This is a genomic window from Scopulibacillus darangshiensis, assembly GCF_004341035.1.
In the GTDB taxonomy this organism is placed as follows: Bacteria; Bacillota; Bacilli; order Bacillales; family Sporolactobacillaceae; genus Scopulibacillus; species Scopulibacillus darangshiensis.
The window spans coordinates 1-57,671 of record NZ_SLXK01000020.1 but is presented as its reverse complement, the minus strand read 5'-3'; the positions used below and the strand labels follow the sequence as shown (position 1 = coordinate 57,671).

Annotated in this window: 51 protein-coding genes and 1 pseudogene (1 of these 52 running past the window's edge); 21 read left to right on the top strand and 31 right to left on the bottom strand. The window is 42.8% G+C overall.

The features are described 5' to 3' along the window. A protein-coding gene (locus EV207_RS13645; protein ID WP_132746706.1) for a glycosyltransferase family 4 protein crosses the window boundary here: on the bottom strand, nucleotides 1-931 show its 5' portion. It extends 128 nt beyond the left edge of the window; 931 of the gene's 1,059 nt are visible here — the first part of the coding sequence; it begins with the start codon at nucleotides 929-931; its stop codon lies off the left edge, out of view. Nucleotides 932-1,366: 435 nt separating this feature from the next. Between EV207_RS13645 and dcuS the strand changes: the two genes are divergently transcribed. The 3 genes from dcuS to EV207_RS13630 all read left to right on the top strand — a co-directional run bounded on the left by dcuS (nucleotide 1,367) and on the right by EV207_RS13630 (nucleotide 5,129). After that, nucleotides 1,367-2,968, top strand: a complete 1,602-nt coding sequence (gene dcuS, locus EV207_RS13640) for a DcuS/MalK family sensor histidine kinase (protein ID WP_132746705.1) — start codon at nucleotides 1,367-1,369, stop codon at nucleotides 2,966-2,968. Further along, complete coding sequence (locus tag EV207_RS13635; protein ID WP_341539804.1) at nucleotides 2,965-3,699, top strand: response regulator; 735 nt, start codon at nucleotides 2,965-2,967, stop codon at nucleotides 3,697-3,699. Before dcuS ends, EV207_RS13635 begins: the two co-directional genes overlap by 4 nt. Nucleotides 3,700-3,857: 158 nt before the next feature. Next, nucleotides 3,858-5,129 carry a dicarboxylate/amino acid:cation symporter gene (locus tag EV207_RS13630; RefSeq protein ID WP_132746704.1) on the top strand — a complete coding sequence of 424 codons (1,272 nt, stop codon included), beginning with the start codon at nucleotides 3,858-3,860 and terminating at the stop codon, nucleotides 5,127-5,129. A gap of 10 nt (nucleotides 5,130-5,139) precedes the next feature. On the opposite strand, the gene EV207_RS13625 is transcribed toward EV207_RS13630, so the two are convergent. Together EV207_RS13625 and EV207_RS13620 are read right to left on the bottom strand one after the other, a co-directional pair. Then, the gene (locus EV207_RS13625) at nucleotides 5,140-6,249 is read right to left on the bottom strand and encodes a glycosyltransferase (protein ID WP_132746703.1); all 1,110 of its coding nucleotides are present in this window, start codon (nucleotides 6,247-6,249) and stop codon (nucleotides 5,140-5,142) included. Between the two features lie 57 nt (nucleotides 6,250-6,306). Continuing rightward, nucleotides 6,307-7,773: an O-antigen ligase family protein gene (locus EV207_RS13620; RefSeq protein ID WP_165886944.1), complete on the bottom strand. Its 1,467-nt coding sequence runs from the start codon at nucleotides 7,771-7,773 to the stop codon at nucleotides 6,307-6,309. 126 nt (nucleotides 7,774-7,899) lie between these two features. On the opposite strand from EV207_RS13620, the gene csaB reads away from it, so the two are divergent. Genes csaB through murJ form a run of 3 tightly spaced genes read left to right on the top strand, consistent with a single transcriptional unit; the run spans nucleotide 7,900 to nucleotide 11,774 of the window. Next, on the top strand, nucleotides 7,900-9,021 hold the full coding sequence (gene csaB, locus EV207_RS13615) for a polysaccharide pyruvyl transferase CsaB (protein WP_132746701.1): 1,122 nt from the start codon (nucleotides 7,900-7,902) through the stop codon (nucleotides 9,019-9,021). 41 nt (nucleotides 9,022-9,062) lie between these two features. Then, nucleotides 9,063-10,220, top strand: coding sequence for a glycosyltransferase family 4 protein (locus EV207_RS13610; RefSeq protein WP_132746700.1), 1,158 nt, complete (start codon nucleotides 9,063-9,065; stop codon nucleotides 10,218-10,220). Between the two features lie 21 nt (nucleotides 10,221-10,241). Then, a complete protein-coding gene (gene murJ, locus EV207_RS13605; RefSeq protein WP_132746699.1) occupies nucleotides 10,242-11,774 on the top strand; it encodes a murein biosynthesis integral membrane protein MurJ in 1,533 nt (510 codons plus the stop codon). A gap of 12 nt (nucleotides 11,775-11,786) precedes the next feature. Here the strand turns inward: murJ and EV207_RS13600 are convergent, their stop codons facing one another. After that, a complete protein-coding gene (locus tag EV207_RS13600; protein ID WP_243647069.1) occupies nucleotides 11,787-12,515 on the bottom strand; it encodes a WecB/TagA/CpsF family glycosyltransferase in 729 nt (242 codons plus the stop codon). A gap of 398 nt (nucleotides 12,516-12,913) precedes the next feature. Here EV207_RS13600 and EV207_RS13595 point away from each other — a divergent pair, with 398 nt between their 5' ends. Then, nucleotides 12,914-14,176 (top strand): aminopeptidase P family protein, encoded by a 1,263-nt coding sequence (locus EV207_RS13595; protein WP_132746698.1) that lies wholly within the window; start codon nucleotides 12,914-12,916, stop codon nucleotides 14,174-14,176. A gap of 325 nt (nucleotides 14,177-14,501) precedes the next feature. Here the strand turns inward: EV207_RS13595 and EV207_RS13590 are convergent, their stop codons facing one another. The 4 genes from EV207_RS13590 to bioB all read right to left on the bottom strand — a co-directional run bounded on the left by EV207_RS13590 (nucleotide 14,502) and on the right by bioB (nucleotide 18,058). Further along, nucleotides 14,502-15,254 carry a flagellar motor protein MotB gene (locus EV207_RS13590; protein ID WP_132746697.1) on the bottom strand — a complete coding sequence of 251 codons (753 nt, stop codon included), beginning with the start codon at nucleotides 15,252-15,254 and terminating at the stop codon, nucleotides 14,502-14,504. After that, nucleotides 15,247-16,056: a flagellar motor protein gene (locus tag EV207_RS13585; protein WP_132746696.1), complete on the bottom strand. Its 810-nt coding sequence runs from the start codon at nucleotides 16,054-16,056 to the stop codon at nucleotides 15,247-15,249. The genes EV207_RS13590 and EV207_RS13585 overlap by 8 nt, the downstream gene beginning before the upstream one ends. A 78-nt stretch (nucleotides 16,057-16,134) precedes the next feature. Further along, the gene (galU, locus tag EV207_RS13580; RefSeq protein ID WP_132746695.1) at nucleotides 16,135-17,007 is read right to left on the bottom strand and encodes a UTP--glucose-1-phosphate uridylyltransferase GalU; all 873 of its coding nucleotides are present in this window, start codon (nucleotides 17,005-17,007) and stop codon (nucleotides 16,135-16,137) included. 52 nt (nucleotides 17,008-17,059) lie between these two features. Continuing rightward, nucleotides 17,060-18,058 carry a biotin synthase BioB gene (gene bioB / locus EV207_RS13575; protein WP_132746694.1) on the bottom strand — a complete coding sequence of 333 codons (999 nt, stop codon included), beginning with the start codon at nucleotides 18,056-18,058 and terminating at the stop codon, nucleotides 17,060-17,062. Between the two features lie 124 nt (nucleotides 18,059-18,182). Between bioB and EV207_RS13570 the strand changes: the two genes are divergently transcribed. From EV207_RS13570 to bioA, 3 genes are read left to right on the top strand one after another with little or no spacing between them, the layout of a single operon-like run. Then, nucleotides 18,183-18,761: a biotin transporter BioY gene (locus EV207_RS13570; protein WP_424511372.1), complete on the top strand. Its 579-nt coding sequence runs from the start codon at nucleotides 18,183-18,185 to the stop codon at nucleotides 18,759-18,761. Continuing rightward, on the top strand, nucleotides 18,754-19,503 hold the full coding sequence (gene bioD / locus EV207_RS13565; protein WP_132746692.1) for a dethiobiotin synthase: 750 nt from the start codon (nucleotides 18,754-18,756) through the stop codon (nucleotides 19,501-19,503). The genes EV207_RS13570 and bioD overlap by 8 nt, the downstream gene beginning before the upstream one ends. Continuing rightward, nucleotides 19,478-20,836: an adenosylmethionine--8-amino-7-oxononanoate transaminase gene (bioA, locus tag EV207_RS13560; protein WP_132746691.1), complete on the top strand. Its 1,359-nt coding sequence runs from the start codon at nucleotides 19,478-19,480 to the stop codon at nucleotides 20,834-20,836. Before bioD ends, bioA begins: the two co-directional genes overlap by 26 nt. Nucleotides 20,837-20,875: 39 nt before the next feature. Here the strand turns inward: bioA and EV207_RS13555 are convergent. Then, nucleotides 20,876-20,998 (bottom strand): annotated as a pseudogene (locus tag EV207_RS13555) (alpha-amylase family glycosyl hydrolase); the annotation flags it as partial. Between EV207_RS13555 and EV207_RS13550 the strand changes: the two are divergent. Continuing rightward, nucleotides 20,957-21,640 carry a substrate-binding domain-containing protein gene (locus tag EV207_RS13550; RefSeq protein WP_132746690.1) on the top strand — a complete coding sequence of 228 codons (684 nt, stop codon included), beginning with the start codon at nucleotides 20,957-20,959 and terminating at the stop codon, nucleotides 21,638-21,640. The pseudogene EV207_RS13555 and the gene EV207_RS13550 sit on opposite strands and share 42 nt — an antisense overlap. A 41-nt stretch (nucleotides 21,641-21,681) precedes the next feature. Here the strand turns inward: EV207_RS13550 and manA are convergent, their stop codons facing one another. Then, nucleotides 21,682-22,632, bottom strand: coding sequence for a mannose-6-phosphate isomerase, class I (gene manA / locus EV207_RS13545; protein WP_132746689.1), 951 nt, complete (start codon nucleotides 22,630-22,632; stop codon nucleotides 21,682-21,684). Between the two features lie 514 nt (nucleotides 22,633-23,146). Here manA and EV207_RS13540 point away from each other — a divergent pair. Continuing rightward, nucleotides 23,147-24,241 carry a response regulator aspartate phosphatase gene (locus tag EV207_RS13540; protein ID WP_132746688.1) on the top strand — a complete coding sequence of 365 codons (1,095 nt, stop codon included), beginning with the start codon at nucleotides 23,147-23,149 and terminating at the stop codon, nucleotides 24,239-24,241. Continuing rightward, complete coding sequence (locus tag EV207_RS13535) at nucleotides 24,238-24,465, top strand: hypothetical protein (RefSeq protein WP_132746687.1); 228 nt, start codon at nucleotides 24,238-24,240, stop codon at nucleotides 24,463-24,465. Before EV207_RS13540 ends, EV207_RS13535 begins: the two co-directional genes overlap by 4 nt. 45 nt (nucleotides 24,466-24,510) lie before the next feature. On the opposite strand, the gene EV207_RS13530 is transcribed toward EV207_RS13535, so the two are convergent. The 5 genes from EV207_RS13530 to EV207_RS13510 form a co-directional block, all read right to left on the bottom strand. Continuing rightward, the gene (locus EV207_RS13530; RefSeq protein WP_132746686.1) at nucleotides 24,511-25,428 is read right to left on the bottom strand and encodes an LCP family glycopolymer transferase; all 918 of its coding nucleotides are present in this window, start codon (nucleotides 25,426-25,428) and stop codon (nucleotides 24,511-24,513) included. A 240-nt stretch (nucleotides 25,429-25,668) separates the two neighbouring features. Continuing rightward, a complete protein-coding gene (locus tag EV207_RS13525; protein WP_132746685.1) occupies nucleotides 25,669-26,169 on the bottom strand; it encodes a four-helix bundle copper-binding protein in 501 nt (166 codons plus the stop codon). A 115-nt stretch (nucleotides 26,170-26,284) separates the two neighbouring features. After that, nucleotides 26,285-27,586 (bottom strand): N-acetylmuramoyl-L-alanine amidase family protein, encoded by a 1,302-nt coding sequence (locus tag EV207_RS13520; RefSeq protein WP_132746684.1) that lies wholly within the window; start codon nucleotides 27,584-27,586, stop codon nucleotides 26,285-26,287. A gap of 204 nt (nucleotides 27,587-27,790) precedes the next feature. Beyond that, nucleotides 27,791-28,567: an undecaprenyl-diphosphate phosphatase gene (locus EV207_RS13515; RefSeq protein WP_132746683.1), complete on the bottom strand. Its 777-nt coding sequence runs from the start codon at nucleotides 28,565-28,567 to the stop codon at nucleotides 27,791-27,793. A 47-nt stretch (nucleotides 28,568-28,614) separates the two neighbouring features. Beyond that, a complete protein-coding gene (locus EV207_RS13510) occupies nucleotides 28,615-29,676 on the bottom strand; it encodes a YkvI family membrane protein (RefSeq protein ID WP_132746682.1) in 1,062 nt (353 codons plus the stop codon). 258 nt (nucleotides 29,677-29,934) lie between these two features. On the opposite strand from EV207_RS13510, the gene EV207_RS13505 reads away from it, so the two are divergent. Both EV207_RS13505 and EV207_RS13500 read left to right on the top strand, forming a co-directional pair. Further along, nucleotides 29,935-31,401 (top strand): ATP-binding protein, encoded by a 1,467-nt coding sequence (locus EV207_RS13505; RefSeq protein WP_243647074.1) that lies wholly within the window; start codon nucleotides 29,935-29,937, stop codon nucleotides 31,399-31,401. Next, nucleotides 31,385-31,702, top strand: coding sequence for a hypothetical protein (locus tag EV207_RS13500; protein WP_132746680.1), 318 nt, complete (start codon nucleotides 31,385-31,387; stop codon nucleotides 31,700-31,702). Before EV207_RS13505 ends, EV207_RS13500 begins: the two co-directional genes overlap by 17 nt. Before the next feature lie 110 nt (nucleotides 31,703-31,812). On the opposite strand, the gene EV207_RS13495 is transcribed toward EV207_RS13500, so the two are convergent. The 9 genes from EV207_RS13495 to EV207_RS13455 all read right to left on the bottom strand — a co-directional run bounded on the left by EV207_RS13495 (nucleotide 31,813) and on the right by EV207_RS13455 (nucleotide 44,920). Further along, entirely contained in the window at nucleotides 31,813-32,298 is a 486-nt protein-coding gene (locus EV207_RS13495) for a VanZ family protein (protein WP_132746679.1), read from the bottom strand. Between the two features lie 82 nt (nucleotides 32,299-32,380). After that, nucleotides 32,381-33,937 carry a glycoside hydrolase family 3 protein gene (locus EV207_RS13490; RefSeq protein ID WP_132746678.1) on the bottom strand — a complete coding sequence of 519 codons (1,557 nt, stop codon included), beginning with the start codon at nucleotides 33,935-33,937 and terminating at the stop codon, nucleotides 32,381-32,383. Continuing rightward, a complete protein-coding gene (locus tag EV207_RS13485; protein ID WP_132746730.1) occupies nucleotides 33,934-35,226 on the bottom strand; it encodes a glycoside hydrolase family 125 protein in 1,293 nt (430 codons plus the stop codon). Before EV207_RS13485 ends, EV207_RS13490 begins: the two co-directional genes overlap by 4 nt. Before the next feature lie 45 nt (nucleotides 35,227-35,271). Beyond that, the gene (locus tag EV207_RS13480; protein WP_243647068.1) at nucleotides 35,272-37,989 is read right to left on the bottom strand and encodes an alpha-mannosidase; all 2,718 of its coding nucleotides are present in this window, start codon (nucleotides 37,987-37,989) and stop codon (nucleotides 35,272-35,274) included. Nucleotides 37,990-38,103: 114 nt separating this feature from the next. Next, the gene (locus EV207_RS13475; protein WP_132746677.1) at nucleotides 38,104-39,693 is read right to left on the bottom strand and encodes a type 2 periplasmic-binding domain-containing protein; all 1,590 of its coding nucleotides are present in this window, start codon (nucleotides 39,691-39,693) and stop codon (nucleotides 38,104-38,106) included. Nucleotides 39,694-39,727: 34 nt separating this feature from the next. Then, nucleotides 39,728-40,636 carry a carbohydrate ABC transporter permease gene (locus EV207_RS13470; protein WP_132746676.1) on the bottom strand — a complete coding sequence of 303 codons (909 nt, stop codon included), beginning with the start codon at nucleotides 40,634-40,636 and terminating at the stop codon, nucleotides 39,728-39,730. Between the two features lie 255 nt (nucleotides 40,637-40,891). Beyond that, on the bottom strand, nucleotides 40,892-41,842 hold the full coding sequence (locus EV207_RS13465; protein ID WP_243647073.1) for an ABC transporter permease: 951 nt from the start codon (nucleotides 41,840-41,842) through the stop codon (nucleotides 40,892-40,894). A 175-nt stretch (nucleotides 41,843-42,017) separates the two neighbouring features. Further along, on the bottom strand, nucleotides 42,018-44,255 hold the full coding sequence (locus EV207_RS13460; protein WP_132746675.1) for an AraC family transcriptional regulator: 2,238 nt from the start codon (nucleotides 44,253-44,255) through the stop codon (nucleotides 42,018-42,020). 41 nt (nucleotides 44,256-44,296) lie between these two features. Continuing rightward, nucleotides 44,297-44,920, bottom strand: a complete 624-nt coding sequence (locus EV207_RS13455; protein WP_132746674.1) for a YesL family protein — start codon at nucleotides 44,918-44,920, stop codon at nucleotides 44,297-44,299. Nucleotides 44,921-45,147: 227 nt separating this feature from the next. On the opposite strand from EV207_RS13455, the gene EV207_RS13450 reads away from it, so the two are divergent. After that, nucleotides 45,148-48,195 (top strand): glycoside hydrolase 5 family protein, encoded by a 3,048-nt coding sequence (locus tag EV207_RS13450; protein WP_132746728.1) that lies wholly within the window; start codon nucleotides 45,148-45,150, stop codon nucleotides 48,193-48,195. Nucleotides 48,196-48,286: 91 nt separating this feature from the next. After that, the gene (locus EV207_RS13445; RefSeq protein WP_132746673.1) at nucleotides 48,287-48,868 is read left to right on the top strand and encodes a transposase; all 582 of its coding nucleotides are present in this window, start codon (nucleotides 48,287-48,289) and stop codon (nucleotides 48,866-48,868) included. Here the strand turns inward: EV207_RS13445 and EV207_RS13440 are convergent. From EV207_RS13440 to glnH, 4 genes are all read right to left on the bottom strand, one after another. Continuing rightward, nucleotides 48,850-49,710, bottom strand: a complete 861-nt coding sequence (locus tag EV207_RS13440; RefSeq protein WP_132746672.1) for a CvfB family protein — start codon at nucleotides 49,708-49,710, stop codon at nucleotides 48,850-48,852. The two genes, EV207_RS13445 and EV207_RS13440, sit on opposite strands and share 19 nt — an antisense overlap. A 109-nt stretch (nucleotides 49,711-49,819) precedes the next feature. Further along, nucleotides 49,820-50,542: an amino acid ABC transporter ATP-binding protein gene (locus EV207_RS13435; protein ID WP_132746671.1), complete on the bottom strand. Its 723-nt coding sequence runs from the start codon at nucleotides 50,540-50,542 to the stop codon at nucleotides 49,820-49,822. Next, complete coding sequence (locus tag EV207_RS13430; protein ID WP_207902956.1) at nucleotides 50,539-51,201, bottom strand: amino acid ABC transporter permease; 663 nt, start codon at nucleotides 51,199-51,201, stop codon at nucleotides 50,539-50,541. The genes EV207_RS13435 and EV207_RS13430 overlap by 4 nt, the downstream gene beginning before the upstream one ends. A 93-nt stretch (nucleotides 51,202-51,294) precedes the next feature. Beyond that, a complete protein-coding gene (glnH, locus tag EV207_RS13425) occupies nucleotides 51,295-52,071 on the bottom strand; it encodes a glutamine ABC transporter substrate-binding protein GlnH (protein WP_207902957.1) in 777 nt (258 codons plus the stop codon). A gap of 238 nt (nucleotides 52,072-52,309) precedes the next feature. Between glnH and EV207_RS13420 the strand changes: the two genes are divergently transcribed. Further along, complete coding sequence (locus EV207_RS13420; protein ID WP_132746669.1) at nucleotides 52,310-52,669, top strand: Lin0512 family protein; 360 nt, start codon at nucleotides 52,310-52,312, stop codon at nucleotides 52,667-52,669. A 64-nt stretch (nucleotides 52,670-52,733) separates the two neighbouring features. On the opposite strand, the gene EV207_RS23095 is transcribed toward EV207_RS13420, so the two are convergent. Next, nucleotides 52,734-52,871, bottom strand: coding sequence for a hypothetical protein (locus tag EV207_RS23095; RefSeq protein ID WP_165886943.1), 138 nt, complete (start codon nucleotides 52,869-52,871; stop codon nucleotides 52,734-52,736). A gap of 210 nt (nucleotides 52,872-53,081) precedes the next feature. Here EV207_RS23095 and EV207_RS13415 point away from each other — a divergent pair, with 210 nt between their 5' ends. Continuing rightward, nucleotides 53,082-53,873 (top strand): ABC transporter ATP-binding protein, encoded by a 792-nt coding sequence (locus EV207_RS13415; protein WP_243647066.1) that lies wholly within the window; start codon nucleotides 53,082-53,084, stop codon nucleotides 53,871-53,873. 179 nt (nucleotides 53,874-54,052) lie between these two features. On the opposite strand, the gene EV207_RS13410 is transcribed toward EV207_RS13415, so the two are convergent. Together EV207_RS13410 and EV207_RS13405 are read right to left on the bottom strand one after the other, a co-directional pair. Beyond that, nucleotides 54,053-54,583, bottom strand: coding sequence for a LysM peptidoglycan-binding domain-containing protein (locus tag EV207_RS13410; RefSeq protein WP_243647065.1), 531 nt, complete (start codon nucleotides 54,581-54,583; stop codon nucleotides 54,053-54,055). 302 nt (nucleotides 54,584-54,885) lie between these two features. Continuing rightward, nucleotides 54,886-55,767, bottom strand: a complete 882-nt coding sequence (locus tag EV207_RS13405; RefSeq protein ID WP_165886942.1) for a LysR family transcriptional regulator — start codon at nucleotides 55,765-55,767, stop codon at nucleotides 54,886-54,888. 137 nt (nucleotides 55,768-55,904) lie between these two features. Here EV207_RS13405 and EV207_RS13400 point away from each other — a divergent pair, with 137 nt between their 5' ends. Together EV207_RS13400 and EV207_RS13395 are read left to right on the top strand one after the other, a co-directional pair. Beyond that, complete coding sequence (locus EV207_RS13400; protein WP_132746666.1) at nucleotides 55,905-57,128, top strand: MFS transporter; 1,224 nt, start codon at nucleotides 55,905-55,907, stop codon at nucleotides 57,126-57,128. Between the two features lie 27 nt (nucleotides 57,129-57,155). Further along, a complete protein-coding gene (locus EV207_RS13395) occupies nucleotides 57,156-57,584 on the top strand; it encodes a universal stress protein (RefSeq protein ID WP_132746665.1) in 429 nt (142 codons plus the stop codon). Nucleotides 57,585-57,671 lie beyond the last annotated feature (87 nt).

Sequence of the window (57,671 nt, the reverse complement as noted above, 5' to 3'; positions counted from 1 at the left end):
ATGAGCCCCATAATGTCGATTTTGAAAAGACGATTGCTGATAGCGCGAAGAATGCGCTCATTCCGTATATTAGAAGCACAGTTTCCTGATGTGAAAAGCCGAATCTTAGCAATCTGTGGTGCAGATGTGATTTGTCCGGGGCGGATAAAGGCTTTTTCTTTATCATTCGGCGGATAATCGCGAAAAGTGTATCTGAAATCGGAACGGCCAAAATAATAACCGGTACGACAAGAGAGAACATTGTAACGTTCTTGAACCCTAACAGCGAAAGAATCGAAATAATGTAACCGAGAAAATACGCTCCTGAGTCACCCATAAAAATTTTAGCTGGGAAAAAGTTGTAAGGCAGAAAACCAAGGCTGCTTCCAAGCATTATGACACTAACCGCGAAAACGAAATAATTCCCTTCTGCAATGGCAAGCCCTGCTATCGTCAGTAAAACGATAGATGACACACCTGCAGCCAGGCCATCCAGCCCGTCAATCAGATTGATGGCGTTCGTAATGCTGATAATCCAAAGAATCGTTATGGGAATGCTGAACCAACCGAGGTACAGCCTGCCGTCAAAAGGCAAATTGATGAAATCGACTTGAATGCCGCCGATGACAATGACAATAGCCGCCATTAACTGACCAACTAATTTTATTTTTGGTGACAGTGTCATTACATCATCCAAGAACCCCATTAAAATAATGATGAAACTGCCTCCAAGAATGGCAAGAGTATAATCACTCTCCGGTCTTATAATTAAAAAGCCTATAATGAACGATAAGTATATGGCTAGTCCGCCTAATCTCGGCATACTAACGCTGTGAACCTTCCGATGATTTGGTAAATCTGTCGCCCCGATTTTAATTGCGAATTTCTTTACAAAAGGGGTCAAACATAAAGACGCTGCAAGGCATATAAAAAACGCCACAAAATAAATCATTCTGCCACCCCTATACTTGGGTTTTCTATTACAATGTTGTTTGCCATATCACATAGCTTAGATGATGTATTATGCTTACTTTTAGCTGGTAGGCCTCTATTCATGCATATAAGTATCCTAAATCCTAATTTTAGAACTGCCTGAAATTTATAACAAGTACATTGAACTAAAGAAAAAACTGATAAACTCATAACTAAAAGTATAACATATGCCAAATGAATTAACAGTAATTTTTTATACGAACCCTGCAGAAAACCTGTCGAAATCAAAGAAATTGTGACATCCCCTTTGTCAAAATGCCATGAAAGCTGTTAAAAAATCGACTGATTATAGTGTTGCTCCCCTTCCCGCCTTAGTTCTAAACGATTCAGATTGATGTAACCCCGATTCCCATCTATACTTACAATAAAAAGGCACCTAAAAATGAGGGCTAACATGAAGATCGGAAAAAAGAATTTCAGCCTGCAGGCAATGATCACATTCTTTGTTTGCACAGTCGTTATTTTATCATTGCTTGCCACAGGCATTTTGGTTGGCAAGGAAGTGGCTGATAAAACCAAAGAACAATTATCGGATAAAGCGATGACGATTGCACGGATGGTGTCAAACTCGCCTTTGGTTGTTGATGGACTGAAGGATGAGAAGAAAGCGAGGGCTATTCAACCATTTGTCAGCGGCATACGTCAAAAAACCAATGTCCGCTATATTGTCGTTATGGATATGAATGGCATTCGGAAATCCCATCCTGATAAGGATAAAATCGGCAAGCACTTTGTCGGAGGTGATGAAACGAAAGCCCTTAACGGAAAAGAGTATACATCCGTTGCCATCGGGACACTTGGCACGTCATTGCGCGCTTTTGAACCAATCCTTGATGCTGAAGGAAAACAGGTTGGTGTCGTCGCAGTCGGAATTATGTCCACTCATGTTCATGAAGCTGTTTTGAAAAGCATCCGCATTATTTATATTGGCACGAGTCTTGGTCTTTTATTTGGTGTATTCGGGGCCTTACTGTTGGCGCGGAAAATTAAAAAAGTGTTATTTGGATTAGAACCATCTCAAATCGCCAGTTTGTGGCAAGAAAGAAATGCTATGCTTGAATCCGTTCGTGAGGGCATCATCGCTGTTAATAGGGACAATAAAATTATTTTGGCGAACACAGAAGCTGTTCATATCTTTCAGCATGCTGGTATTGATGAGCCATTGATTGGTAGGGATGTGGAGGATTACTTGCCGGACTCCCGGATGCGAAAGGTCGTGGAAAATAAAAAGGCGGAGTATGATCAGGAAATGTCACTAAACGGCATCACTCTTTTTGCGAACCGAGTTCCCATTATCGTTGAAAATCAGGTTGTTGGCGCGATTGCCACCTTCCGTGATAAAACCGAATTAAAGCAACTTGCCGAGCAAGTAACAGGTGTCAAATTATATGCTGAAGCTCTTCGGGTCAAAACACATGAATTTATGAACAAATTGCATGTCATTTTGGGGATGGTTCATATCGGCGAATATGAAAGGCTGTCGACTTATATTCATCACATATCAGACCGCTATCAAACGGAAATTGGTTCTGTCTCACAGCTCGCAGATGACCCCGTCCTCGCAGGTTTTTTGCTTAGTAAACTGAGCTATGCCCGAGAACAAGATGTCCATCTTACAATTTCAGGTGATCATATGCTTCCACATTTGGAAGACACCGAAGCCATCAGTGAATTAATCACTATTTTGGGCAATCTAATTGATAATGCCATAGAAGCTGTCAGTGACCGCGCCGAAAAGAAAATTGGCGTAACATTGAGAGTTGAGCCTTCTGAGTTTACCTTCACTGTCAAGGACAGCGGCGGTGGAATTTCCGAAGAGATGCTTGAAACTATTTTTGAAAAAGGCTTTTCAACAAAGGGTGAGGACCGTGGCTACGGACTTTTTCTAGTAAGGAAAGCCATTGATAGGTTAAAAGGCGGTTTAACTTTCAAAACAAATAGCGAAGGGACCGTTTTTGCGGTGACGATACCATATGAAAGCAAGGATGAAAAATGATGATACGGGCTTTAATTGTGGAAGATGATCCAATGGTTGCAGAGATCAATAAAGGTTATTTAGAATCGATACAAGGGTTTTCCTGCACGGGTGTTGTATCAAATGTTTCTGATGGTATGGCCTTCTTAAAAGATAACCCGGTGGATCTCGTCCTCCTGGATATTTTTATGCCGAAAAAAAATGGATTGGAATTGCTGGCTGAGATCAGAAAAAAGAAAAAAGGCATTGATGTCATCGTCATTTCTGCAGCAAGTGATATTGAGCACATTAAAGCCTCCCTGCGGCTCGGTGCGGTCGATTATCTCATAAAACCTTTCGAGTTCAAGCGATTTAATGCAGCTTTACAAAAATATCAGAAGGAGCAGGAATTTTTAAGAGCTCAAGAAAAAGTTAATCAGGATGAGCTTGACCGCCTCTTGCTTAAAAAAGATGCTTATGAAAGCAAACTTCCTCCCGACCTGCCGAAGGGATTGACACTTCCCACATTGCAAAAGACGATTGACCAGATTAACAAGATGGAAACAGACGGTTTTTCCACAGAAGCGCTGGCGGTGAAAGTTGGTGTATCCAGGATTTCAATGAGAAAATATTTGCAGTTTTTAACCGACATAGGGTTTGTTTTTATAAAAATGGACTACGGGGGCGTTGGACGGCCTGTCTATAAATATCACTTAGATAAAGGGAAATCAAATAGGGTAAAACCCTACATGCAGGCGGCTGATGATTCATAAATCGGCCGCCTTACTTACTTTAGTTACAAAATAGATTCTTTATTTACACATGCTTCACAAAATTTTCAAAAAACATTAGCATGAAAACATAGTTTGTTGGCATCGCTTACATTTTTGAGGGGTCTGACCCCTCTCTCAAAAAAAAGGAGTGAAAAAAATTGAAAAGGATTTTTAAAAACTTAACGTTCCAAGTTTTGACTGCTGTCGTCATTGGTATTCTTCTTGGTATTATTTTTCCTGATGCAGCCAAAGCAATGAAACCTCTTGGGGATATTTTCATAAATATGGTTAAAATGATTATTGCCCCTTTGATCTTCTTCACTATTGTATTAGGCATAGCAGGTATGGGTGATATGAAAAAAGTCGGACGCGTAGGCGGGAAAGCACTATTATATTTTGAAATCGTTACCACGATTGCTTTGGCTCTTGGCCTAATTATAGCCAACGTCGTAAAACCCGGCAGCGGTGTGACCTTGGACCCGACCCAAGGGCAAGAACAGGTTGCAGAATATACAAAACAAGGTGCGGAAATGGGATTTTTTGATTTTATTATCCATATTGTACCTTCGAACGTTGTCGATGCCTTTGCAAAAGGTGAAATTCTCCAAGTCGTCTTCTTTGCTGTTCTATTCGGCTTTGCCTTAGCCTCTCTTGGCAAAACAGGCAAACCGGTTCTCGATCTATTTGATCGGATTGCAAAGGTCTTTTATAAAATAGTGAACATGATCATGCGGGTTGCCCCAATCGGTGCCTTCGGGGCAATCGCCTTTACAATCGGCAACTATGGCCTGGCTTCCCTGCTCCCGCTCGGAAAATTAATGCTTTGTGTTTATGCAACGATGTTTATATTTGTCTTTGTTATCCTTAATATCATTTGTAAAATCTTTGGATTTAGCTTATGGAAATATCTTAAGCATATAAAAGATGAGTTGCTTATTGTACTTGGGACATCGTCATCTGAATCTGTTTTGCCAAGAATGATGACCAAGATGGAAGCCTTTGGATGCTCCAAATCAGTGACATCACTCGTGATCCCCACTGGTTATTCTTTCAACCTGGATGGTACATCCGTCTATCTATCAATGGCTGTCGTCTTTCTTGCTCAGGTCAGCGGTGTTGATTTGAGCTTAACACAAGAGATCACTATTCTAGCCGTGCTGATGCTGACATCCAAAGGGGCCGCAACAGTGACCGGAGGCGGATTTATAGTTCTTGCTTCAACGTTAAGCGCCATGCACGTGATCCCAATGGCCGGCTTAGCATTACTGCTCGGGGTTGACCGCTTCATGTCTGAGGCCCGAGCCATCATTAACATGATTGGGAACGGTATTGCCACGATCGTTGTCGCAAAAAGTGAAAAAGAATTTGGCGTGGAAAATAATGAATCTGTTGAACAGGATGAAAAGTCACCTGCAGCTTTAAGGGTCTGACCCCTCGGGGTCAGACCCCCTTTTTTAAATATTCATACGTATGGCGAATATCCTCGACTAACTGGTTGAGTGAGTAATTTTTCGAGGCTATACGATATAATTTTTGTCCGTAATTTTTCAGCGTGCCATCGGCCTTACGCGCCATTGCTTCCTTTATAGCGTCCATCAAGGCATCCTCATCTCTTGGAGGAACAACCCAGCCATAATCAGGCTTCGACATCATATCGCTCACCCCGCCTACATCCGTTGCAATGACAGGAAGCCTCGCCCGCGCAGCCTCCAGAATAACAAGCGGGAAGCTTTCGCTTAGCGATGGGAGAACCTTAATATCAGACAACCCATAAAAGGAATCCACATCTTGCTGATGGCCTAAAAATATGATATGGGATTCAAGCCCCCAGCTCTTAACCTCATTTTCAAGTTCCTTTTTTAGCGGCCCATCGCCGATAATCAACAATTTGGCCTTGCACCCGTCCATTGTTAACCGGCCCATCGCTGAAATCAAATACTTATGCCCTTTAATTGGGTGCAGACGGCCCACTGTTGTCATGACAAAATCATCCTGATCCAAACCGAGATCTTCCCTGGCCAGTGCTGGCGGCAGCTGTTCATCAAAAGTAATCCCGTTATAAACGGTTGTGATTTTATGCTTTTCAGCTCCTAATTGGACCAAAGTTTCCCTAAAGCGATTGGAAATCGCGAAATAATGATCCACCCTCTTTAGGACATGGATATTGACCTTTGTGAACCCCCATCCCATTACACCTCGTCCGATAAAATCATAACGCGGGTCGCTATGAACGGTTGTTGCCCAAATAAAAGGTATTATTTTATTGACAACATACCCATACAGATTCGCCCTGGGACCGTGAGTATGAACAATATCTATGGCTTCACTTTTAATCAAACGTTTGATTTTATTTATGACGGATAGGTCATACCGCGTTTTCTGGTTAAATTCCCGGACATTAATCCCCAATTTCACTGCTTCATCATATATTTCGCCTTTTTCAAAGACACCGAGAAATATCTCGCTGCGGCTGCACCGATCGAGCAGAGAAATCAAATGATTTTTTGAACCGGCAATCTCCTTTCCGCCGATGAGATGTAAGATCTTCATATGATTGCTCCCTTTTAAAAGCATTCTTACCATCATATTGGGACACAATCATTAAAATTATACTTTAGGGTCTGATCCCCGACTGTAAATCAACCCAAACATCATAAAAAAGAAAAGTGTAAACGCCTTATCCTCCCATATATTGTAATATAGACCTGAGACATAGGCACCAATCAGCAAGGCAACCAGCGGAATGACAAAAGGCCCCCGATTTTTCCACAATACCCGCAGCATGCCCAGAAGAAAAACAGCGAAGAGAATCACGCCAATAATGCCTGTTTGGACAATGATTTCAATATATTGATTGTCTGTGTAGATTGTTCGCGGGATCTGATATTTTTTATAAATTGGGGAGCCAAAAGCGTGCGCCGCAGAATCGCCAAAAGTGCCGAACCCGGTCCCGGCCACTGGATGGTCCTGAAAGATGGTAAAGCCCTTTTTTACTATATAAAGCCGGCCCCCGCCTACGCTCTGATCAATACTTTGACCGCTAAAAGTCCCCGTCAGCCTGTCAGTGTAATGCACAGCTTGCCCGTAATGATTGCCAAATTGTTTTTGAATGAGTTCCGCTGCCTTATTCGCAGGATAAAAGACGAGAAAGATTGCCAAAAATAAATAAATCACCACAGGCTTGATTATTTTGAGACGCCCTGACACAACAACGTAGACGATGAATACGACAGCAAAAGCAATCATCGAACCTCGTGAATAGGTTAAAAGAAAAACCCCTGTGATTAAAATTAGCCCAATATCGATAATCACCCTTTTAAAAGTGTTATAGCCCCCTTCCTCCGATTTAAGCACAACCGATTTATTTTTTCCTTCGCCGTAAAACATCCTTAAAAACATCGTGGTCATGAAGGCAATGCCGAGGAATAAAGCAAGGACATTTGGATTGTGGGCCATCCCATAAATGCGGATGGCATTTGTCGGGGACAAATCCTGTTCTGCCCAGGCCTCTGGGAGCAAAAAGGTTCTTAAGGACAGCTTTTCGACAAGACCGTGGATACAGATCGTAACTGCAATAAAAAAGACAAACCAAAGCCAGCCAAGCCATTCCCTGCGCCTAAAGGAGTCCATCCTTTTAACCGCATAAAATAAAAGGTAAGTAATCATGAATGCACGGAATTGAAAAACAACCGATGCCGCCGACACGCCATGCAGCAATCCTACAAGCGAACCAAAGACGGCATATATGATGAACGCCCACTCAAACCATTCCAAAGCAAATATCGCCTTAAAGCCGTTGTTTCGTACACAAATGATCACGGCCCGAATAAAAAGGATAACAATAATAAGGTCGCCTAAGACTTTTAAACCAGGATTCAATTCAGTTATAAGAGGCCTGATCGGAAAATACAGCGACAGGATGAACAGTGCCCGCTTCGGGTTAAGTAAGGTATACAATCCCAAAAATACTGCAACACTATATCCTATCAAGGACTGCGAAAAAAATAGTGACATAAAAAAAGTAATAGTGCCAATAACAAGAATAACGCTCTCAAGGTTTTTTTTCCGATTCATGTCCTGGTCAATTCCTTTCCCCATTTGATCATATGGCGGTTCACACATTCACCCATTGTGTTCATTTTGGAGAGGATTTAAACCGGACAAGGTTATATCAAGATATGTCTCAAAGGATGTGCAACTATGAAAGTTGTTATTTCAGGTTTTTATGGATTTAACAATGCAGGTGATGAAGCGATTTTAAAGGCGATGATCGATAACCTTAAGATGAAATGGCCCGAGCTCGAGATTACGGTTTTATCATTCGATCCGAGAGCCACATCGTCCGTGCACGATGTGAAAAGCCTCTACCGTGGCTGGCGCCGTGATACGCTTAAAAAAATGCAGGCGATTAAAAATGCCGATGTGTTGATCAGCGGCGGAGGCGGCCTTCTTCAAGATACCTATCCGACCAAAGTGATATCCGGGCCGCTGCCTTATTACCTGATCATCGTAATGCTAGCGAAGCTAATGCGGACGAAGGTGATGTTTTTCTCACAAGGCATCGGGCCAATCAATACACGCTATGCTAAAAGTCTGATGAAGCTCGTTGCCAACCGTGTCGATCTTATTACCGTACGTGACCAGCATTCCAAAGGGCTTCTTAAGAAGTTAGGCATTAAGAAACCGCAAACGATTGTCACTGCCGATATCGTCTTTTCTTACCTTATTAGTAATGAATCGTCTCACCTAAATAATTTGCTGAGGCTTCCAGACCAAAGCGCTTTTGTTGCGGTTTCAGTCAGGCCGTGGTTTGACCAGACAAATTATTATGGAGAATTTGCGAAAGCACTGGATATTCTTATTGAAAAAAGGGGCATCACCCCCATTTTCATACCCATGGAAAATCACCATGACTATCAAGCTGCGGAAAGGGTTATCAGTGAGATGTCCTATGGCAGCCAGTGCCGTGTTTTAGATCCGAATCTTCCCCCAAACGATTACATCAGTTTTATTAAAAATTGCCATCTGATGATCGGCATGAGGCTGCACGCACTCATTTTTTCTGCACTGGCCGCTGTTCCATTCATAGGTGTAAGCTACGATAATAAAGTTGAAAATTTCCTGAAGATGACCAACATGTGGGATGTCTCCTGTGATCTTAATAACATCAATGCGGAGGCCATCGCGGAAAACGCTATGTATCTTCTGGATCAGCCGGAGATGTACATTGACCAAATCCAATGCAAAGCCAAGCATCTAAGGCAAAAGTCGGACAGAAACCTTGAATTGCTTGATAGGCATTTTCTCTCTAAAACAACTTAATCCGGGCTGACACCCCCGTGAACTTAAGAGGAGTAATGAACATGAAGATTTTATTGACAACGATCTTTGCTTACCCGCATACCGGCGGACTTTCTACACACATGAGCACATTAAAAAGCGGATTGGAAGCCGAGGGGCATCAGGTAGGCATTCTTTCATTCAACGATGTGCCACGGCTTAAAGGTATCCTTCGTGCACAGGGGCCCGCGTTTTTCCTTAATAAATTTAAAAAAGGGAAAGGTTTTGTGTGGAGTCAATTGCAGCGTAAGCAATTGATTCATAATCTGTTAAAAGGGTTAGATGAAAGCTATGACATAATTAATGCTCAGGACATTTTTGCAGCTTTGGCATCGGTTGGACTCGGCCTCCCCACTGCTTTAACATCGCATGGCTACATGGCCTATGAAGCCATCAGCAAAGGTGCTTTGGCTTCTGGCAGCAAGGAAGACCAGCTGATTCGTAATATGGAGAGACATGCCTACCAGCATGCCGACCGCGTGATTACCGTCGATCAAAGGATAAAGGGTTACATATTAGAGGCGTCCGGTGTGGAAGCGACGGCGATTAAGAATTTTATTAACGTTGACGATTTCAAGCCTGATAAAACAAAAAAAGTGCTTTACAAAAAAGAATTGGGCTTGCCAAAGCAATCAAAAATTTTATTTGTCCCCAGGCGATTGACAAAAAAAAATGGCGTGGTCTTTCCAGCACTAGCACTGCCTAGAATTCTTAAAGAAGAGCCTCATACATTGCTACTTTATGCCGGGACAGGAGAGGACCTTCCTGATATTAAAAGAATCATTAAACAGAAGGGTATAGAAAAGAATGTCGTGCTTTTGGGAGCAGTCCCTCATTATGATATGAAAAAATATTATGCTGTCACGGATGTTGTTCTGATTCCCAGTATCCATTCAGAAGGCGTTGAAGAGGCAACGTCAATCGCGGCATTAGAGGCCATGGGTTCAGGAGCGCCTGTTGTTGCCAGCTTTGTCGGCGGCCTGAAGGAAATTATTGAGAATGGCAAAGACGGCATCCATGTCGAGGAACAAAATCCAGAGGCACTGTCACAGGCCGTCCTTAATCTGCTTAACCATCCCGCGTATGCCAATAATTTAGCTGAAAAGGCTCGCGGCAAAATTGAAGAAAATCATTCACACATTGCGGCAGCGAAACGATACGCTGATATATACAGGGGATAACGAAAAGGAAAGTGGCGAAACATGGCTAATCGATTTAAAATGACCGCAATCATTATTATTCTTTTATCACTCATTCTTAAGCTTTCCGGTTTTATCAGGGAAAGCATTATTGCTGATGAATTCGGAGCGAGCCATATAACAGATGGCTATATCCTGGCATTCACCCTGATCACTCTAGTCTTAACAATCATTTCAACGGGTTTCAATAATGTCTTTCTGCCTTTGTATACGAAAAATAAAAAGACGAATTTAGCGCAAACAACGAGGGATGCAAGCACATTAATGAATGGGACGGTTTTACTCTTTATTTTGCTTAGTATTGCCAGCTATTTTTTCATACCGATCCTGGCACCGTTAATATTTGGGTTTATGGATGAGAAAACGCGGGAAGTTGCGATAGGCATCTCAAAGTTCTTTTCGGTTTTCCTGCCTTTTCTTGCCCTTAACGGCATACTTGAATCTTACCTTCAGGCACATTATAGCTATGTCCCTGCTCATGCGGCAAAGTTGTCTGCCACATTATTAAGCGCACTTTCGGGACTTATCTTCTCCGATTTATGGGGGATCTACAGCCTCGCCTACGGTTTTGTAGCAGGATTAATTTTAGGTGTGGGCATTCAGAGCTATTACCTTTTCAAAAAAGGTTTTACATGGACGCCGGCTTTAAAACTTAGCGGGCACTTCAAACAAGCTTTTGTCGTCTTGTTGGTCCCGTCGTTGTTGAACGCCATTGTTGGGCCATTAAATACCTTTGCCGATAAAATCTTTGCTTCAACGACAATAGGCGGGGCTGTCACCTATTTGAATAATGCCTCACTTATTGTCAGCATCCCGAATGCCATTTATGCCACAACAATCGGCGCACTCATTTTCACCTTTTTAACGGAACGAACGGAAGAAAAACAAGGCTTTTATCGCATTCTGAAAACTGGCATCGAACTGAATTTCATGGTTTTCATACCACTCACAGCCGGGCTTATGGTGGTTGGCAATGAAGCGATTGCCTTTATTTATCAGCATGGGCATTTTACAGACCAGGATACATTAAAAACCTACGAGGCGCTGCTTATGTATGCCCCATTAATTATTACTCAAGGGATGCAGGTCATCGTGTCTAAAGCAATGTACGCACTTGAAAGGACAGCCATTATTTTACGGATCAGCCTGACAACTATCATATTAAATCTAGCGCTTAATTATCTATTTATGATATGGTTCGGATTTTTGGGGCTGGCTTTATCAAGCTCGCTCGTTTCAATTTACTTCCTTGTCATCTCCACAAGGTTTCTTTATAAAGAACTTGCGGATTATCCGGCCAAACGGCTTTTTTTACTGCTTGGAAAGGTGATCCCGCCAACCCTGTGCATGGTCATCCCTATGCTTCTGCTCAAGCGCTCACCTATATTAAATCTAGCAGACGAGCTCCAGCAAATCATAAGCTTGACCGTAATCGGCGTGCTTTTTTACCTTTTGGGGATGTGGCTTTTTTACCGAAGCGGGCTGAAAATGTTATACAGGATGCTGATTAAGAGAGAAAAAGGCTTTTTTGATTAGGAGAAATGGCATTCAGGCTTTCTTTCCCTTATGCTTAAAAATCTTTCCCACAAAAACCGGCAATGCAAGCATCCTCCGCCATCTTGAAGGTTGCTGGATCAGACGATGAAGCCATTCTATATTCATCTTTTGCCATACTTCTGGTGCACGTTTCATTTTCCCGGCCAACCCATCAAAACTGCCGCCGAGGCCAATAAATAGTCCCTTCTCCATCTCAGATAGATGCAAGTTTATCCATTTTTCCTGCTTTGGAAAGCCCAACCCGACAAACACGATGTCTGGTTTTAGCTTCTTTAGATCATTTACAATGGATGAATCGTCCTGGAAATAGCCGTCGTGATAGCCGGCAACATTCAAGCCGGGGTACTCATTTTTTGCATTTGCTATCGCGGTCTCTAGAACATCCCTTTGGGCGCCTAAAAAATAGACTTTATAGCCTTTTTTTGCCGAAGCGGTAAGCAGCCTGAGAAACAAATCATAGCCTGCAAGTCTTTCCTTCAGCGGCTTTCCTAAGATTTTACCGGCTAAAATAATACCCGCTCCGTCGGGTGTCACCATCGTAGCAGATTCTAAAATTCCCCTATACTCCTGATCCTTTTCTGAGTACATCAGGATTTCCGGATTGGCGGTGACAACAAAGGATTTTTCACCGCGGTCGATTCGATCCTCCAAAACCATTTGGAGCTCATCCATTGTTGCGTTTATAAAATGAATGCCCATGATATTTTCCGTTTTTAACAAGATTCACTCACCCTTAACTTTGTTGAAACTAGACATGTGACCTAATCTCTTTTTCCTATAGTATAAAGAAAACTTGCCGATTGGCAAACCTTTAATAGGCGTAGCCAGAGGCTTAGTTGCCCTTATGTGCGTCAGAAAGTTAGACTTTCTGATTAACTAAAGAAAACTTGCCGATTGGCAAGCCTTTAATAGGCGTAGCCAGAGGCTTAGTTGCCCTTATGTGCGTCAGAAAGTTAGACTTTCTGATTAATAAAGAAAACTTGCCGATTGGCAAGCCATAGGCGCAGCCAGGTGGCATGCATACAGCTTGTCCTTTTCTGCTCCGCGATAGTAGTGAATTTTTCGATAATCCGATACAATAGTAGGGAATGAGAATTTTTGTGAAGCGAGGGATAGGAATGAAAGCAGCATTTTATCAAAACAACCGAAAGAAGCTGCATGAAAAATTGAAGGATCAATCCTTGACGGTCATGTTCGCGGGCGCGGCACCGCAAAAATCAGCAGATGAAGACTACCCGTTCATACCGAACCGCAACTTCTACTATTTGACGGGGATTGCTGAACCAAAAATCATTCTTGTTATGACAAAACTGAACAACAAAGTGGAAGAGCATCTCTTTATTGAAAAAGCTGATCCTTTCATGGAAAAATGGATTGGGAAGACGATTGCCAAAGATGAAGCTAAGGAAGCATCAGGTATAGAAAGTATCAAAGAACTGGATCATTTCAAGCCTTTTCTGCAGCAGCAGCTTTTCCTAAACCAACTTGAGCACCTTTATCTCGATCTTGAACGCAGGTCTTGGGAATCGCCTCAGACGGCGGCCAGCATGTTTGCCGAAGAAGCGGCATCAAAATATCCATACCTCCAATGCCATGACCTTTACCAAGATATTTGCGAATTGCGGCTTTTCAAAACACCTGAAGAAGTGGAAACGATTAAGAAAGCAGCGAGGATTACATCCGAGGGGATTAAGCATCTTATCGCAAACGCTAAGCCTGGCATGAAGGAGTACGAGCTTGAAGCCTATTTTAATTTTATCTTAAAATCCCGCGGGGTAAAGGACTTTGCCTTTAATACCATTTGTGCGAGCGGCAAAAACGCGACGGTTCTTCACTATGTCGATAATAACGATACGGCAAACGACGGTGAGCTCGTTCTGCTTGATTTAGGCGCACAATACGATTATTACAGCAGTGATATCAGCTATACTTTCCCGTTAAACGGTAAGTTCAGCGACCGGCAAAAGCTTTTCTATAACATTGTTCTAAAAGCACTCAGGGAAGTGACTGCTTTAATTAAACCAGGAAGAAACTTTTCGGAGTTAAATGAAGCAACTAAGAAAATCCTTGCAGAGGAATGCCAACAGATTGGGCTTATTGAAAATCCTGAAGAAATCAGCAAGTACTACTATCATGGTGTCAGCCACTCTCTTGGCCTCGATACTCATGACGTCGGCAGCTACAGAAACCGCGTCCTTGAACCCGGTATGGTGCTTACCGTTGAACCGGGATTATATATTGAAGAAGAAGCCATCGGTATTCGCATAGAAGATGATGTGCTTGTGACAGAGGATGGCTATGAGGTCCTAACGGATGACCTCGTCAGATCGGTGGAAGACATTGAAGCTTTTATGGCAGGAAAAACTGAGGAAGTAAAGTAAGGAAAGCGGCCTTTAGCTGCTTTCCTTACTTTTTTAATGACTTTCCAGTGAAGAAATCACCTAAATAATCCGCCCATCTACGGGCAAACACCCGAAAATTATGGGCTAATCCCCAAAAATTACGGTTAAATCGAAATTTTTACGGATGATCATAACATTTTTACAGATTCTCTTTCGAATCTTACACTCCTTGGCATTGGGTACACCGATAGATGTAATATTAGTCCAGAATACGATTTAATTAACCCGAAATCCCAATAATTAATCCAATTGCATACGCTAAGCAATATAAAAAAACACTCCCTGTTTCTTTCGGAAGTGTTCCCTACCTTAGGACAATAATATTAACTCTCCGATTCATTGCCTGGTGTGCCTTTGTATCGTTTTTGGCAACAGGCTTATATTCCCCGTATCCGACAAAGTGGAGACGTTCAGGATGAAGTTTGTCATGGTTAATCAGAAAAAGCATCACAGTCCGTGACCTGGTACCTGACAGTTCCCAGTTCGAAGCATATTTGGATGTGCCTCTAAATTGGTTGTTATCAGTATGACCCTCAATACTAATCTCGTTCGGAACCGTCTTTAAAATGCCGCCGACTTTTTCAAGGATTGGGAATGCCTGTTGTTTGATCCTTGCTTCTCCCAAATCAAAAAGAATCCGTTCTCTGAATGTCAGCTGGACACCCCTCTGAAGGTTGGTTAGCTTGATCTCGTTTCCGAGCCTATTCTCTTTAATATAGTCCTGCAATTTGAGGTATAATTTATCAAGCTTTTCCTCATTCTTTTCTTTGTTTTTATCGTGGTCGCTGTCATCCTCTTTGATTGGCATAGAACTTAAATCATTATTTTGGCTTGTTGGCGTCATGCTTGTTTCGCTTAAAATCGCATCACCCTGAAATACCGTCCTTAATGAATCCATAAGCGCATTGAATTTTTCATTTTGAATTTGGCTCATTGAATACAGAACGATGAAAAAGACCAACAGCAGTGTAATCAAATCTGAATAGGTCACGAGCCAGCGTTCCTGTGATTCAGGTTCTAAGTGATGCTTCTTCTGTCTTCTTCTTTTTCTACTCATTAACAGGCACTCCAGAGGCGGCTTCCGCTTTATTTTCTAAAAAGCGCTTTTTTCCATCCGCATCGAGAAAAGCCATGAGCTTCTTACGAAGAATCGTTGTATTTTCGCCAAACTGGATAGACATGATTCCTTCTTCCTGGATTTCCCTGATTAGAACTTCCTGTGCTAACCGAGCTTTAATTTTGTTGTAAATAGGAATGTAAATGACATTGGCACTGCCGACACCATACAAAGTAGCAATGAAGGCGACGGCTATGGACGGCCCGAGCCCTCCTGGATCCTCTAAACCGCCGAGAACATGAACAAGCCCCATTACAGTACCGATAATTCCCATCGTCGGCGCAAATCCCCCAGCTGCTTCAAAAATCTTGCCAGCGGATAATATATTCTCCTCATACAGTTCAATATCCCGATTAAGAATATCCTGAATCATTTCTGAGTCAACACCATCAACGATCATCTGCACGCCATCAGCCAGAAATTCGTCATTTTCAAAAAGCTCCCTTTGCGTTTCAAGGGCAAGCAGACCCTCCCGCCTTGAAAGGTTGGCCAAATTAACCAATTGATTGATCGTTTCATCCGGCCTGTGCGGCTTTTGGAAAAAGGCGTATTTTAAGATAAACGGCAGTTTCTTGATATGTCGGCCCGAGGAGCTTAATACGACCGCTCCAGCCGTTCCCCCAAAAACTATCAAGGCAGCGGTTCCTTGAATGAGGGATCCGAGCGCTCCCCCTTCTAAAACAAAGCCTATGATCAACGACAATATGCCTAATAAGAGCCCGATAACTGTTGCAAAATCCATCCTTCCCTCACCCTCTCGAATGTTATCCAACGTATATTACATTTATCGGATCGGTAGGGAAGATTGTTAAATCAATTTTTAAAGCGAATTAACGAGTGATTTTAAATAAGCACTTAACTTATCACTTAAATCAGGGCGTTCGAGGGCCATTTCAATCGTGGCAACGATAAAATTGAACTTATTCCCAATATCATATCGGCGTCCTTCAAAGGCATAGGCAAGAATCCGTTGCCTGTTATTCAAAAGATTCAAGGCATCCGTTAATTGAATTTCTCCGCCGCTGCCAGGCGGGAGATTTTCCAAAATCGAAAAAATATCTGGCGGGAGAATATAGCGTCCCATGATCGCGTATTTTGAGGGCGCTTCATTAACGAGCGGTTTTTCCACCATGCCATTCGTCGCAAACAGTCGTTCTTGCACTTGTTTTTCAATAGAGGCTATGCCGTAATCTGATACACGCTGCTGCTCGACCTCCTGAACACCAATTATCGGCTGCTGATAATCGACATAAAGATCTATCATCTGCTTTAACACCGGAACATCCGCACGGATCACATCATCCCCCAGCATGACAGCAAAGGGTTCACTCCCAATGAATTCCTTCGCACAGGCAATCGCATGCCCTAATCCTTTTGCTTCTTTTTGCCGTATGTAAAAAATGTTGGCTAACTCAGAGATACCGCGAACCTCATCCAACAGTTGGTCTTGACCCTTCATCCGAAGCGTTTCCTCTAGTTCAAAGGATTTATCAAAATGATCCTCAATGGCTCTTTTGCCCCTGCCGCTGATGATCATAATATCCCGTGCGCCCGAAGCGACAGCCTCTTCAACAATATATTGAATTGTCGGCTTATCAATGATCGGCAACATCTCCTTAGGCTGAGCCTTCGTCGCCGGCAAAAATCGCGTCCCAAGCCCTGCTGCAGGTATAACAACCTTCCGAATCATCATTTGACCTCCTTTGTAAAAGGTGCCTGGCATCATAGTGCCAGGCACCTTTTAATTATAGGCTCTCACTCTGAGTTTCGAAAGCATTTTCCTCAATTTCAAAGCCCAGATCTTCTATCATTTGATAATCTTCAAGTTTTTCTTGACCGCCGGTTGTCAGGTAATCTCCGACGAAAATAGAGTTGGCAATATATAGTCCAAGGTTTTGCAAGGTCCTCAAATTATATTCACGGCCGCCTGAAATCCGAATCTCCGTCTTAGGATTGATAAAACGGAACATCGCCAGGATCTTCAAACAGCGATTCGGTGTGAGTTGATTCATGCCCTCAAGTTTTGTTCCCGGGATTGGATGCAGAAAGTTAACCGGAATTGAATCAACATCCAAAGCTTTAAGAGAAAATGCCATGTCGACTATATCTTCGTCAGTTTCCCCCATTCCGCAAATCACACCTGAACAGGGTGAAATTCCGGCGCGCTTAATCGCTTCAACGGTATTAACCCTGTCATCATAATGATGTGTGGTTGTGATCTGATCGTGATGCCCTTCGCTCGTGTTTAAGTTATGGTTAAAGCGGTCAACACCGGCATCTTTCAAGAGACTTGCTTGGTCTTCATTGACCAACCCGAGGCAGGCGCACACTTTCAGTTCCGATGTTTCCTTAATCTCTTTTACAGCCGAGGCCACCGCTCTAACCTCGCGATTTGATGCCTTTCTCCCGCTCATAACAATGCAATATGTACCGATTTTGTTCTTTTGCGCCTGCTTTGCTCCATCAAGAATTGTTTTCTGATCAACCAGCCGGTATTCGTCAACTGTCGTATTGGCGTAAATAGATTGTGAACAATAAGCACAGTTCTCCGGACATAGCCCGCTTTTGGCATTGATAATCATGTTCAGCTTCATTTTGTTGCCATAATAATAGCGGCGAATCGCATATGCGCCGTCAATAAGCCTTAGTAAGTGATGATCCTTCTCAAGTAATATAGCCATTGCTTCTTCTCTCGTGCACTCATAACCACTGATCACCTGTTCAGCTAATTTTAGCCAATTCATTTTTTCCACCCCGTCGTCTGTTTTTTTGTTAACCATTTTATTTTTTTGTTGACAAAAACATTATAAATCATACAAACTTTTATGTGAAGGGTAGTCTTGCAAACTAACAAATCAGGAAGGGTGGATTCACATAAAAACGAAATCATTAATTTTAGTAACTCTTTTTGCTGCCTTAACAGCCATTGGGGGGTTCATTCGCATTCCAATTCCCTACGTCCCTTTCACTTTACAAATTGTATCTGTTTATTTATCAGGGGCACTGCTTGGGGCAAAACGCGGCATGATGAGTCAGACGCTATACGTTTTAGTCGGTCTGGCTGGAGCGCCAATCTTCGCAGAAGGCGGAGGCCCGAGTTACATTTTCCAACCAACCTTTGGTTATCTCATCGGGTTTGTTCTTGGTGCAGGTGTCATCGGTTGGGTTAATCAAAAAATGAAATCAGCAAGGCTGACCAACCTTTTATTTGCTAACCTTTGCGGCCTGGCCGTCATTTATCTGATCGGCTGCATCTGGCTATACGGTGATTTGAGATTTATATTAAGCACCCCCATCACGATTAAATACGCCATTGTGATCGGCTGTCTCGTTTCTCTGCCCGGGGACCTTTTACTTGGAACACTTTGCACTTATCTCTCAGCCAGGCTGGTTAAGGTAATCAAGCCCGAACATATCAAATTAAAAGAGGTGAAGAAAGTTGGGTAAAGCCATCTTTATAAGTGGAACGGGAACGGATATCGGCAAGACAATTGCCAGCACTTTTTTAAAGCTAGCGTATGAAGAAATGGGCTACCGTACAGTCGTTTTTAAACCATTGCAAACAGGGTTAACAGTAGAGGGTGGCAAATCATTCTATCCCGATATCCACTGGTATCACACTGAACTTGAGCAATCAGAGCAAGATACGGGACTGTATTGCATGGCACCGGCAGCTTCCCCGCATTTGGCTGCCAAACTGACCCATACGACCATTGAACCAATAAAAATCAGGGGAAAAATCGCTGAACTTTGCGGGAAATATGATGTTGTTCTTGTCGAAGGTGCCGGGGGACTCGCTGTCCCGATTCAAGAGACATGGGATAGCTTCTACATGACGAAGGATTTGATCAAAGAATGCCAAATGCCGGTAATCCTTGTTTCCCCTTCAGGGTTAGGCGCAATCCATGATCTTGTCGTCACAGTCCAATACGCGGAGTCCCATCAGCTGGACATCGGCGGCATCATCATGAACCATTTCGATCAGTCTGACAGCATTCATCATGATAACTTTATAACGCTAAAAAGGCTGCATCAGCATCCTGTTCTTACAGTCATTCCTAACTTTGATCAACCAATTAAAGCAAAGCTTGTTGAAGCAGCTGCAAGCTTTGCGAAATCAGACGGGAGCAAGCAATTAAAAAATATATTGGAGGCAAAAAAACATGACGAATCACACCCAACAGCTTAAGCAATACGATAAAACTCATGTCTGGCATCCCTTCACACAAATGAAGCATTACATAAACGAAGACCCGTTAGTCATTGAGCGTGGGGAAGGCAGCTATCTTTTTGACATTGAAGGCAATAAATATTTGGACGGGTATGCTTCTTTGTGGGTTAATGTCCACGGTCATAATGATTCTGAGTTAAACCAGGCGATTCACAACCAAATCGAGACAATCTCCCATTCGACATTGCTTGGCTCAGCGAATGTTCCGTCAATCTTACTTGCTAAAGCATTAGCCGATATTACACCGGGAGATTTATCTAAAGTCTTTTACTCCGATACTGGTGCTGCTGCGGTGGAAATAGCACTTAAGATTGCATATCAGTATTGGAAAAATATCGATCCTGTAAAGTATGCCGAGAAAAACACGTTCATTTCACTTAAGGAAGCCTATCACGGTGATACAGTAGGAGCAGTCAGTGTCGGCGGCATGGCTCTGTACCACCGCATCTTCCATCCCCTGCTGTTCGACCGGATCGAAACATCTGCACCCTATCCGTACAGAATGGATGGGACACCTGAGGAGATTTCCGCTCGTTGTCTGGACAATCTAGAATCTTTGTTGAAGCAGCATCATCACAAAGTTGCCGGACTGATTATCGAACCCTTGGTACAGGGAGCAGCCGGCATTATTGTTCATCCCGAAGGCTTCTTAAAAGGGGTTGCCAGGTTATGCAAAAAATACAATGTCCTCTTAATTTGTGATGAGGTCGCTGTCGGCTTTGGCCGAACCGGTTCATTATTTGCATCAGAACAAGAGGAAGCTGAACCCGACCTCTTGTGCCTAGGTAAAGGCATTACAGGGGGGTACCTCCCTCTTGCCGCCACATTGGCTTCAGAAAAAGTTTATTCTGCCTTCCTGGGGGAGGCAAGTGAAGACAAAACCTTTTATCATGGACACACTTACACTGGCAACCAGTTAGCTTGCTCTGCTGCGCTTAAGAACATTGAATTGATAAGGGAACGCCAGCTTATCCAAGATATTCAAAGAAAAGCGCTTGTTGCAGCACGGGAGCTGGAAAAGCTAAAAGGTTTGGCAGCCGTTGGCGATGTCCGCCAGAAAGGGCTGATGATCGGGATTGAGATCGTTAAGGATCAAAAAACAAAAGCATTGTTTCCTCGTGACATGCAGATCGAACATCAAATTATATTGGATGCTAGGAAACGCGGCGTGATCGTCAGGCCATTGGGTCCAGTCATCACCATCATGCCAATCTTGGCTATGCCTGACGAACATTTAATTGAAATCATAGATACCGTGCATCGTGCAATTAAGGCTGTGACGGAAGGCTAAAGATTGGTGCCTGGCGCTGCGGTGCCGGGCACCAGCTTTTTCCCGGCAATCAGGATCATTCCCCCCTGCCATACCGATTTCATCACCATAATAAATGCACGGCGAGCCCGGAAAAGTTAATTGAAAGGCATACAGCATGGCCGCCGTGTTGATGGGCTTGTTCTCCTCTATTCCCGAATTGATGATGAACTGATCGACTTCCTTAAGGAAAATCAATTTCCATTTTCAATGGTCGGTAAGCCGTATAGAAATTTAGAGGAAATCACACATGTTGACAACGACAATTTTAAAGCTGCGAAAGAAGCGGCTGACTTTTTGATTGAACTCGGCCACGAACGGATTGGTTTTGTCGGCGGGGGACTTGATCTCGTGGTAACAATGGACCGATTACTGGGTTATGAAAAAGCCATTCGAAAGGCGGGGCTCCCTTATCGGAATGATTATATTGTCCATCAGGATTTCCTTCAGGAGGGCGGCCGACAAGCGATAATTAAATTGATGTCAGTAGATAAGCCGCCGACGGGATTCATTGTTGCTGATGATATGATGGCATTAGGCATCGTTAACGCACTGAACGAAATGAATCTGTCTGTCCCAGAAGACATTTCAATCATCAGTTTTAATAATGTCCTGCTTGCTAGGTATTCAACACCTGCTCTCACTTCGGTTGACATCAATATTTTTCAGCTTGGCTACACTGCGGCTGATTGTCTGTTTCAAATCATTGATGAAGACAGCCTTGAGCCAATGCGCATATCAATTCCTTATACTATCGTTAAAAGACAATCATGTGAAAAGGTGTAGAAAAAAGGTGCCAGGCACGATCGTGCCTGGCACCTTTTAAATCATGGATGTGAAACGATCATTTGACAATGCCCATTCAGCTTAAAATCACTGATTGATGCAGGAAGAATAAAATGGTCATTTTTCCAAATTGGAAATGACTTCTCTCCGATTACAATCTCCCCTTCTCCGCCAATCACACTGACTAACAGAAATGGTTGATCTAGTGATTTCTTTGCTGTCCCTCTAATGTCCCAGTGCTGAACAGTAAAATATTTCGCTGAAACAAGCTCCGTGAACACCGCTTCGGATTCCCGCTTAATCTTATATGTTAGTTCGGGGTCTCGGTGCGGGTATTGTGTCACCTCGATGGACTTGTCTATATGGAGCTCACGTGTTTTACCAAAAGAATCCTTTCGTCCATAATCATACACTCGGTAAGTGATGTCTGACGATTGCTGGGTTTCAAGTATCATAATTCCTCCGCCAATAGCGTGGATCGTCCCGCTTGGCACGTAAAAAAAGTCACCTGGTTTAACTTTTACCTTCCGCAACAGCTCCGGCCAGTTTCCCTTTGCCACGTTATGCCTAAAATCCACAGGAGAGTCGGCATGATGCCCGTACACAATTTCTGCATTCTCATCACAATTAATAACATACCAGCATTCGGTCTTCCCATACAGCTGGTCTTCATTGACCCGTGCATATGTATCATCAGGATGAACCTGAACTGACAAGTCAGTGCTGGCATCTAATATTTTTGTCAATAAAGGAAATTCCTCTGTATCATAATTTCCAAATAAATCACGGTGCTTACGCCATGCTTTGTCAAGCGTCATCCCCTTTAATTTGCCATTCTTTATCATTGAAGGGCCATTTGGATGGGCTGAAATCCCCCAGCATTCCCCTGTCGTCTCAGTCGGGATTTTATAGTTAAAAACATCCCTTAATTTTGTTCCGCCCCAAATTCTGTCTTTAAAAACCGGAGCCAAAAACATCGGTTCCTTATACATGTTGCAGTCCTCCCTAAAAAGCGATATACGACTGATCTATTTATTTTATCAAACCAACATGGATATTTCTTATAAAAATTAAAAATAGGGAGGGGAGGGGGACACTTTAGCCTTACTTGCTCCTTTGTGCGGCAGATGGGGGGCACTATACTTCCTAATTAAACAAGAAAGCACTAGTCATTTAGAACTAAAAAAACCATTCATCAGTATTTATAAAATATTTTGTCCATTTTGTCAAAGAAATACCAACCGGAAGATTACTGATAAAAAATGCAAATAAACTGCATAAAAGCGCTTAAATTCAAAGAAACGTATCATTTATTTGCAATATAACGCATGTTTTATGCATTTTTATTCATTTTGGCGCCTGTTAATAATGCAATGCCTATTTTCTATGTTTTAGTTTGAGCATATGGTCACACCCAAGAAATCAATGCTTTCTCCCTATAATTTTCCACGGAAAAGTTTGATACACTTTCATTAGTTAAAATTTTGCGACAAAAGGACGGATGACATGTGCCCAACTGCCATAACTCCAGGAGAAACGGAGATTCTTTTAGACAATTGGTATAATGCAATTCGCTTAAATCATGTCAGTAAAGCCGAACAAGCTAAAAGGCGGGTAGAAGCTAAGATAGACGGCATGATGGAAGATCAAACTTTCATGATTTCTTACACGCTTCTGGATTACCGCCATCATATATTGCTGAAAAACTTAGACGAGGCGGAGGCTTTGCTGCAAAAAGTGGAGCCCTTCAAAGAAAACTTTGATCACTCGCTTACATACTATTATTACTTTTTTCAAGGGCTATATTTTTGGACCATTGGTCAATATCATGATGCATTAAATTTTTATAAAAAGGCAAAAAAGCGGCTGGAACACACCAAAGACGATGTTGAAAAAGCTGAGTTCCACTATAGAATAGCAACGGTATATTATGATCTAAGAAAAAGCCTGCTGTCTATTAATCATGTCAATATTGCACAAGGCATTTTTCATAAGTATCAGGAGTTTCAAAATAAAGATGCTGATTGTGAAAACCTGCTGGGTGTAAATTGCATTGCCTTAAAGCAATTTGAAGATGCTGAGGAACACCTTCTCTTTGCATTGGACCTGGCGCAGAAAAGCGATGATGAAGAATTGTTGTTGCTTATTAAATATAATCTGGGATATCTTTACTCAGAGCAAAATCTTTCTTCAATAGCTATTCGCTACCTGAAGGACGTTTACAAAAGGCAGTTTTATAATCCTAAAACACTTTTTTTGCTGACTAGAGAATATTTAAAAACTGACCAGCCTAAGAAGGCTTTTCCAATCCTTGAAGAGGGGCTTCGTGTTTGCAAGGAAATTGAGAATACTGAGTACTTCTACCATCTCAACATGATTAAAGCACTTCACTCTGACCATTCAATCGAGGAGTTAGAACGTATCATTATGGATGGTATTAAGTATTTCGAGAGTGAAGACTTATGGTACTTTGTTCAAGAATACTCCGAACGGCTTGCCAACATTTTTTATAATACAAACAATCATGAAAAAGCAAGTGATTATTATCACCTTGGCCATGTTGCAAAGGATAAACTTTTTTTCAGGGAGGCTTTAAAATGAAGAAATCTATTAAATTACTTGGCGGTGCTGTATTAACAGCTGGACTATTAGGCATGTTCGCAGCAGGCGACTTATCAGCAGGCGATCACGGCGGGACTAGGGCCGATCATGGCGGAACGAGACTGGCCGACGACCACGGCGGGACTAGAGCTGATCATGGCGGAACGAGACTGGCCGACGACCACGGCGGGACTAGAGCTGATCATGGCGGAACCAGGATCTAACGCACCTGGAACGGCCGGGTAAGAATCTCACCCGGCCGTTTTTATTTACTTAAGTTGTTCTGCTATCATATTATGAACCTTTTGTTTCTCTTCATCATTAACAATAAGATAGTAGATATTTTGGCCGCTGTTATTTCTTATCATCTTGCCGGTGCCTTTCACCTCATAGCTCTTAATATGTTGCCTTGCACTGCGGTAATTCTTAGCGATATATTTCATATCATCAAAGGTCATATTTGTTTTAACATTGCCTTCAATAGCAGAAAGAATATCATCATAGCGGGAAATCGATGAAAAGCTTGCCGCTTTATTAATCACACCTTGAATGACATCACGCTGGCGTTTGTTCCGGCCAAAGTCACTGTCAAAATGACGCATCCTTACATAGCCAAGCGCCTTAGGGCCATTTAAGTTAAGTTCACCCTTTTCGTAGCGGTAGCCCTTTTTATAAAACCCTTCATCCGTCCAGGCGACTGTGTCATTATAAACAGTAATCCCCCCTACGGCATCAACCAGGTCTGACAACCCTTGCATATTAATTTTTACATAGTAATCGATTGGGACATCTACAAAGTTTTCCACTGTATCCATTGCCATTTTGGTACCGCCGAAAGCATAGGAATGGTTAATTTTATCCACGGTGCCATGCCCGATAATTTTTGTTCTGGTATCCCTGGGAATGGACACCATTTGCATCGTTTTGGTCTTGGGATTCAGCGTCATCACAATCAACGTATCTGCGCGTCCACGATCATTCGGGCGCTCATCAACACCCATAAGGAGAATAGAGATTGGTTTATCACCCTTATTACTTAAAGGCGCCTCTGTATTCTTTTTGACAGGCTCGTAGATTTCCCCTGCAGTGCTTTTCACAGAATGATAGAGATAATAGGCATAGGCGCCCCCGCCAACCACCAACAAAGCGATGATGACTCCCAAAGTAATCATTATTTTTTTTACCATGTATGGATCTTCCTTTTCGTAAAATAGGCCAAAAGCCGCAATTCCGAATGATTAGACAGGCCTTTACATATAGTAACATAATACCACTTTTATAGAGCAATGTTAATATTTAAAATAATTTGTCTCAGAAAGTTGTCCAAAAGTCATCCTTCAGGGGAGCGTGCAAAATTAAAGCCACCCCTTGCTCTTAAAAAGCAATTCTGGTGGCTTTTTGCTCTTAAATTGCCTTTAACCCTTTTCTTACCTTACAGTCCGGCATGCTCTCGCACAATTTAAGCATACCTGACCGCACATTTGGGACATAGGGTCTTGGAATCGCAGGCATTCACACCCGCAGGCCTCGCAAACTTGTGCACAGAGATGTGCAAGGGCCGGAGTGAAACAGCTCCTCCGCGCCATAAAGCATGCTGTGACATGGCAAATCTCAGAGCAATCCATCAATAAGCAAAGCTGGTTCTTTCTCATATCCAAATCTTTCATACATATAATATCATGGATCATTTTTTGGCAAGTCAAAGCACAGTCAGCAACCAGCTTTTCAAGCCCTTTTTCCATTGCGGGGGACACCGGATTCGGCATATTTGGCATCATACCCATGGCTGGAGACGTTACATTCGGCATCATGTTGTTCGGCATCATCCCCATCTCTGGACTGGTCATTTGAGGCATAACCATTTGATTGTTATCCCAGCCGCCCATCTCATTTCTTTCATTAATTTCCATATCGCTAGTCTTTTCCATGTATTTCATTTCCTCCTTATAGTCACATCACCCATATGATATGCACCTAAATGAGTTTTGGGATAAAAAAAAAAGGGGTCTGACCCTTGAGGGTCAGACCCCTTTTTCCCTTTATCTAATTAAAAAATTGCGATAAGCCTTGGACAATGCCATCCGCTGCCTGTTCTTGAAATCCTGATGTTGTCACCACAGCTTCCTCGGAAGCATTAGACAAAAACCCTAATTCAATTAAAATAGCTGGTTTCGAGTTTTCACGAAGCACGTAATAGTCTCCAAACCTGACGCCATCATTATTGAGTCCTGTTTGCTGAATAACATGGCTTTGAACGGATTGTGCCAACGCCTTTTCTTTACTTTGCGAATAATAAAAAGTCATAATTCCTGTTGTATTCACGAGTGCCGCATTATAATGCAGACTGACAAAAGCATCAGCATGATTTGCTTCACTTATATTGACCCGATTAGCCAGGGATATGAACGTGTCGGATTTTCTCGTCATGGTGACATGTGCCCCAGCTGATCTTAGCTTTGAGGCAAGAATAGATGCTGCCGGAAGAGTCTCACTTTTCTCAAGTGTTCCTGATGCCCCAATTGTGCCGCTGTCATATCCGCCATGGCCGGCATCAACAACAATCGTTTTCCCTTGAAGTCCTGCATGATCCCCAGTTGAATGAGAAGAATTAGAGTGATTGCTAACTGACCCATGCGTTACCAGCCAGCTGGCCACCCATGCATCACCTTGATTCGGCAGTTGAATATGTACCCAATTATTCCGTGAACCTAGAGATCTGAACTTTTGACCGCGGTGAGCGTAACCTACAATTCTTTTATCAGTCCCTGGACCTTTTCTAAGATTGACACCATCATAGATCAAGGTCACTGTCCCTTTTGCGGATACCGATTCAGCCTGTTCTGATTTGCCGGATGAAGATCCTTGACTTGATTGAGACGATGTACTGATGAAAGTGTGGCTTACCCAGCCTTTCACCCCCGATTCAGTTTCAACTGACAGCCAGCCATACTTTTCCGATAAAATAGTGACATGTGTCCCTCTGGAAAGCATTTTGACGACACCGCTGCTTGAAGATGGCTTTTCTCGCAGTCTTAACGAATCTGCAATGACTTCTCCACCGCTGACACTTTTTCCGTTCATTAGGAATTGTGATGCAACCCAGCCCTTTATGCCGCTGGCGCTGATTTTTGCCCAACCGTATTTTTCATCCAGCACCTGAACCGTTGCTCCTCGCTTGACAGAACCAATAACATTGGCCGAGTGACCTGGCTTTGTCCGAACATTTAAGGAACTGGCGCCGACTTTCTTCACTGTGTTGGCATAAGCTGACTTTTCCATACCCGTCCCAACAAACAGCGCACAAAAAAGAATAATGATAGAGAACATTTTCATAGATTTTGCCAAAACTCACCCTCCTTGTATACACTATAATTCTATTATAAAGGGTTTTAGCCGATTTTCTATATGAAATTGGATATATTTTCTGATAAACGTGATAAAAAGAATAGTAGATTTAAAATAGAAAAAGGACCGGAACCCATTTAATAGATACCTGTCCATTAGTCTCTCCAAACTTGCAAATAATTAAACTATGATTATTTGTTCCAACTAAAATACCCCTGTAAATTGAGCGGTAAGGACGACAATGCCCAAGAGCCAAACATAGACAGCAAAAACTTTTAAAGACCGCTTTTTCAAGAAATTAATCATCCAGCGTATCGCAATATACCCAAAAATCCCCGAGGCGATCATACCTAACATTAACGTACCAGCTGACACCTCTGTTTTGCCTCCCACAAGGTCAAACGATTGGAGTAAGAGAGCCCCTGCAATAGCTGGTGTTGAAAGAAGAAAAGAAAAATAAGCGGCTGTTTCCCGGTCAAGCTTTCTCACTAACCCCGCGGCGATCGTTGCCCCTGAACGGGATATAGCGGGAAAAATCGCCGTCGCCTGAAAAACACCGATAAAGAAGACATCACCATAAGATAGATCAGCAATCTTTTTATAGCCGCCCTTCATCGTATCAGCCGTCCAGAGCATAAGACCGGTTATCAGAAACTCCCATCCTATAGTCACGCCAGTCTTCGAAATTTCCTCAAAATAGTCTTTGAACAACAGACCCGCTGCGACAGCGGGAATGGTCCCGACAATGAGAAGCAGTGTCAGTTTACTAAAAGGATGTTTCATGATATACAGAAGCTCTTTTTTATAAAAAACAATAACGGCAATGAGGGTGCCTAAATGGAGCATCGTATCCAAAAATAAACCAGCCTCATCTAGTCCAAATAAATGCCTGCCTAAATAAAGGTGGCCTGAGCTGCTAATCGGCAAAAATTCCGTAAGGCCTTGAAGAATTCCGAGGAACAAGGCTTCTATATGATTCATGACATCCTCCTTAATAGTTTGATACGCTGATCCCTTTCAATGACAGTCTATTTCTTAAAAGTACTGCCCGCCTTAGGGAGTCTGACGAACATCAGATAGATTAGACTTGCCATGCTAAGGTAACCGTAAAAAGGATATAGAATTGAAATTAATGACCCGTAACCAAATTGGCTGATGAAGAAGGCGATCCCAAGAAGGACAATGACGACGTGAATATGGTTATACGGTTTGACACTTTGAATTTGCCTCGTCATCCCAAAAATATTGCCAATAAAGGTTGTGAAAATCTCGCCATAAATAACTATGACGAAGACAAGATGGATGATACCGCCAAACCCTTTTATGACCTCAGCTATTGGTATATCATAAGAAATGACCTGATTATAATGAAGTAAAACAAAATGTGTCATGATAAGCAGCAATGTGAATCCCAAACCGCCAAAGAAGCCCCCCAAACTCAGGACATTTTCATCGCGAATTTCTTTCCCTAAAGGGACAAGAATAGCTAAAGCAGTTATCAAATTAAAGGAAACGTACGACAGTGCACTAAAAAGCCATTTATATCCCCCGGCTGAAAGCAAGAGCAACGTAATATGGCCGCTTTCGTTCCCTTGACCGACAAAAAAGATGGAAACAGTCATCACAATTGTAAAGGTGAACATAATTGGAACAATTAACGAATTAATGAAGAATATCCCTTTAAGGCCTTTCATCAAAAGGAGAAAGCATAGAAGCATACTGATGACAATTCCCAATTGTTTTGACAAACCTAATTGCTCATAAAAGATAGCCCCTGCCCCAGACAGCATAACGGCTGTTGTGCCAAATAAAATAAAAAATATGAGCCATTGGATTAACATCCCGACCCGTTCCCCAAAGATATGCACAACCAGTTCTTTGAAAGAGTAAGCCTTGATCCTGCTGCTGTAAATCAACAGCTTAGTGCCTACCCAGGTAAACACGATCCCGCTGACAAGAACACCCGCCGTGCCGAGACCACCATATTGGGTAAAAAACTGAATGATTTCCTTACCTGATGCAAACCCCGCTCCAACGATGGTTCCAATGTATGTCACCGCAACCTGAAAAATCAATTTTGCTCTTCTCATGCTACCCTCTCCCAGCCGCATCCCAAGTGGTGGTTCGTATCGTAATCATTCCCATTATATTTGCAACTTGTCCGGATTATGCAGGAAGAAACAAAGATGAGCCTGGGATGGGAGTAAAGAACTAGGATCGCCCCTATTGTTTCAAATATTCAGAAGAATATTGACTGAACATGAACATTATGATATTTTACAAAGGGTTGTTTGTATAAATTTAGGAAACTGTTATGACGGAAAAGGGGTTAGAGCAAATCCGTGGATATGATTAATAAATTAGAGGAAAAAATAGAGGCTTTAGAAAATGAACTCTACGAAGCCAGAAGACAACTAGAGTATTATCAACAAGCATCACACTATACGCCCTGCAGCATTATGGGCATTATCGAGAAAAACGGCACTTTATATTATAATTTCATACGCGGCAGATGGTCTGACTGCATTCAGCCCGGAAAGCCCGTCGAAAAAAGCCTTCCGGAATCAGTAAGAAATGTTGTTCCTAACCTTTTAAATTATTATCAGACAGCTCTTACCGGCAAGCATATTCATTTTGAAACACAAATAGATAACCAAGCTTACTCCACCTCATTATATCCAGTCACAAATAACGGTGAAGTGACTGAAATCATTTCCACGACTACGGAAATAACGGCTCAACATACGGATCCGGACACTGAGGTGAATCAAGCCAAATTCTTGGCGGCCTTTGAACAGTCACTTGATGGCATGATCATTTTTAATGATGAAGGAAAGAGAATTGCCGGCAACCTCGCTGCATGCCGCATTTTTGGCCAAACAATGAGTGAATTTATGGATGAAAATTTATACCCTAACAATAGAAAGGCGAGGCTAATCTCATTATTTCATGAGGGGAAACTGAACGGCGAGCTGACCATCATGAGGAAAGGAGGGCGGGCACGTGTTGTCGAGTATTATACAAAAGGGAACATTCTGCCGGGGCTGCATCTGTCGGTCATCAGAGATATCACGGAGCGCAAGGCCTTAGAGGAGCGGCTCCATAAATCGGATAAAATACGAATGGCTGGCACCCTGGCCGCCACTTTGGCTCATGAAATCCGAAATCCATTAACAGGCTTAACGGGTTTTCTTCAGCTTTTGCAGAAAAGGCTTGGTGAAAGAAATGAATATCATAACAATGAAGAATTCCCTCGGTATGTTGACGTTATGCTTCATGAAACCAAAGAAATTGAGAGACTGATTTCTAAGCTCCTTCTCCTGGATGAACCTGAAGATGAAACATTTTTGCAAAACGAAAAACTTGATAAAATATTAGATGATTGCATCTCAAAGCTAGAATTCCAGGCTGCTATTAACTGCGTTGAGATTGAGAAGGATATTGCCCCAGGCAACTATGTGCTGCCCTGCTGCAAAAAGCAGATTCAGCAGTTATTCTATACGGTTCTACACAATGGTATGGCTTCAATGGAACCCCAGAGTACCCTTAAGGTGAAACTTTATGAAAAAGAAAGTAGCATCATCATTACTTTTACAGACCAAGGTAAAGGCATTCCTCTGGCTTTTGCAGAAAAGTTTGGCGAACCCCTTTACATTACAAAAGAAAAAGGGACAGGACTGGACTTAATGGTTTGCTATCATATTGTTGAAAATTATAAAGGAAAAATTGATGTCAACAGCGAAAAAAATAGAGGGACGACCATCCAAATTGAGCTCCCTATTAATGGGAAATGTCAATATGCCGCTGCAAAATAAGATTTGGGCAAGTATGGTTTTGATCGGAATAACCGGTGGCTTAGATTTTTATGCATTAAAACAATCATTTGTTACAATAATGCTAAAGGAAGTGGTGTTAATGGTTGCAGATCATAAATACGCCGTATTACTACAACACATTCGCTATTCCCAGCGTTTATTCAAAAACATCTACGGGCATTCACCGCTAATCTCACAACTCTCCGACGCCACAGGCTTATCAGAGGAAAAAATTCTCGAATCCTTGGAATTTGGCGAGCAACAATTTATGGTATACAATCGGGGCCAGGCCCGGGTCTAAAGACCTAGTCCTGGCTTTTTTTGGTTAATCAGAAAGTATAACTTTCTGACGCACATAAGTGTAACTACGCCTCTGTCTTCGCCAAAGGCTCGCCAATCGGCGAGTTTTCTTTATGCTCTTTTCTTTAAAATAAGTTTAAAAACCCATACCGCCAAAATGCCTAAAAGTATGCCTGATAAATCAAATGTCACGACGTCGATAAGATGGCCTGTGCGGTCTGGAACAAATGACTGGTGCCATTCATCTGATCCGGCAAACAGAAAGGCTGTGATAAAACCAATAGAATAAGATAATTTCCGTGCCAAAGCTGTTGAAAGCAGCGTATTAACAAGCAAAAATGTTAAAACAGCATATTCTGTGATATGCCCTGCTTTTCGAATAAAAAATTCAACAAAGGCATAAGGCTGCTCTGTTGTAACCAAACTGCCGTCATATCTAAATGAAATATGCGGCAGATTCGGAATTTCTATATGCCCCCTCAGGAAGGGCTTTATATCTTGCTGTTGGTACGGTGTATTTGAACCATGGAAAATGACAAACATAAAAATGATAGTAAGTGCCAGCCAAAATGCAAACATGTATTTATTCTTGATCATGTCAATGCTCCAATTTCGATAATCTTTAACATTAAGTATGGCACAAACCGCAGCTTTCTTCTAGGGGTCTGACCCCTAAGGGTCAGACCCCTTTAGTCAAAAGAGCAGCTAAATTCTTCATTTGAACGTCACAGGCTGAATAAGCCGCAATGAGAGCGGCCTCTTCGGCAATCAGCGGCGCTTCGTAAGGATCCCTTAGCATGACGGCTATCACGGGTTTTTCTTGGCAAATACGATTTACAAGTGCGACATGTGATGGGAAGCGGATCCCATTGATTGTTCCTATTATCACACGTTCATAGTCTTCAAGTTGCGCTAGCAAACTCTCAGTGTCATGGGGGGCCTCCTGAAGCCGCAGATTAATGACCTTTATATCCATAAGGGACTGATTCAAAAACTCCGCTAAGCGGCAATGCTTACCTCCTGTTGTATCAGCTGCTGTTAAATTTTTTTGTACCGGCAAAATGACAGCTGTCTTCTTATTTTTTGCTATTGGAAGTAATTGTTTAGGATCCCTGATCAGTGTCAATGAGGCTTTGCTGATAGCATCCGCTGTCTTCGCCCCATCAACAGTCACCTCAGTTCGCTTTTGCCTATATCTGCGAAGGTTCTGTTTGAACGCCAAGATGCGATAGACTGATTCATTGAGGCGCCGTTCGGAAAGTCTGCCGCTTTCTGCGGTCTCCAATAAATAATCAAATGCCGCAATCAAATCCTCCCTGGAACGGTTTACCAAAGCAATATCACCGCCTGCCATAATAAAACGGAAAACCGCTTCCCCAACTGAATAATGCGCCATAATCGCACCCATACCCATATCATCAGAAAGAACAACACCTGTGTAGCCCTGATGATCACGAAGTTCATCCTGTATAATTTCAGCGGATAATACCGCCGGCAGCTCCTCTGACTGCCACTTTGAGTAAAAAACATGCGAGACCATCACCGTATCAGCTGCTCCTGAGGCAACAAGCTCATGAAAAGGCTTTGCCTCAATGCCTAATACAGCTTCCTTCGATTGATCATTAACCGCCAAATTTTCATGAGTGTCAATCTTTGTACACCCGTGCCCGGGATAGTGCTTTAGCGAGCAAGCAAGCCCCCCGTCATGAAAGCCATCAATCATCGCCCCCGCCATCTTCGTGACAAGATCTGGATCATCTCCAAATGACCGCATACCAATGACAGGATTATTTTTTTCTATATTCACATCAACAACTGGGGCAAACACAAGATTGATGCCGGCCTCAATCAGTTCCTTTCCCATAATTAGCCCCTGTTGATAGCAAAGCATTTCATCGCCAGCTGCACCCAGCGCCATATTACCGGGGAAGGTGGTCATAAGGTTTCCGAAAACAGACAAGCTGCCTGCCTCTTGATCGCTACCTAATATTGGGTCTGGCAGTCCTCGATCCCTGTACATCTTTTTAATCTCAGCATTAAATTGGCTCATTTGGGGCAGGCTGGCAATATTCTGTCCTGCGATCCTGTAACCGGCAATCGGATAGCGCTGAATGAATGTTCGAAAGTCGTCCTGAACTATCTTTCCTTCAGCTTGGCCAATGAGAAGCTGGCCAACCTTTTCTTCAAGGGTCATATTTTTTATGCACTGCTCAATGTTTCGCTCTGTTGCATTCATTCATGAACACCCCATTCTTCAAGCGGGCTGCCTTTTACAAACCGGCCCGATAGGCTTAATACAAATTCACTGAACATCGAATTTGCCCATGCAAACCATGATCTTGTGTATTCATTTGGGTTATCGGCATGAAAACCTTCATGCATGTAGCCGGTGCCGGCGTCGGTTGTTTTAAAAGCGGATAAAATCCCTTGCTTTTCCACAGTATCCTTAGCAGTCAGCCCTTGGATGGCAAGTGCAATATGCCAAATATAATTCTCAGGTGTATGCGGACTCCCTATGCCTTTTGCCGCTGTTCCCTCATAAAAATAAGGATTGTTATCGCTCAAAAGATAACGGCGGGTATTTTGATAGACAGGATCATCCGCCTTGCAATAGCCCAAATAAGGAAGAGAAAGCAGACTCGGCACATTGCCATCATCCATAAGATTGTAGTGCCCGAGCCCATCTGTTTCGTAAGCGAAAACCCGCCCGTACCCGGGTACATCCACCGTGGCATATTCCTTCAACCCGCACTCGATCTCTTGTTCCAAGCGCAATGCTTCTGCCTCTAATTGCTGATCCTTTAATACCTCCCCTGCGATTTCCTGCAGATAGCCAAGTACAACAACAGCAAACATATTAGCTGGAATCAGATACCCATACTGGCAGGCATCATCACTTGGGCGAAATCCCGACCATACCATACCTGTCGGGATCACGGGGCTGCCTTTGCCGTTTCGCACCAATGTATCGCTTTCTGGACCCCCATGCCGTTCAAAATGATAATTTGAAGCCTCCTCATGATCTTGCTCAATTGTCATTGTCTGGACAATTCGATAGGCACCCTTTTTGAATGACTCATTAAAATGAGATGTCCGCCCCGTCGCTTTCCAGAACAGGTACGCCAACAGCAAAGGAAAACATAAGGAATCAAGTTCATATTTTCGCTCCCATATTAACGGTGTCATTGCCGTTTCATCATCATGATACCTTTCACCATTGTCATATTCATTGAAAGCATTGGCGTATGGGTCATGATTAATGTAATAGAACTGTCTGTTGATGACGCCTTCGATAGCATCCGCCATATCACTGTCATTTTCGGCAATGATCAGGTACGGCCGGACTTGCAGCGCAGAATCCCTCAGCCACATGGCCGGAATATCACCGGTGATAACAAAGGTTGTGCCGTCATCCATCGGTTTCATCGTCGTCTCGTACGTGTTCACAAAACATTGCCCGAACATGTCAGCCAATTTTTCATCACCTGGAAAAACCTCTTTTACACGATCAATCACAGCCTGCATCGCTTGTGGAATGGATTGTTCAGCCACGATACCGCTCCTCTGTCATTATTTTTTTATGCCTATTGTTACAATTTCATAGGGTTTTAGAGTCATCTCAATGTTCCCGTCGTCACCGTTAACTTCCGCTCCAGAATCCTCCAATATATTACTTTTATAAGCTGTTTTATACTGAAAATGAGGGGTAATCTGCAAGGTGTCAGGATCCTGAGACATATTGAAAAATCTGATGATCGTGTCCCCAGTTTCCTCTGCAACTTTGACTGCTGTTAAAGCAGTGTGATCAGCGGACCACGACAAGAATCCCTCCTTCGGCGGCAGGCTGCCCTCTTTCTTTAACGAAAGCTGTCTTGATGTCCATGGTACCTGGAATTGATAAGCTTTATGGAAGCTCGCCCATTTGTCTTTTTCATCACTATGGAAGATAAGCTGCAGCTCGGCTTTTTGCTTACCCAAACATTGTGCTTCCGGTGCCGGGAAAACGCCCCAGTCGCCCATCTCGCCAACCGAACGGAGCAGGGTTACAGCTATGGTATTTCGGCCGTCTCGTAAAATCTCGTATTCATTTAATCCTAGGTTGGCCACCGTTAACCCTGCTGTCTCATCAGCCACATTGACAAACGCTTGCTGATGATGGCAATGGCTAGGGTTTTGCCATTCAGGTGCCGGATTATTTGCCCTCTCGGCGACTTCAAACACCGAATCAGCGGCATGCTTGTTTGTCCTTAGATCAGTCGGGAACAAGAGACGAAGTCGATGATCCTTGGCGCTATTATCGATAATCGTTTTGATTTGCAATGTTCTCTTACCATCTAAAAGGCTGACGTATGTGGTCAATTTAAGTTTGACCGTCTCCATACTTCTTTCTGCCTTCCGGTTTGTAAACCACACTAGTTCTGCCTGCTCCGCCTTTAACCGATCGTCCGCCTCAGCTGGGATCTCCCATTCATGTGTGATCTTTACGGTCGTTCGAAATGGCTGATCCTCAATAACGTTTATTTCAGCATCCAACCCTTGAGTCGTTAGGTTCTTATCCTTTTCCGGCTGTTTATACATGTACTCATTGCCGATGTCGCCGGTATTTTCATAGACTCCTAAGTATCTATAGGTCTTCCCTGCAGCCTTATCAGTCACATCATAAGAGCCATCACCGTGAAAAGAAACGGCTAAGTGATCATTCTCAATGTGAACAGGGCTTTTGACTAAGGATGCCGGGCAGGGCTCGTCTATGTCCCCGCTTTTAATAAGTGCAAACGTTTTATACCCCAGTGCAGGGACCTTATCGGCTTTAAAAGTAATCTTTACGCGCCGTGAAATATAAGGCTGCCGAAATCGATTATTAGGGAGGTCATAGCCGAAGCCAATCCCCAAATCTTCCATCTTATAAGCCAGCATTGACCCATCTGCAGCAATCAATTTCTTCTCGCTAAGATCGATCGCTTTAAGCCGATCTTTTGATAAGCCATCGGAAAAAGGCTGCCGGGCCAGGTCAAGTTCCAATGTCACTACACCGCTTCTTTCCCAGCCGCTAGTATTAAAAATAGCAAACGGCACCGGCTCCTCATACGAATAGAACACAGCAGCATCGATATGTTCCGCAATAGCTTCAAGACTGTCCGCTGCAATATTTTCTGCCACCTGACAGCTTTTATCAAAGCGGACCATCATCTCACGGTGCACCTCATCAACACTGCAGCCGCAGATGCTGTCGTGCGGGTGATTCTGCATCAATGTTTTCCATGAATGATTGAACAGATGGTGCGGGTATGGCTTGCCGGTGGTTGCTGCGACCGTTGCCAGCGGCTCAGCCACCTGCTCAAGCATCGTTTGCACTTCTTGATTTCTTTGTTTCAAATAAACCCGTGATGATGCAGTATTGACAAGCGTTCCCCAGCCATCTGTTTTTTGCGAGCGCAGTTCACCCTTAATCGTCTGCAAGCTTGCCGGCATCTTTTCTTTAACTTGTTTGATATAATCATTGAAATTTGAATGGATAAACTCGAACTTGGGAAAAAGCCTTTTCGCCATTGCGATTGCTTCCGGCAAATTCGTTTGCACCGGCTGATGATCACAGCCATTCATCAATAAAAGGTGAGGCGTTGCTGCATACTTCTTGGCATTATCAATCGTTTTCTCCCAATATGCTTTCGCCGCCTGCTCTTCTAGCGGAATCTCGTTGGCATTGCAGTACCAATTCGCGAACAAAATCCCCAATACCTCTGAGCCGTCCGGCGCTTGCCATAACATTTCTGAATAAGGCGATTCATAATTGACTTCATTTGAGACCATGTTATTAAAGCCGGTCGGTTTGACCCCCCTCCCAAACACGGCATCCTCTATACCGGCTTGTTTCAACAGCTGCGGCGCCTGCCCGATATTGCCAAAGGTATCCGGGAAATAGCCGACTTTTGCAATTCCTCCCCATTTCCCAGCCTGCATCATTCCGGTCATGAGGTTGCGGACATTCGCTTCCCCGCTCGTCAAAAAGGCGTCTTGTAATATGTACCATGGCCCGATCTGAAGCCGGCCATCCTGAATGTATGTTTGAAGCCTTTCTCTCATTTCAGGGCGAACATCGAGGTAGTCTTCCAGAATGATGGTTTGCCCATCCAAATGGAAGCTTTTGAACGCCCCATCACTTTCAAACAAGTCCATAAGTGTATCCATTAGCTGGACAAGCTTTACACGGTGTTTTTCCATTGGCAAATACCATTCCCGGTCCCAATGGCTGTGGGAAATAATGTGTACGTAAAATTTATCCTCCAAAACTGTCACTTCCTATCTTCTGTAAAATTGGCAATGAATGTTTTGATTTCATAACGTTTATAAAGAGGCATGATCCTTTGCACCGACTTTCGCGCAAGGGATCATGGTCACTCTTTATTTCTTCTGATATCGTTTATAAGCCTTTGAATAAATGTCGACGAGCTTATCGACATCCATCTTCTTGATCGTTTTCACGTATTTATCCCAATCCGAGATCGGCTTTTGGCCTGTAATGAATTTGGCCTCCATTTGTTGCCAATAGGTGTCGAGATCAGAACTGATCCGGCTGATTTCACTCGATTCATTCTTTTTCAAGAAAACTGGAGGAAATGGCACTTGACCATATGGACGGATTTTTTCATCAGTCTGTTTGTAAATAAACTGAGTGAATGGATCATCCCATCCTTTTTCATCCTCGGTACGTGTCCAGGTCGGAACAGGGATGCCATAGTCTGGCGTCAATGTTCCGCGGTATTCTTCACCGCTTTCAAAGCCTTTTGGCGGGTCCACATGAGTCCTAATATTTTTGTCTTTATTCCCCCACTTCCAGAAGTCGCCTTCTTTTCCATAGTGAAGGAAGTTTGAACCCTCTTTGGAGTAGGAATAGTCAGCCCAACGAATAGCTGCAGCTGGGTGATCATTTTTATTCGTAATGGCAAATTGCCCTCCCGAGATCCCGGAGCTGATCGGAATGATCGGTTTATCTACATTAGGTCCTTTAACGGGAACCATCATCGGATTCTTGGTGCTGCTGTCACTGCCGCCTAAGGTGAAATGCGGAAACCAGTCGGCGAATAGTCCAAGGCGATTGTCATGTCCTTTCGCTTGTTTCTGTTCAGCGGTCTGTGAAAAGGTTTCATGATCAAGCAAACCTTCTTTCCATAGCTTATGCATATATACAAGATAATCCTTGTAGCCTGGCTGAATAGCACCATATTTAACCTTACCGTCGACAAGTTCCACTTTAGGATCGGCAACACCAAAAGCTCCTAAGAACCATTGGCGGATATCTTCAATCTTGAAACCTGTAAGCGGAATTTCATCTGCTTTGCCATTCTTATTCGGGTCTTCCGTTTTGAATCGCTTCAAAAGATCGTAAAGCTCTTCTGTCGTTTTTGGCAGTTCTTTTACACCTAGATTCTTAAGAAATTTACCGTTATACCACATCGGGCCACGCGCCCATGGGAGAGCCTGATTAACATATGGAAGAGCATAAATGTGTCCATCATCCGTTGTGATCGCCTTTTTAATATCAGGGTGTTCATCAAGCATCTTTTGGATATGAGGAGCGTAATCTTTAATCAAATCCTCCAAAGGGATCAAAATCCCTTGACTGCCGTACTTGACCTGCTCCTCCTGTGTTAAGCTTGCTCCGTAGAAAACATCAGGGAGATCCCCGCTCGCAAACGTTAAATTCTTTTTCGTGTCCAAGCTTTCTGAAGGGGGAGTCTTAAATTTAAAATGAACATTGGTTTTCTTCTCCATCGTCTTGAAGAATTGCATATCCTTCCATTGTGTCAAACCAACATTGGGACCGAACATCGTCATCGTTACTTTTTTATCAACAATGGGATACCCCGTTTTGTTAAACGCTTTGCCCGGTTCCTTTTTTGATGCATTCGTATCATTGGATGATTGACATCCTGCAAGAATACCTAAGAGAAGGACAATAGCCATAAAAAACATGACGGATTTTTTAATCATAAGTGCCTCCTTATAAAATCGTATTTTTTTGAGTTTAGCCCTTGATTGAACCTATCATGACGCCTTTAACAAAGAAACGCTGCAGAAAAGGATAAATGATGATAATCGGCAAGGTTGATATGATCATCACGGCGTATTTGATAATCGCAGCAATCTCGGCTTTGTTGTGCATGGCTGACGCAGCCGCTCCTGCCGCACCGCTGCCAGTCATTTGTGAACCCATTTCTTGTAATACTAGAATTTGTCTAAGGACAAGCTGCAGCGGGTAAAGATTTTGATCTGATAAGTAAATTAACGCGTTGAAATACCCATTCCAATGACCGACGCCGTAAAAAAGAGCCATAACAGCGATGATTGGTGCCGACAAAGGAATAATGATCTTGAAAAACAGCTTTGTCGTGGAGCAGCCGTCTATAATCGCTGCCTCTTCAAGCTCTTTTGGTATCGTCACCTGGAAGAATGTCATACAAATGATGATATTCCAAACCGCGGCTGCATTCGGCAGCACCATCGCCCAAATCGTATTGACCATACCGAGGCTTTTGACGAGCAAGTAGGTTGGAATCAGGCCGCCGCTGAAAAACATCGTAAAGACGAACATTGCCATGAATATATTTCTGCCGACAAAATCTTTTCTGGATAAGGCGTAAGCCGCTGGCAAGGTCACAAACAAATTGATCGCCGTACCGAGGACTGTATAAAAGATCGTGTTTCGATAGCCGATCCAAATTTCACTGTTATCAAACACACGCTTGTAACCTTCAAACGTGATCCCTTTAGGGAAAAACCACATTTTCCCTGAGTTTACCAACGCCGGATCACTGATCGAAGCGCTTACAATATAGATTAAAGGGTACAGCACAATGATAAGTGCTATGGCAAGGACACTATAATTGAAGACTTTAAATACCTGATCGAACTTTGATTCATTTTTGACAACCATAATGCTCCTCCCTTCTTAGTTAATCAGAAAGTCGTAAACTTTCTGACGCACATAAGTGCAACTAAGGCTTTCGCCATTAAATGCGCGGGCGTAAGCCAAGTTTTCTTTAGTTAATCAGAAAGTATAACTTTCTGACGCACATAAGTGCACTGGCTAAAGACGTAACATCCTGTTACAACGCCAGTACTAGCACGTCCTGTGCGTCGCAACTACGCCTCTGTCTTCGCCAAAGGCTCGCCAATCGGCGAGTTTTCTTTACCACAAGCTTGCTCCACCGCGTTTTTTGGCGATTTGGTTAACAACGATAAGCAAGATCGCATTGATCACCGCATTGAACAGACCGACTGCTGCAGCAAAACTGTATTGTGCGTCAAGTATACCGCTGCGGTAGACAAAGGTCGCAATAACATCAGAAGATTCCATATTGAGCGAGTTTTGCAGCAGCAAAATTTTCTCAAAACCTACAGCAAGCAAGCTTCCTGTGTTCAAAATGAGCAAAATAACCATGGTCGGGACAAGCGCTGGAATATTAATGTGCCATATCCGCTGCCAGCGCGAGGCGCCATCAACGATCGCTGCCTCATGCAGCTGCGGGTCAACCCCAGCTAAAGCGGCAAGATAAATGATCGTCCCCCAACCGGTATTCTGCCACACATCCGAGAAGACATAGACCGTTTTAAACCATTTTGGATCTGACATAAATGGGATGGGATCAATGCCGAAAAGCCCGATAATGTGATTGATAAGCCCGGTTGTCGGGGAGAGGAATGCGATAACCATCCCCGCCATAACGACGACCGAAATAAAGTGTGGTGAATAAGTGACCGTTTGTACACTTCTTTTAAAAAAGCCATCCTTTGCTTCATTTAAAGATAGTGCAAGAATGATCGGCAGCGGAAAGCCCACGGCCAGCGAATATAAGCTAATGCCAAGTGTATTTTTTATCAAGTCCCAGAAATAATAAGATTCAAAAAAACGAGTGAAATGCTCAAATCCTACCCAAGGGCTGCCCCATATGCCTAGCGATGGGATAAAATCTTTGAAAGCGATTTGCACGCCATACATCGGAATGTAATGAAAGATAACGAAATAAAGGACAGCGGGCAGTATAAATAAATACAATTCCCAATGCTGAACAATCCTTCTCTTTAGATTCCGGGGTTTTTTCTTCTTCTTTAAAGGTTTTGTTGTATTGACAGCCACCATTTCCATTTCAACGTGCGGCCGCATCTCCGGTTCAGTTGCCATTGTTCGTTTGACCCTCCTTTGCTCTGTACTTTTCTGAATTCTCTTTTATCTTATCCTCTGTAAGCAAAGCAGGTAAATATGTCAGTTTTGCATCAAAAATGACATAGAAAAAAAGGGGTCTGACCCCCAGGGGTCAGACCCCTTTTTCTATCTTGCGGTATTGTCCCGGCGTTATGCCCTCCGTTTTCTTAAACTTTCGGGTGAAATTTGGGACGTCGACATAGCCGACTTTGTTCACTATGAATTTAATCGAATCGTCCGTCTCGGAGAGCTGTCTTTTCACCTCATCAATTCGCAGCTGCCATAAATAACGTGTGAAATTCACCCCGGTTTGTTCTTTAATAAAACGGCTTAGGTATGACTCGGATAAATTAAAATGGTCGGCCATTCTTTCCAGGCTAAATTCATATTCCTTAAAATGATCATTAATATACTGAATCATTTTATTGTGCAAGAGCAAGCTGCCCTTAACTTTTTTGCTTTTGACTTCCTCGCAAAGGTTGTGGATAAATGTTCTGATTTGCCCTTCCAAATCTTCCACCGAATTAAAGTTCACAATATCCTTAACAGCTTTTGGGTCTTCATAATGCATATCAGCAGCTGCATGGAGGACAAGATTGATCATGTCAAAGCAATAACATTTTAACAAATAGATTGGAATATGGCGGTCTTTCATCAGGTCAAACATTTCAGTAACCATAGCAGAAGCGACGCTTTCATTCCCTTTTTTCAAACTTTGAACCAGTTTGATTTGAATATCATTGGAATACCATTCACCGGTTTCCTGACTCGCTGAAAAATCATTGAAATAAATGAGCGTCTTTCCGCCTATTAGTTTATACTCAACAGCACCTGACGCTTCGATAAATGATGAGTGGATGTCGTTGATTTTAGAATAGGGTGTACCGACCCCGATGACTGCATAATTATAATTTCCCTGATTGACTTCCCAGTCTAATGCTTGAGCAACCTTTTTAATAGAACGTGTATCCTGTTTCATGACATTTATTACAACAGCAAGGGCATTGTCATGAATCAATTCGATGCCATACCCAATACCATCAGGCAGGGTCATTTCTTCAAATGTATTAAGGATCGCCTCCTTTAGCTTGGCATCCATTTTTTCTTTATTAAAGGTTATATATGCAACAAAATAATGCTGATAAGGGAAGGATATACCAATCGAGGCACAAACCGATTTGATCTCATCAATGTCTTCCCAATCACCCCTAATCAACCTTAACAAACATTGGCTTCTAACGTATGGCTCCTGACTAATAACTCTCGCTTGCAGCTGATCATGATTTTTAATAAATCCCTCAATTGTTTCATGAACCGAACGAAACCGATATAGCTCTTCTTTAGATTTACCCGCTTTATTTTTCGCTTGCACATAATCAATCAGCCCGCCTATTGGCTTGTATTGGCGAATGGCGAAGATCAAGGCAAGGAGCATACCTGCCATCACAACAGAGGCGAGAATCGCAAAGAGAAAGATCTTAAAATGGATGACACTGCCCATGAATTGCTTTGTTGGCATAGCTGTCACAAAGGTCCATCCTGAAGAATCAGATTTGGTCGTGACGACTGAATACTTTTCATTGTTAAATGTAAGATTATGAATGCCCTTTTTGCTCGTTGCCAGTCGTTTCAGGCTGCTCTTGTCAAGCCCTCCTTCATTGCTTGCAGACGAAATTAATTCTTTATTTTTGTTAAAGATATAAATGTTGCTTTTAAAATCGCCAAGGGTGTGCTGAATCAAGTCCTGATAAACCGATTTTTTTACAAAATACATAACCACCCCATGCTTATAAGGGTCCTTAGGTGGAATAGGGTAGAGAAACGTCATCACTTGACTTTGGTGCAGGCCGTTCACCTTAACCTTTTCGGCAGGAAGAACGAGCGGAGTATCCTGTGTTTTCAGGGTCTTGATAAACTGCTTCTTGTCATCAGTATGATAAACCCTACCCAACAGCGCGTTAATTGAATAAAGTCCTTTATCGGAATATATGTTATTTGAGTTGTGATAATAAAGGAAAATTTGATCAAACATGGCATTGTTGGCTTTGTACATGCCAAGCTTTTCAATCGCATCAATCTGTGTATAGGTATGGCTAACCATATACGGTGTCAAGCTAGGGTCGGTCGCTATCCGCGTCGCGATACCCCTCATCTCTTTCAACCGGTTATCTGTCACATCACGGATTTGACTCAGCTTATTTATATTCGACTGCTCAATTTCCTTTTTTAGACTAACGACTGAAGAGTGGTAAATATACACGCTCATGATAATAAAGGGGATGAAGAACACAATCAAATATGAAAGCATGTACCTTTGGAATACCTTGGACTTAAATAAAAGTGTAAACATGTTGTCAGCCCCTAAGAAGACGAAAGTTTTTGGCAGCGGTTTCAATTACCGGTACCTTTAGCAGCCTCAAGCTTTCCAAATGCTCTGAATGCAATCCAGGCAAGCGGATAAGCAACTAGAGATGCTCCAATAAATAGAAATAAAACCGGCAGCCATAAAGAAAACGTCCAAAGGACACCCACTGCTAATATAGCAAGCAAGGATTCACCCGGCCGTGCCAATGGCAGCAAGAGTGATTGCTTCAAATATGTCCATTTGCTTAGATTAAAATGGCTGTATACAGGAAAAAAGAAGATCAGCATGAGACCATAAACCAGGATTATACCCAATAATAAAATGTGTAATATCGGTGATTGGATAAAGTGTGATGAAATAATAAAATCGGCATATAAAAATAAACCGATTATTGCAAAAACGGACATTAAAAGATTAAGTTCGATAAATTTCGTTTTGTAGGTATTAAAAAATGTTTTAAAAAGAGGAACCTCCTCTTTATAGATGAAGCGTTTGCGTATAACGCCATACAGCGCCGCTGTCGCTGGAAAAAGGCCGAAAACAACTAGTCCGCAAAGCGTAAAAGCAAGCCATAAAAAGTGAAGTGCCATCCCTTGCGCGATTCTTTTCGACCAGTCAAAGACAAATTCACCTATGCGGTTCTTGATCATTGTTGTCACCCTCCTTTAGAAATTATCCCACTCTTCTTAATATAAGTAAATTACATATCATGCACATTTCCAATGTGTCATTTTTGCAATTGGTTATTTTTGCTCTAGTATTGTACAAACAACATTCCCTTTTTAAAATAAAAAGGGGGTCAGACCCCTAGGGGTCTGACCCCAAAAAATAAGGGAGGTTGACCATTGTGAACACGGTTATTTTTTATGACGAACGCATGCCTTTTAATGGCCCTAGACCAACGGATACCTTTCTAAGCCTTTTTCAAGATCATGAATCGTATACCATCGTAAACGCGGATAGACTGGACTATCTTTTAGATCATACCCATGTGGACGTTTTCATCAATCTACAAGGTCCTTATTTTCCTAAGCAATCATGGACTAAAATAGTTAAATGCCTTGCTGCTGGATCCGCATGGATTCACACTGGCGGGGCACCCTTTCGCATCCCATGTTACGAGGAAAACGGTGAATGGGTCATGGAGCGCGAACAAACAGCCTACCATCAAACTTTAAATATTCATGAAGCACTCCCTGTTTCATCCGAACCTATCGACCATTTGTCAGCTAGCCAGGACTGGCCTCTGCTGTCCGAGGATGAATCCCTGTTTTCTGTCACTGATACTTTTAATTTGATTTTGCATGTCTCTAAAACAAGCGTGTTGCCGAGTGAAATGGGTTCTTCGGGGCCAATGGATGCGCGGATTCACCCCCTTTTAAAAGGCAGCTCAAAGGACGGACGTGAAGTGGCAGCTCCTGCAGTTGCCATTGAACATATCAATGGGCGTTTTAAAGGCGGGCGCTGGCTGTTTTTTAACCAAACCATGGATAGGCATTTTTGGCATGAACGCGGTGCAAAAGCCATTGAAAAGTGGGCGATGTTTGCCTCCCAAGGTGTGACAGATATTGTTTTAAAAACCAATTATGCGTCGTATGAACCGGGTGAAAGACCCGACATTCTGATTCAGTTTGAAAGGTTTAACACGAAACCGTGTCAATGGCGCTTTGATCTCTTGATTGAAAAGGATGGAAATCCCCTCGAGGAAACAACTTTGACAGCAAATATCAGTAATCAATTAGCTGTTCAAAACTACCTTCCGGAAATTACAGTGTCACCTGGGTTTTATCGGATCACTTGTACCGCGAGGAGTGAGGCAGGAGAAAAGCGGATTTTGCACCAAGGTTTTTGGGGGAGCGATCGCAAGCTTCTGGCAGAAGGCGAAGCGCTCACATGCGGGCGTGATTACTTTTACAAAAATGGCAGACCCTTTCCGGTTGTCGGGATGACTTACATGACATCGGATGTTGCGCGCTATTATTTGTTCCTGCCAAATCCTTATTTATGGGAGAAGGACTTTCAGCAAATGAAAAAGGCGGGAATCAATCTGATCCGCACGGGGATTTGGACAGCCTGGCAGCACATGATGTTTATTGACGGCCATTTCCGAGAAGATATACTTCGGGCCATCGACGCCTTTATACTTTGCGCCAAAAAACATGACTTGGAAGTCACTTTCACGTTCTTCTCCTTTACACCTGAAATGTGGCAAGGCGAGAACCCATACTTGGATCCGCGCAGCATTGAAGCGCAAAAACGGTTTATTTTAAGTATTGTTAACCGGCACATGCAGACTACGAATGTGCAGTGGGATTTGATCAATGAACCGTCCCTCTTTAATCCAGCCCAAACATTCAGCGGACCGCGTACACTCGGCGATCGTTTTGATAGAGAAAGCTATATTGAATGGCTGAAAAAACGGCATGGAAGCGTACGGGTTCTTCAGGAGAGGTGGAATATGACGCCTGAGGAACTGCCTGATTTTAATGCAGCGGTCCCGCCTCAATCGTCGGAAGTTAACTTTGATATTCAAGATATGATCTCAGGAAAGAAAGGCCTTAAATGGCTCGATTATACACTTTATACCATGGCGGTGCACAACCATTGGGCTCAAACACTTTCCTCTTTAATCAAGCGCGGAGCCCCTAGCCAGCTCGTCACTGTCGGTCAAGATGAGGCCCTTGTTGGTCAGCGCCCTTCCCCACTTTTTTATGGCAAAGCGGTGGATTATACAACCAACCATTCATGGTGGTATATGGATCAGCTATTGTGGGACGGCATCTTTGCCAAAACAGGCGACAAACCGAACCTTATTCAGGAAACCGGCATCATGTATGTTGAAAATCCAAATAATAAAGCAAAGCGTTCCGAAGCGGAACTGAGAAATATTTTAGAACGGAAATATGCCTACGCTTTTTCGACTGGCGGAGCGGGCGCTGTCCAATGGCTGTGGAATACAAACTATTATATGAATAATATTAATGAATCCAACATCGGGGCTGTTCGGGCTGATGGCACCGAAAAACCGGAGGCTGAAGTTTCCTATGATTTTGGCCGCTTTTTCAAAGGCATCGAGGATCTTTTTACGGATCGTCAATTGGAGAAAATCGCGGTTATTTTCCCTTACTCAAATGATTTTTCCAATCGCCGTCTGGCTTTTGATGCAACAACCAAGCTCACAAGGGTCCTTGGGTATGAGTTAAATCAGCCGTTTCGGGCTGTCAGCGAGTACCACTTAAATGATTTAGATGAGGAAACACCGGAATTAATCATCGTACCGAGCGCACATAACTTTGACACTGAGTCTTTTCAATATTTGCTGGATGTTGTTGAGGTGAAGGGCTGTCACCTGCTTTTCACAGGTCCGGTGGGATTAGATGCCTATTGGCACCATACTTCACGGTGCGAAGGGCTTTTCGGTCAGACGTGTATGGAGAATGTTCTTCGTGAAGAAATCCTCACCATAGACGGGGAATCGTATCCCGTTTCTTTCGGAGAACGACGCATTGCCCAGCTTCTAAAAGAAGTCCCTGCTGGCGGCACATCATGTGATCTTCACGAAGCCGCACATGGCAAAGGCAAAATAATCTGGTCGTCGCTGCCATTAGAGTTAAATGACCGGATTGATGTCATGAAAGCTGTCTACCAATATGCCATTGAAGCTGCCGGAATTGAATCCGACTTCGATTGGCTTGAAGGGGATAGTCCCGGTGTGTATGGACGGAAGTTATCCTATTCAAATGGCTCTCTCTTTGTTTTTATATCGGAATATAGCTGCGACCAATCTATAAAAATAAAAGATTCGCAGACAAACATCACGTATTCATTTCTTTTAGAAAAAGAGCGGTCGCTTCTTTTTGCTGTAGACGGTGAGGGGAAGTTGCTGAGGGTCTACCGTGATGCTGAAGTACTTTTGGGGGTCTGACCCCGAGGGGTCAGACCCCTCCCCCCAAAAAAGAAGGAATTTTAAAAAAAGAGGCGAAATAATTATGAAATAATAGAAAGGTGTGATGAATGTGCCAAGGCCGCGTAGGGTCTGGTTTCCTGGCGCTATATACCATATTACAAGCCGCGGAAACCGGCGATATCCCATTTATAATGATTCCAAAGATCGAAAAAAGTATTTCAAATTAATTGAGGAAACAAACCATCTCTATCCATTTACACTCCATGCTTACTCCCTCATGTCAAACCATATCCATCTTTTACTCGAAACTATTGATCATCCGCCATCCGAGATTATTCGTTATCTCCATTCTAAGTACGCCATGTATTTTAATAAACGGCATGAGGTTGATGGACATCTCTTTCAAGGTCGCTACTGTGGGAAGATCATTGATACCCCTGAATATTTTCTTTCCGCCAGCAGGTACATTCATCTAAATCCAGTAAATGCAGGGATACCGGACCAGTTGTTAAACCCTCTTTGGACAAGCTACTCCGCTTTTATTAACAACACCTCAAAAAGTGAAAATGTTCTATTATCAACTGAGAAAACATTATCCTTTTTCCCCGAACCGAGGGAATCTTATTATCGCATTTATATTGAAAGTTGTTTAAGGGGTCTGACCCCTCGGGGTCAGACCCCTTTCTTATAAGTCCATCCATCTTCCTGGTACACCATGCCTTCTTTCATTAGCTTTCCTAGCGCTCTTTTAAATGCCGCCTTGCTCATGTTAAATCTTGCTTTAATATCTTCCGGTTGGCTTTTGTCCCAATAAGGCATGGCGCCGCCGCGGCTTTCTAGATAGGCAAAAATGGCCTTCGCATCATCACCCATGGCTTCATGAGATCTGCCCAATAGGGAAATGTTGACCGAGCCATCCTCTTTGACATCGATAATTCGCCCTTCAACCTTCTCTCCTAAGCGGGGTTCCCGTTTTCTCTGGGATTCATGGATAAAGCCAAGATAATTTTCTTCCGTCACAATAAAAGTCCCGACTTTTAATAATCGATAGGCAGTGCCAGTAACATCTTTATTAAAGTCAGCTTCCGTTGCCACTTCAGCGATCTCCCGAATAACACCTTCAGATGCGAGTTCGCCAAACAAACGGCCTTTTTTATCCGTTTTTAACGTACAGTAAAGACGGTCCCCTGCTTCTGGCCATAATTCCAGGATTTCAGGCAAGTCGTCTTTTGAAACTAGAACATCCTTTTTGATGCCGATATTTACAAACACACCGAAGCGTCCCTTGACCTCGACAACGTCTACCCAATCATAAGTTCCTATTTGTATGGTCGGGATCGTCATCGTTGCCGAAAGCCTGCCTTGATGATCCTGGTATAAAAAAACAGTTTGCGGCTGTTCCGGGTCAAATCCTTCCCCCACTTCATTATTATGAAGCAGAACGTCTTCCCTGCCATTTGTTAAAAAATAACCAAATGGCACTTCTCTATCAACCTTTAGCGTCTGAACTGTTCCCGCTTGTAAATTCTCCATTTTATAAGTCCTCTTTTCAATGCGAGACGTGTATTAAAATCGTCTCCTAATCAGAGGGTTATTATAACATAAAAATAGGGGTCTGACCCCTTGGGGTCAGACCCCTATTTTACAGCACCTTGCTTAAGAAAGCCTGTGTCCTTGGATTTTGCGGGTTGCTGAAGATTTCTTCGGGTGTGTTTTCTTCCATAACGATTCCCTCATCCATAAAAATTACACGGTTGCCTACTTCACGGGCAAACCCCATTTCATGAGTTACGACAACCATCGTCATCCCTTCTTTAGCAAGAGCCTTCATGACCTCAAGAACATCGCCGACAAGCTCTGGGTCAAGTGCAGACGTTGGTTCATCAAACAGCATGACCTTGGGATTCATGGCAAGTGCCCGAGCGATGGCAACTCGTTGCTTTTGACCGCCTGATAAGCTTTCGGGATATACGTCCGCTTTATCGGCCAGCCCCACCTTTTCCAGCAAACTTAAAGCTTCCGCCCTAGCATTCTGCTTATTTAGCTTTTTGATCTTCATCGGCCCTAAGGTAACGTTTTCCAATGTTGTCATATGGGGAAAAAGATTAAAATGCTGGAAGACCATTCCAACCTCAGTCCGAATGATATTTATATTGGTTTTCGGATCAGTCAGGTCGTAGCCGACAATCGTTACATTTCCTGAGGTGATGGGTTCTAAAAGGTTAAGACACCGCAAAAAGGTGCTTTTCCCTGACCCAGAAGGGCCGATGACACAAACGACCTCCTGTTCGGCTACCTTGGCATTGATCCCTTTTAAAACCTCATGGTCACCGAACGCTTTATGCAAATCTTTCACTTCAATCATGACACATCAAGCCTCCTTTCAATTTGGCGCAAAATCAATGAAAGCGGAATCGTTATGATTAAATAGGCGACTGCAATAGTAATATAGGTTTGCCCGTAATTATAAGTTGTCGCAATATATTGTTGACCTTTATACACAATCTCTCCGAGGGCTATAACTGAGAAAAGGGAGCTGTCCTTTAAGCTGATGATAAACTGGTTGCCGAGAGGTGGAATCATTCGTTTGATGGCTTGGGGCCAAATTACGTAGCGCATGGCTTGAGTATGGGTCAACCCGATTGACCTCCCCGCTTCCATTTGCCCCTTTTCAATGGAAAACACAGCCCCCCGTACAATCTCGGCAATGTAAGCCCCGGAGTTAAACGCTAGAGCGATGAAAGCTGCCGTCAGCGCCCCGAAGGTAATATTTAACAAAGCCGCTAAACCAAAATAAACGAAAAAAATCTGCAATAGGATCGGTGTGCCGCGAACCACTTCAACATAGACCGTCGCAATGCTATAAATAATTTTGTTTCTTGATAACCGGGCAAGCCCCGCTATGGCCCCCAAAATAAAACCGAAAAACAGCCCGACAATCGTGACTTCAATAGTTATCCAAAAGCCTTTTAAAATTAAAGGGGCAACTTCACCGAACGGGACGAACCATTGCCCAAAATCCATTCTATCAATCCCCATTTCGTTATTTATTTGAAAAGAGGTGCGGCACGCTGGTACACCTGCCACACCTCGGTCAGTTACTAGAAATACTTCTTTTTATTCCGGTTTTTCCCCAAACCACTTTTTATAAATTTTATCGTAGGTGCCATTGTCTCGAATTGTCTTTAATGCTTTATTCACTTTTCCAACAAGGTCGGAACCTTTTGGAAAGCCGATGCCATAGCTTTCGGCCGTCATTTTCTTACCGACCATTTTAATTTTGCCTTTTGCTTTTGTCTTAATATAATAAGCGAGGTTAGGCATATCGTATAAGGTGGCATCAACGCGTCCCGCCGACAGTTCCTGATAAGCCTGGTTAATTTCCGGGAAAGCAACGGATTTGGCTTCAGGGATTTTATTTTTCAAGTAATCCTGGCTGGTCGTTCCAGTTTTTGTTGACACTTTTTTTCCGGCAAGGTCTTCAGAGCCTTTAATATCCGTGTTATCGGCTTGAACACCGATAATCAGGCCCGATTCATAATAAGGATCAGAGAAATCAATCGACTTCTTCCGTTCATCTGTGATGCTCATTCCGGCAATCCCCATATCCCATCGTTTCGACTTCAGCCCCGGGACAATGCCGTCGAATTTCATTGGCTTAAATTTGATCTTAAGACCGGCTTCTTTTGCGATCGCCTTCATCAAATCAATATCAAAGCCCTTCATCTCTCCTGAGTCCTTATCCGAATATTCGAACGGCACGAAGCTATTGTCCGTAGCGACAATCAACGTTTTATCTTCCTTTTTGCCACCCGCGCTATCACTGCCGCAAGCAGCCAGAGCTGATATGGACAAAATCATGACTAATAATAAAATAAACCCTTTTTTCTTCATCAAAAGCCGAGTCCCCCTTATGAATTTTAAGCCCCTCGTTTTTTCTAGGGCCACTGGTTGTCTCTCCTACAGACATCCTATGACCTTGTTCGCTGGCATATACATGGCTGCATTTATTTTTGGATAAAAGGGATAGGGATTTTTTTACCTGGTAAAAAGACATCGACCGGAAATGATTAAGAGACGCCATTCATCTATGTTAAAATGGCATTAGTATCTATCAAAGGAGAGAGACCTAGTGGAACAAATCGTATTTATTGAGACAGGCATGGGTGTTGATGTTCATGGGCAAAATGTGACAAAGGCGGCTGTGCGTGCTGTTAAAAATGCCATCCATACGAATTCGATGCCCGGGATAAGGTCGATTTTGCCTGAGCAGTCATTGGAGAACATGCACGTTAATATCAAGCTGGCTGTGCCTTGTGATGCGGACAAACTCGATCATGAAGAGGTTAAAAAAGCGATTCCCTATGGAACCGTAACAGTCGAAGTTCTTAATGGCGGGATGCTTACGACAAGCGGCATCTACCTAGAGGATAAAGAAGATAAAAATGATCTAATGTATATTGTAAACGCCTCGGTTGAGGTTGGATACTAAAAAGGCGGGGCTGACCCCAGTAACAAAACAAGAGCTAAGTCCCTAGAGACTTGGCTCTTTATGATTACGTTTTTTTATTGAAAAGGTTACCTATAAAGTCTATTAACGAACTGCCAAATTCATAGGCCTGAAGCATGACGAGAACAACAGCAGTAACTGAAAAAAAGGCTGATAAAAGATAAGGAATCACCCGTAGCCACATACCCAATCACCCTCTCTACTTTGTTTAACGACCGAAAGCCGTTATTAACACTTATCATAATCCTATTATTCTCTTTTTTCAATCTTCTATCAAAAAATATATACCTGTCCTATAGAAAATGGAAGTTTGAATGGTTTGACAAATACTTAAATATTCACGAAAATGAAACTACTATTGTTCACAGTATATCATTGGAAAAGAGGGTCTGGATTGCTTATAGATATCGAGAACGTCCATTTAATAAAGAATAGAAAGCGGATCATTAATGACATAAGCTGGCAAGTTGAAGAAGGGCAGCATTGGGCGATCCTTGGGATGAATGGAGCCGGCAAAACAACATTATTAAACCTTGTGTGCGGCTATCATTTTCCATCGAAAGGTACAATGAAAGTGTTCGGCAAACAGTTTGGGCGCTACCCGCTTCATGATTTACGAAAGCAAATCGGCTGGGTCAGCTTTTCATTTTCAGAAAAAATGGCACACCACTTGCAAAACAGTGGGCTGCAAGTTATTCTCAGCGGCAAATTTGCCTCCATCGGTTTGTATGAACAGCCGGATGACAAAGATATTGATAAGGCCAAAGAAATCATGGATCAACTCGGGATTGCTAGACTTAAAAATCAGCCATACGCTGACATGTCCCAAGGGGAAAAACAGCGGGTCCTGATCGGAAGGGCTTTGATGGCTGAACCCAGGCTGCTTATTTTGGACGAGCCTTGCTCAGGGCTTGATTTCTTATCGAAAGAACAGCTTTTAAAAACGGTGGAACAGATGGCTGATCGCCGTAAAACAACCATTATTTACGTGACACATCAAATCGATGAAATTCTGCCAATCTTCACCCACACATTGCTGTTGCGCGAAGGAGGAAACTTTTCACAGGGGCCGACCGAAGAACAGCTCACTTCGGAAAATCTATCACACTTTTGCAAAACCCCTATTAACGTTCACCAGAAGAACAGGAGATTTTCCCTTGAGCTAAAGCAAGATGTTACAGTCTAAAAATAGGTGATTTCAATCGTTATTCTTTCATTAATTAAACGTTTGATTAACTAAAGAAAACTCGCCGATTGGCGAAGACAGAGGCGTAGTTGCACTTATGTGCGTCAGAAAGTTATACTTTCTGATTAACTAAAAAAGGCAGTCCACAATAAGCGATGGACTGTCTTTTTCTATTGCTATTAACCTTGCACATTGACTTTTAATTGCTTTTTGCCAAAGTTGATGGCGTCATTCAAATCTTTCATATAGACATCAATTCTGCCTTCATGAATGGCGCTTCCCCTATCTTGGCAAGTATATGTTTGATTAAAGTAAGGGATGTATACTTTTGTTCCAAAGTCCATAGACGGCGGGCAAGCGATCGTTTCTCCCTCTTGTACAGGGTTCCCTGATGCTGTGATGCCATATCCAGCGTCACCCGGCTGTTTGCCAGTAGATTCTGTTCCGGCTGTATAAGCTGTGACTGTAAATGTTTCACTTTTCCCCTTGGTTTCAGATGGTGTCAAATCTTTGTTTCCCGGCAGAGTGATCGCCTGACCCGGAAAAATAAGATTAATATTTTCTATAGATGAATTTGCCGATACGACACTCTTTAAGCTGACATTGTGAGAACGGGCGATTTTAGAAAGTGTATCACCCTTTTCCACCGTATATGTACCGTGTGCTGATGCAACATTCGATGTGACGAATAAGCAGGCGATAAGTGCCATTGCTAGTGTAAGATACTTAGTAAGATACTTAATTGTAAAAACCTCCTCAAAAATTTACCTTATTAGTTATTAGCCGTGTTAAAACTAGACTTTTGGACAATTTCTAACGTCCCTAAATTAGATTCGGCAAATTTTAAAGAGTATGTGGGCTTTTACATATTAAGCTCCTATTACGCAAATGACATATAAAGGCCTTTCCATCTTGCACCAGGCGGCACTTTCCTATGATATGACTCTATTTGCGAGATAATGGGCTGCTGTCTTTTTTGTAAAAAAGGCGTCTTTCTATTAAACATTTATCTTTATTTTTTGATCAAATGGTTCATAAAATATTCTGCAGCTTTGGTTAAACGGTGGTTTTTCCTCCATATAATAGAGGGTTCTACATAAACTGAAAAATCGTTTATTTCAAAAGTGGTGATATCATGATGGTATGCCTCATGGATTTCCGATTTCGGAATAATTGATATCCCAACGCCAGATGCCACGAGGGCTAATAGGATTGAAATATCTTTACACTCCATGACGATGTCCGGTGCAAGTTTGCTTTTATGAAAGTGATGGATGATATCTTCGTACATTGAATAACCTTCCATAGGAGCCAGCATCAAAAAAGGATACTCTGCTATCTGTTTTAAACCGATGACTTCCTCAGTAAATTGTTCCCCCAACGATTTAGGCACAGCTGCCACAAACGGTTCCTTTTGTAATTGAATGAGTTCATATTCTTCTAATTGCTTTGGAAGCAGCATGAGCGCCACCTCGATTTTCCCATCAGAAAGTAATTCCTCAAGGTAATAAGAGTCACCTTCCCAAATTTTTAAATAAACATTGGGATGAGTTGCCCTGAAGGTTTTAATACTTTTTGGCAGATAAGAAATACAGGAGGTTGAGACACCAATGGTCAAATTGCCGCGCATGCCTTGATTGATTTCTTGAATCTCTTCTTTGATATCAGCAGTTTTTTGCAGCATGTATCCAGCATGTTTGTACAAAGCCCTGCCGGCTTCGGTTAGCTCCCATTGCCGTGTGCGGCGATGAATAAGAACAGCGTCCAATTCTTTTTCCAGGCGCTTGAGCTGCTGGCTTAACGGCGGCTGCGCCATGTAAAGCAGTTCTGCTGCCTTCGAAATATTACCTGCTTCAACAATGGTTTTAAAATATTTTAATTGCTTTAGCTCCATTTTGAATCGCTCCATATATACTTTTTATATATACCAATATAACAATATATATATTTTTAATATACCTAAAAGCTTGATAAAATAATTAAGTGCTGCTGACTGGTTCATTTAAAATTATCTACACAGGAAGTGAAGCTATGAATCAAATGAAATCAATACCACAGTCTAAATTATGGACCAAAAACTTTATATTAATAGTTATTGCTAATTTATTTACTTATCAAGGCTTTCAAATGCTCATTCCCACGCTGCCTGTATACATCAAAGATATCGGCGGAAGCGACTTCCAGGCAAGTCTCGTCGTCAGCCTTTTTGCTCTTTCCGCTCTAATTTTTCGTTCCATTACAGGGAAAGCCGTTGACACGGCAGGAAGGAAACCGCTTCTCATTATAGGATTTATCATCCTTATCTTTTTTAATCTTACCTTTTTTGCCTTTTCTGCGGTCGCACTATTATTGGTATTGCGGTTGTTCCAAGGTGTTGGCTGGGGCATGGCTTCCACATCCATCGCCACAGTGATGTCAGATAATGTCCCAGATCAGCGCCGCGGAGAAGGAACCGGGTACTATGCTCTATCAGTTATTCTTGCGACATCAGTTGCACCGATCATCGGCATCGCCTTGCTTAATCATTACAGCTTTAATGTCATCCTTATTTTAACAACGGTTTTCATGGCTATTGGCTGGCTGATAACACAAGGTGTCTCCATTCCAAAGCTAACCAAACAAGAGCAACAGAAACAAACCAAGAAAGGTTCAATTTGGAGTGACTTATTTGAAAAAAAAGCGCTGCTTCCTTCGGTGCTTTGTTTTCTTCTGGCAGTTCCTTTCGGCGGCGTCATGAGTTTTATTGCATTATACGGAAAGGAAATCGGTATCGAAAGCATTTGGATCTATTTCATTGGCCATTGTCTTATGATCCTTATTAGCCGGCCATTTGTTGGAAAGTTATTTGACCGAAAAGGCCATGCGTTTGTGGTCCTCCCAGGTGCAGTATGTATGCTGGCCGGCCTTATTGTCTTGTCCTTTACAACGACGATACCTACCTTAGTTATCGCTTCAATCCTCTATGGCTTTGGCTTTGGTTCGGTCCAGCCATCATTGCAGGCTTGGGCTGTCGATCGATCAGCCTCAGACCGGAAAGGGGCTGCGAATGGGACATTTCTATCCTTCATGGACTTAGGTGTGGCGTTAGGTGCCGTTTTGTTAAGTACAATCGCAGCTGCAGCAAGCTATGCCATTATGTATCGTGTATCTTCTTTATGTATGGTTTTATTCCTTATTATCTATGGCGTTTATTTGCTGAAACAACGCAGAAGTCATGATCAAACTAAAGGTCAAATACAAGCAGTAAATGAATAATTAAATTTTCGAAAGCCGGTGGTCATTATGTTATGTTCAAAAATTTTAGTGGCGTACGATGGATCCAATCAAGCAACGAAATCCCTGGAAAAGGCGATTGATATAGCAAAAACCAATCCCGACATCACCATTGATGTGTTATACACTGTGGAACTGCCGCTGACACCTTATGTCGTTGAAAATGCTTTTGAGGATATGCAAAAATCGATGCACAAACACGGGGATGAGGTCCTCGCCAAAGCAAGGGAAATGCTGACTTCAATAGAAAGTGACGTCCGATTATTCCAAGAGGAAGGCCAGCCGATCCATGTCATATTAGAACATGCTGCGAAACACAAATGCGACCTGATCGTTATGGGAAGCAGAGGATTAAGCGGAGTCAAAGAATTTCTCGGAAGCGTGAGCCATCATGTTGTCCAGCACTCTTCCGTTCCGGTGTTTGTTGTGAAATCATAACCACCCTTCCAAAGGGTGGTTTGCACAAAGGCTATAAGCCTAAACTACCGGCCGGCGTCTAAAGGCGCTGGCTTTCATTTAGCATTC

Excerpts from the sequence above, each read along its gene's own strand:
- EV207_RS13410 (WP_243647065.1), bottom strand. The coding sequence starts at position 54,583 with ATGGCACTTATCGCCTGCTTATTCGTCACATCGAATGTTGCATCAGCA.
- EV207_RS13505 (WP_243647074.1), top strand. The coding sequence starts at position 29,935 with ATGATTAATAAATTAGAGGAAAAAATAGAGGCTTTAGAAAATGAACTC.
- EV207_RS13510 (WP_132746682.1), bottom strand. The coding sequence starts at position 29,676 with ATGAGAAGAGCAAAATTGATTTTTCAGGTTGCGGTGACATACATTGGA.
- EV207_RS13540 (WP_132746688.1), top strand. The coding sequence starts at position 23,147 with ATGTGCCCAACTGCCATAACTCCAGGAGAAACGGAGATTCTTTTAGAC.
- EV207_RS13440 (WP_132746672.1), bottom strand. The coding sequence starts at position 49,710 with ATGGAGAATTTACAAGCGGGAACAGTTCAGACGCTAAAGGTTGATAGA.
- EV207_RS13430 (WP_207902956.1), bottom strand. The coding sequence starts at position 51,201 with ATGGATTTTGGGCAATGGTTCGTCCCGTTCGGTGAAGTTGCCCCTTTA.
- EV207_RS13585 (WP_132746696.1), bottom strand. The coding sequence starts at position 16,056 with ATGGATTTTGCAACAGTTATCGGGCTCTTATTAGGCATATTGTCGTTG.
- EV207_RS13400 (WP_132746666.1), top strand. The coding sequence starts at position 55,905 with ATGAATCAAATGAAATCAATACCACAGTCTAAATTATGGACCAAAAAC.
- EV207_RS13625 (WP_132746703.1), bottom strand. The coding sequence starts at position 6,249 with ATGAAGATCTTACATCTCATCGGCGGAAAGGAGATTGCCGGTTCAAAA.
- bioB (WP_132746694.1), bottom strand. The coding sequence starts at position 18,058 with ATGAATTGGCTAAAATTAGCTGAACAGGTGATCAGTGGTTATGAGTGC.
- EV207_RS13435 (WP_132746671.1), bottom strand. The coding sequence starts at position 50,542 with ATGATTGAAGTGAAAGATTTGCATAAAGCGTTCGGTGACCATGAGGTT.
- dcuS (WP_132746705.1), top strand. The coding sequence starts at position 1,367 with ATGAAGATCGGAAAAAAGAATTTCAGCCTGCAGGCAATGATCACATTC.
- csaB (WP_132746701.1), top strand. The coding sequence starts at position 7,900 with ATGAAAGTTGTTATTTCAGGTTTTTATGGATTTAACAATGCAGGTGAT.
- EV207_RS13495 (WP_132746679.1), bottom strand. The coding sequence starts at position 32,298 with ATGATCAAGAATAAATACATGTTTGCATTTTGGCTGGCACTTACTATC.
- EV207_RS13620 (WP_165886944.1), bottom strand. The coding sequence starts at position 7,773 with ATGAATCGGAAAAAAAACCTTGAGAGCGTTATTCTTGTTATTGGCACT.
- murJ (WP_132746699.1), top strand. The coding sequence starts at position 10,242 with ATGGCTAATCGATTTAAAATGACCGCAATCATTATTATTCTTTTATCA.
- EV207_RS13465 (WP_243647073.1), bottom strand. The coding sequence starts at position 41,842 with ATGGTGGCTGTCAATACAACAAAACCTTTAAAGAAGAAGAAAAAACCC.
- glnH (WP_207902957.1), bottom strand. The coding sequence starts at position 52,071 with ATGAAGAAAAAAGGGTTTATTTTATTATTAGTCATGATTTTGTCCATA.
- galU (WP_132746695.1), bottom strand. The coding sequence starts at position 17,007 with ATGATGATTCGGAAGGTTGTTATACCTGCAGCAGGGCTTGGGACGCGA.
- EV207_RS13460 (WP_132746675.1), bottom strand. The coding sequence starts at position 44,255 with ATGTTTACACTTTTATTTAAGTCCAAGGTATTCCAAAGGTACATGCTT.
- EV207_RS13455 (WP_132746674.1), bottom strand. The coding sequence starts at position 44,920 with ATGATCAAGAACCGCATAGGTGAATTTGTCTTTGACTGGTCGAAAAGA.
- EV207_RS13395 (WP_132746665.1), top strand. The coding sequence starts at position 57,156 with ATGTTATGTTCAAAAATTTTAGTGGCGTACGATGGATCCAATCAAGCA.
- EV207_RS13500 (WP_132746680.1), top strand. The coding sequence starts at position 31,385 with ATGCCGCTGCAAAATAAGATTTGGGCAAGTATGGTTTTGATCGGAATA.
- EV207_RS13450 (WP_132746728.1), top strand. The coding sequence starts at position 45,148 with ATGCCTTTTAATGGCCCTAGACCAACGGATACCTTTCTAAGCCTTTTT.
- EV207_RS13515 (WP_132746683.1), bottom strand. The coding sequence starts at position 28,567 with ATGAATCATATAGAAGCCTTGTTCCTCGGAATTCTTCAAGGCCTTACG.
- EV207_RS13610 (WP_132746700.1), top strand. The coding sequence starts at position 9,063 with ATGAAGATTTTATTGACAACGATCTTTGCTTACCCGCATACCGGCGGA.
- EV207_RS13405 (WP_165886942.1), bottom strand. The coding sequence starts at position 55,767 with ATGGAGCTAAAGCAATTAAAATATTTTAAAACCATTGTTGAAGCAGGT.
- EV207_RS13530 (WP_132746686.1), bottom strand. The coding sequence starts at position 25,428 with ATGGTAAAAAAAATAATGATTACTTTGGGAGTCATCATCGCTTTGTTG.
- EV207_RS13475 (WP_132746677.1), bottom strand. The coding sequence starts at position 39,693 with ATGATTAAAAAATCCGTCATGTTTTTTATGGCTATTGTCCTTCTCTTA.
- EV207_RS13595 (WP_132746698.1), top strand. The coding sequence starts at position 12,914 with ATGAAAGCAGCATTTTATCAAAACAACCGAAAGAAGCTGCATGAAAAA.
- bioA (WP_132746691.1), top strand. The coding sequence starts at position 19,478 with ATGACGAATCACACCCAACAGCTTAAGCAATACGATAAAACTCATGTC.
- EV207_RS13535 (WP_132746687.1), top strand. The coding sequence starts at position 24,238 with ATGAAGAAATCTATTAAATTACTTGGCGGTGCTGTATTAACAGCTGGA.
- EV207_RS23095 (WP_165886943.1), bottom strand. The coding sequence starts at position 52,871 with ATGTGGCTACGGGTGATTCCTTATCTTTTATCAGCCTTTTTTTCAGTT.
- EV207_RS13490 (WP_132746678.1), bottom strand. The coding sequence starts at position 33,937 with ATGAATGCAACAGAGCGAAACATTGAGCAGTGCATAAAAAATATGACC.
- EV207_RS13485 (WP_132746730.1), bottom strand. The coding sequence starts at position 35,226 with ATGCAGGCTGTGATTGATCGTGTAAAAGAGGTTTTTCCAGGTGATGAA.
- EV207_RS13635 (WP_341539804.1), top strand. The coding sequence starts at position 2,965 with ATGATGATACGGGCTTTAATTGTGGAAGATGATCCAATGGTTGCAGAG.
- EV207_RS13590 (WP_132746697.1), bottom strand. The coding sequence starts at position 15,254 with ATGAGTAGAAAAAGAAGAAGACAGAAGAAGCATCACTTAGAACCTGAA.
- manA (WP_132746689.1), bottom strand. The coding sequence starts at position 22,632 with ATGTATAAGGAACCGATGTTTTTGGCTCCGGTTTTTAAAGACAGAATT.
- EV207_RS13525 (WP_132746685.1), bottom strand. The coding sequence starts at position 26,169 with ATGGAAAAGACTAGCGATATGGAAATTAATGAAAGAAATGAGATGGGC.
- EV207_RS13470 (WP_132746676.1), bottom strand. The coding sequence starts at position 40,636 with ATGGTTGTCAAAAATGAATCAAAGTTCGATCAGGTATTTAAAGTCTTC.